This window comes from Streptomyces sp. NPDC006691 (assembly GCF_042869955.1).
GTDB lineage: Bacteria > Actinomycetota > Actinomycetes > Streptomycetales > Streptomycetaceae > Streptomyces.
In genome coordinates this window covers 1-55,503 of the sequence record NZ_JBIAGW010000007.1, presented here as the reverse complement: position 1 = coordinate 55,503, position 55,503 = coordinate 1, and the positions used below count along the sequence as shown (strand labels likewise).

The following is a 55,503-nucleotide window of genomic DNA, read 5'->3' as shown; positions in this document are numbered from 1 at the left end:
CCCAGGGCGTCACCCTGGAGGTGCTCGGGCAGGACGGGCTCTCGTACGCGCCCGTCGACGACCGCACGCTCGGCGAGGTGAGACGTGCCATCACCGGGTGGAACGGCGACGGCAGCGACATCGACTTCGACTGGCGGTCCGTCGGCGAATACCTCGACCGGCTCGACCGCGGCATCGCGGTGAACGCCGCCTACCTGATCCCGCAGGGCACCGTGCGGATGTACGCCGTCGGGTGGGACGACCGGCCCGCCACACCGCAACAGCTCGACCGGATGCGGGAGTTGGTCGCCCAGGGCCTGGAGGAGGGCGCCGTCGGGATGTCCTCCGGGCTCACCTACACGCCGGGCATGTACGCCACGGATTCCGAGCTCACCGAGCTGTGCCGGGTCGTGGCCCGCTACGACGGCTACTACTGCCCGCACCACCGCTCCTACGGCGCCGGCGCCCTCGACGCGTACGAGGAGATGGTCCGGCTCACCCGGGACGCCGGATGCGCGCTGCACCTGGCCCACGCCACCATGAACTTCGGCGTGAACAAGGGCCGCGCGCCCGAGCTCCTCGGTCTGCTCGACGACGCCCTGGCCGCCGGGGCCGACATCTCCCTCGACACGTATCCGTACACGCCCGGCTGCACAACTCTCGTCGCGATGCTGCCCAGTTGGGCGAGCGAGGGCGGGCCCGAGGCCATTCTCGCGCGGCTCCGCGACGACGACACCGCCGAGCGCATCCGGCACCACATGGAGGTCGTCGGCGCGGACGGCTGTCACGGCGTGCCCATCGAGTGGGACACCATCGAGATCTCGGGCGTGAGCGACCCGGGGCTCGCGGGCTGCGTCGGCAAGACCGTCGCCGAGGCGGCGGCCCAGCGCGGCGAGGCGCCGTGGACCACCGCGCGCCGGCTGCTCGTCAACGACCGGCTCGGGTCGACCATCCTCCAGCACGTCGGGCACGAGGAGAACGTGCGGGCCATCATGCGGCACCCGGTGCACACCGGCGGAAGCGACGGCATCCTCCAGGGATACAAGCCGCACCCGCGCGCCTACGGCACGTTCCCGCAGTATCTCGGGCGCTACGCACGGGAGTTGGGCATCATGTCGCTTGAGGAGACCGTCGCCCATCTCACCTCGCGCCCGGCCGCCCGGCTGCGCCTTCCCGACCGGGGTCTGGTCCGCGAGGGCTACCGCGCGGACCTCGTCCTGTTCGACCCGGACACCGTCGCCGCGGGCTCCACCTTCGAGTCCCCGCGCACGCTGCCCGTCGGCATCCCCTACGTCCTGATCGACGGCAGGTTCGTCATCGAGGACGGCCGGCGGACCGACGTGCTGGCGGGCCGCTCGGTGCGGCGGACACCCGGCGCGCGCTGACCTGGCCCTTCGCCAGTTCGCGGGCCGCCGTCAGATAGACCGTGCGCAGCGGGCCGTACTCGGCCGTGTAGGCGAGCTGGGTCAGCGCGAGGGCCTGCAACGCCTTCGCGCTGCGCAGTGCGGCGCTCGGCGCGGCGGCGCCGACCACCTGGTCGAGGAGCTCGATGACCTTGTCGTAGTGGGGAGTCGGGGCGTCGTACTCCCGCTGTGCGGCGGCCAGCAGCCCCCGCCAGCGCAGTCGTCCACGGGACCGGTCGGTGGTGACCATGGCCTCTGCCTCCTGATGCGTGCGGTGCGATGGACGTACGTACGCCTTCGGACGCATCCCGGAGGCTAGGAAGGCCACCGCGCCCCGCACAACTCCCCCGCGGCCCGGGTGGCTCGATTCGCTCCCGGCCCCGCTCACGCCCGTGGGCGTATCCGTACCGCGACCTCTTTCGCGCCGGCCTGTCCCGAAGTGACGTGCAGGGTGCGCGACCTGGGGTCCCAGCCCGCCGCCTCGCCGTCGCCCGTGACCACGGCCCCGTGCGGGAAGAGCCGGGCGGGCAGATACACCTCCGTGGTGCCGCGCACACTTGCCTTCGGGCGCCAGGTCACCGAGAACGTGCGGCTCGGCTCGTCCCAGCCGTAGGAGACGGGGTCGCCCGCGATGGCCTTCGGCGCCGGGCGGTCCAGGACCGGGAGGAGCGGGGTGGGCTTCAGGCTCTGGTCCCAAGGGGCCCAGGGACCGGGGTCGTTGGACCAGTACGCGGTGCCCGCGCCCATCTCGTCGGCCAGTGCGCGCACCCTGGCGACGTAGTCCAGGGCGCCGGGCAGCGTGGCGTCCAGGCCGTACTCGCCGATCAGGACCGGGGCGCCGAGGCGCCGGGCGGTCTTCTCGGTCTGTTCCCGCCAGGAGGCGAGCGTGCGGTCGACCCACTTCCCGGTGTCCCCGGTGTAGCCGCCGCCGAGGTCCATGGGGAGGGGGTAGAGGTGGGGTGCGTACGCGATGCGCGCGTTCTCGCCGTCGCCGCGCGGGTCCTTGAGGTACGGAAGTCCGCTCGGCAGGCCCCAGTTGGCGCTGACCGCCGCGGGCTCGACGAAGATCCAGGAGTCGGGGTCGACGTCGCGGATCGCGGCAATGGTCCGCCGGTAGAGCGCGGCGAGCGGGCCGGCCTCGAAGGCGGGGCCCTGGACGCTGCCGCCGAAGGGCTCGTTCATCAGGTCGTAGCCGAGCACGGCCGGATCGCCGGCGAACCGCGCGGCGATGTGCGCCCAGGCGGCCGCGTAGTGCGCCCGCAGATCACGGCCGCCCGGGCGCGTCCCCCAGAAGTGGTCGAAGGCCCGTACCGTCCCCGGCTCGATGTACTTGAGTTCCCACTGGCCCTGCTCGGCGACCGGCAGGCCGTCGGGCTCGGTCGCCCACGCGGGGGCGCCGTTGCCCTTGACCGCGGGGCCGTAGACGTCCTGGTGCAGGTCGAGCATGACGTGGTAGCCGCGCGTCCCGTACCAGCGCACGCGCTCGGCGACCTGGGCGAGATAGCCGTCGTCGTACCTGCCCGGCTCCGGCTCGACGTTGCGCCACTGGATGAGGAAGCGGACGAAGTCGGAGCCGAGCGCGTCCGATTCGCGCTGTACGTCGGCCTCCTTGATCCAAGGGAGGCCGTCGGGAGGGGCCTTGGCGCTGGAGGCGGTGTTGAGTCCGGTCAGGACGAGGGCGCGGCCCCGGTCGTCGGTGATCCAGCGATGGCCGGTGGCCGTGTGCGCGGGTCCCGCGTCGGCGGGGCCGACCACGAGCAGAAGGGCCGCGGCCAGCGCGCCCGCCGCACCCCATGCCGCCCGTCCGCCCGTCCGTCCGCCCGTCCGTCCGCCCGTCCCCAGCCGCATGGGCGGACTCTAGAGGCTTCTTCTGCCGTTCAACACCCCTGTTCACAGGCGGAGTTGAGAATTGTTCAGCATCTTCTCATCGCTCGTGCGGTGCCCTAGGGTCCGGCCATGCGTCTGTCCGTGCGCCTGCCCGCGCGTGCGTCCACCCGCCCGTTCGGGCCGCCGTCCACGCGTCCCCGTCCGCGGCCGTCCACGCGCCCCCGGCCGCGGCTGCCCCGGATCGAGCCGGCCGTGGCCGCCGTCGCCGGGGTCTGCCTGCTGCTCGCGCTGCTCCTGGGCCTGACCCCGGCCCTGACCGCGTTCACCGCGCGCACCGGCCCGGCCCTGGTGCCGAGTGCGCTCGGAGTGCCGTTCGCACTGCCGTCGCTGCGTGCGGTGCCCCTGGGCGGCACCGGCGTGACCCAGCTCCTGTGCGAGGACTTCGCGGTGGCGGTCCTGGTCGCGGTGTCCGTGCTGCGGATGCGGCGGCAGCTGCGGCGGCACCCGGACGCGGGCCGCCCGCGCCGCTTCCTCGCGGGCTGGACCGCGCTGATCGCGGGCGCGGCGGCCTCGGGAGCGTGGCGGGGCCTGGTCACGGCCCGCCTGGTGGAGGCGGGACCCGTCGGCTGGCTGCTCTACGCGGCGGCCGGAGCGGTGTTCGGCGCGGCGTGGGGGGCGGCGGCCGGCTGGTCGGCGGGGGCGGCCGCACTGGCCGGGGTGGGCAAGATCTCACCCCGGACGCCCCGCACTCCCATTCCAAGCCTGGTCGCGCCCGGCGACCAGCAATCCCCGGGCAGCCCCGGGCCGGCGCATTGCGATGGAAGCCGGCGCCCGCGCCCCCACGACCCGACCGCACCAAATGGCGAGGCACCCGGCGAAACACGGTCGTAAGGTGGCCGTCATGCAGGTGATCCAGTCGACCAAGCTCGCCAATGTCTGTTACGAGATCCGGGGCCCGGTTCTCGAAGAGGCCATGCGCCTGGAGGCGGCGGGCCACCGCATCCTCAAGCTGAACACGGGCAACCCGGCGGCGTTCGGCTTCGAGTGCCCGCCGGAGATCCTGGAGGACATCCTCCGGAACCTGTCGGGTGCGCACGGCTACGGCGACGCGAAGGGCCTGCTGTCCGCGCGCCGCGCGGTGATGCAGCACTACCAGACCAAGGGGATCGAACTCGACGTCGAGGACGTCTACCTCGGCAACGGCGTCTCGGAGCTCATCCAGATGTCGATGCAGGCACTGCTCGACGACGGCGACGAGGTGCTCGTCCCGGCGCCCGACTACCCGCTGTGGACGGCCTCCGTCTCGCTCGCGGGCGGCACCGCGGTGCACTACCGCTGCGACGAGCAGGCCGACTGGATGCCGGACCTCGCCGACATCGAGCGCAAGGTCACCGACCGCACCAAGGCGATCGTCATCATCAACCCGAACAATCCGACGGGTGCGGTGTACGACGACGAGATGCTGCGCGGGCTCACCGAGATCGCCCGCCGCCACAACCTGGTCGTCTGCTCGGACGAGATCTACGACCGCATCCTGTTCGACGGCGCCACCCACACGCCGACCGCGGTCATCGCGCCCGACCTGATGGTGCTCACCTTCAACGGGCTCTCCAAGAACTACCGGGTGGCCGGCTTCCGCTCGGGCTGGCTGGCGGTGTGCGGGCCCAAGGCCCACGCCTCCTCGTACATCGAGGGCCTGACCATCCTCGCGAACATGCGCCTGTGCGCGAACATGCCCTCGCAGCACGCGGTGGCCACCGCGCTCGGCGGCCGGCAGTCGATCGAGCAGCTGGTACTGCCGGGCGGCCGGCTCCTGGAACAGCGCGACACGGCGTACGAGCTGCTCACGCGGATCCCCGGGGTCAGCTGTGTGAAGCCGAAGGGCGCGCTCTACCTGTTCCCGCGGCTCGACCCGGCCGTCTACAAGGTCAAGGACGACCGTCAGATGGTCCTCGACCTGCTGCGCGCCGAGAAGATCATGGTGGTGCACGGCACCGGCTTCAACTGGCCCGAGCCCGACCACTTCCGGATCGTGACGCTGCCCTCGGCCAAGGACCTGGCGGACGCGGTGACCCGGATCGGGGACTTCCTGGAGGGCTACAGCCAGATGTAGCCCGGGCCGTCCGCACCGCACCGGGAGGACCGGCTGGGACCCGGCTCAACTTTAGACTGAATCTAAGCTAGGATGGCTTCCTGAAACACTCAGGAGGCCATTCCCATGTACGAGCCGATCCGCACCAAGTCGGTCCACACGACGATGGCCGCCGACGACGCCCGCATCCCGCACCGCTCCCGCGAGGACGAGCTGGACATCCAGCTCGCCGGACACCTCTCCGCGCTGCTCGCCGTCACCGACGAGCTCGGGCTCACCGAGGCCGGGGACGCCATCGCCCGCCAGGTCGCGCGGCTGCGCGGCGGACTGCCGCCGGTGCGCCACGCGGGGCTCAGCGGCGCGGACGCGAGCGCCCTGCACGCCCGCGCCCACGCGCTCGCGGGCCGCGCCCTCCTCGTCGCCGCCTCGCGCGCCGACACCGCCGCCGCGATCCTGGCAGCGGAGCGCATGGACGCCCACGCGGCGGCCGGCTCGCTCACCGCCGCTTCCTGAAGCGGCCCCTGTTCGGCCCCGGTCCGCGAGCCGCGGAGGTCCGCGGACCGGGTGCCACTTCCCCAAGTGCCGTGACGTAGGCCCGAGTTGACGCACGCGCGATGCGGCGCGCGGCCCGGCGGCGTACTTCTGGTGCGGCACGCGCGGCGTACTTCTGGTGCGGCCCGGCGGCGTACTTCTGGTGCGGCACGCGCGAAAAGGCCGGCCCCCGGAGCCGTGAGGGGACTCCGGGGGCCGGTCCATGCGCGGCGGGTCACGAGTGACCCCACAGGTCAGGGCGGATGTCGAACCGACCCGCCGCGCACCTCCGGCCGAGCCAGGACAGGCGGCCGCGACCGGAGGGGGCTTCGGACGGGTCAGCCGAGGCGGGACACCAGGGCGCGGTACTCGTCCCACAGCTCCTTGGGCGCGTGGTCCCCGAAGGTGTTGAGGTGCTCGGGGACCAGCGCCGCCTCCTCGCGCCAGACCTCCTTGTCGACCTTGAGCAGGAAGTCGAGGTCGGCCTCGGGAAGGTCCAGGCCCGCGGTGTCCAGGGACTCCTTGGTCGGCAGGATGCCGATGGGGGTCTCCACGCCGTCCGCCTTGCCTTCGAGGCGCTCCACGATCCACTTCAGGACGCGGCTGTTCTCGCCGAACCCGGGCCACACGAACTTGCCCGCGTCGTTCTTGCGGAACCAGTTCACGTAGTAGATCTTCGGCAGCTTGGCCGCGTCCGCGGTCGCTCCGACCTTGACCCAGTGGGCCATGTAGTCGCCCATGTTGTAGCCGCAGAACGGCAGCATCGCGAACGGGTCGCGGCGCAGTTCGCCGACCTTGCCCTCGGCGGCGGCGGTCTTCTCGGAGGCGACGTTGGCGCCGAGGAAGACGCCGTGGTTCCAGTCGAACGACTCGGTGACCAGCGGCACCGCGGAGGCGCGGCGGCCACCGAAGAGGATCGCCGAGATCGGCACGCCCTTGGGGTCCTCCCACTCCGGCGCGATGGTCGGGCACTGCCCGGCCGGCACGGTGAAGCGGGCGTTGGGGTGGGCGGCCGGGGTGTCGGACGCGGGCGTCCAGTCGTTGCCCTTCCAGTCCGTGAGGTGCGCGGGCGCCGTCTCGGTCATGCCCTCCCACCACACGTCGCCGTCGTCGGTCAGCGCGACGTTGGTGAAGACGGAGTTGCCCCACAGCGTCTTCATGGCGTTGGCGTTGGTGTGCTCGCCGGTGCCGGGCGCGACGCCGAAGAAGCCGGCCTCGGGGTTGATCGCGTACAGCTGGCCGTCCTCGCCGAAGCGCATCCAGGCGATGTCGTCGCCGATCGTCTCGACCTTCCAGCCGGGGATCGTCGGCTCCAGCATGGCGAGGTTGGTCTTGCCGCAGGCGCTCGGGAAGGCCGCCGTGACGTACTTGGGCTCACCGTTCGGCGGGGTGAGCTTGAGGACGAGCATGTGCTCGGCGAGCCAGCCCTCGTCGCGGGCCATGACGGAGGCGATGCGCAGCGCGTAGCACTTCTTGCCGAGCAGGGCGTTGCCGCCGTAGCCCGAACCGTAGGACCAGATCTCGCGGGACTCCGGGAAGTGCGAGATGTACTTCGTGGAGTTGCACGGCCACGGCACGTCCGCCTCGCCCTCGGCGAGCGGCGCCCCCAGGGTGTGGACGGCCTTCACGAAGAAGCCGTCGGTGCCCAGCTCGTCCAGGACGCGCTGTCCCATGCGGGTCATGGTGCGCATCGAGACGGCGACGTACGCGGAGTCGGTGATCTCGACGCCGATCGCGGACAGCGGCGAGCCGACCGGGCCCATGCAGAACGGGACTACGTACATCGTGCGCCCGCGCATCGAACCGCGGAAGATGCCCTCGTCCCCCGCGAAGACGGCCTTCATCTCGGCCGGGGCCTTCCAGTGGTTGGTCGGGCCCGCGTCCTCCTCCTTCTCGGAGCAGATGAAGGTGCGGTCCTCGACCCGGGCGACGTCACGCGGGTCGGAGGCGGCGTAGTACGAGTTGGGGCGCTTGCTCTCGTCCAGCTTCTTGAAGGTGCCCTTGGCGACGAGCTCCCCGCACAGGCGCTCGTACTCGGTCTCGGATCCGTCGCACCAGACCACACTGTCCGGCTGGGTCAGTTCCGCGATCTCGTTGACCCACGAGATCAGTTCCTGGTGCTTGGTGGGGACAGAGAGGGGAGCCGCGATATCGCGCGCCACGATCGCTCCTAGATGAGGGTCTTTTGAGGGGTTTGACGTACTACTGCATTGCCGCCCCGTGGGGGCTGCGACCCGGATGCTTGACCCCGTGGATCCTCTTGGCGCTCATCCGGTGCCGACCGCACTCATCTGATCTTCCGCGTCGTTCGCCCATATGTCCAGGGGGCCTCTCACGTGAGCATCACCACTTACCGCCTTCTTAACTGCCATTTGCCGTTCACTTACCCGACGGCCGCGGGACGCACGGTGACGGGCCGTACCTATCCGTAACCTACGGGTCCGTAGGTAGCATGCGGACCATGACTGATCAGGTGATGGCTCACGCGATCGACCCGGTGACACAGATGGTGAAACCGAAGATGCGCGGCTGGCTGCACGCCGGGATGTTCCCGGCCGCACTGATCTCGGGCCTGGTGCTCACCGCGTTCGCGGGCTCCACCAAGGCGCGGATCGCCTGCGGGATCTTCGCTCTGACCGCCTGTCTGCTCTTCGGCGTCAGCGGCCTCTACCACCGGGGCAACTGGGGCCCGCGCGGCGAGGCGATCCTGCGCCGCCTCGACCACGCCAACATCTTCCTCATCATCGCGGGCACCTACACCCCGCTCACCCTCCTCCTGCTGCCCGGCTCCACCGGCCGGGTCCTGCTGTGGGCGATCTGGGCGGCGGCGCTGGCCGGCATCGCCTTCCGGGTGTTCTGGATCGGCGCCCCGCGCTGGCTCTACACGCCCTGCTACCTGGCGATGGGCTGGGCCGCCGTGTTCTTCCTGCCCGACTTCATGCGGACCGGCGGCATCGCGGTGCTCGTCCTGGTCGTGGTGGGCGGGCTGCTCTACAGCGCGGGTGGCGTGATCTACGGCATCAAGCGCCCGAACCCGTCCCCCCGCTTCTTCGGCTTCCACGAGGTCTTCCACTCGCTGACGCTCGCCGCGTTCGTCGTCCACTACGTGGGCATCTCGCTCGTCGCCTACCAGCACGGATAGCCCGACCCGCCCGATCCAGGGCCCTGGCGCACCAGCGCCGGGGCCCTTTTCGTATGGGCTCTTGTACCGGCGCAGATGTTGACAGTCAGACGCTTTTGAGAGTTACTTCCAAAAGGAAGAAGCTTCCATGCTGCGCGGCCGCGGCCCGACGCCGCGTACGCGACCAGCCGATACGGAACTCGCCGATACGGAACTCTTCGAGGAGGCCCCGGATGACGACACCGCCCGTACCACCGTCAGCAGCACCCTCCGCATCACCGCCCGCAGCACCACCCGCACCCCTCGCCGGCACCGCCAAGACACCCCCTGCGGCGGACCCCGCCCCGGCCCCGGACCCGCGCCGCTGGTGGGCGCTCGGGGCGATGGTCGCGAGCATGCTCGTGCTCGGCTTCGACATGACGATCCTCAACGTGGCGCTGCCGACCATGGCCGGGTCGCTCGGCGCCACCACCGGTCAGCAGCAGTGGATGGCGGACGCGTACGTCATCGTGTTCGCGGCGCTGATGCTGCCCGCGGGCCTGCTCGGCGACCGCTTCGGGCGCCGCCGGATGCTGATCACCGGGCTCGGCATCTTCCTCGTCGGCTCGCTCGTCGGGTCGCTCGCGGGCAGTGTCGCGCCGGTCGTCGCGGCCCGTGCGGTGATGGGCGTCGGCGGCGCGCTCGTCATGCCGCTCGCCCTCGCCGTGCTGCCCTCACTGTTCGCTCCGGACGAGCGCGGCAAGGCCGTCGGCATCGTCACCGCCGCCTCCGCGCTCGGGATGCCGCTCGGCCCGATCGTCGGCGGGTTCCTGCTCGACCACTTCTGGTGGGGCTCCGTCTTCCTGATCAACGTCCCGATGGTCGCCATCGGGATAGCCGCCTGCGCCTTCCTGCTCCCCGAGACCCGCGACCCCTCGTCGCCCCGGCTGGACGTCCTGTCCACGGCGCTCACCGCGGCCGGGCTCGGCGCGCTGATCTACGCCGTCATCGAGGCGCCGGGCCGGGGCTGGAGCAGCCCGCTGGTGCTGGCCATGCTGGGCGCGGGCGCGCTGCTGATCGCGGCCCTGGCCGTACGGGAACGGCGGGCCGCCCGCCCGATGCTGGACCTCACCCTGCTGGGCCGCCGGCCGTTCCTGCTGAACACGCTCGCGGCGACGCTGGTCATGTTCATCCTGTCCGGCCTGATGTTCGTCCTGCCGCCCTACCTCCAGGCGGTGCTGGGCAGCGATGCGTTCGGCACCGGGCTCCGGATGCTGCCGCTGATGGGCGGCCTGATGGTCGCGGCCAGGGGCACGGGGGCGCTGACCTCGCGGTTCGGGGCGCGGGGCGTGATCAGCGCGGGGCTCGTGGTGCTGGCGTTCGCGGCGCTGCTCGGCACCCGGACGGGCACCGGGGACGGCTACGGGTTCACCGCGCTGTGGCTCTCGGTCGCCGGGCTCGGGTTCGGGCTCGCGATGGTGCCCGCGATGACGGCCGCCCTCTCGACGCTGCCGCCGGACCGCGCGGGCAGCGGTTCGGGACTGCTCATGACGGTACGTCAGGTGGGCGGCGCGATCGGCATCGCGCTGCTCGGGTCGCTGCTCGCCGGGGTCTACGCGGACGGGCTGCCGGCCGGGGCTCCGCATGCGGCCGGCGACTCGGTGGTGGCGGCGCATCTGGTCGCGGCGAGGACGGGCGACGCGCATCTCGCCCGGGCCGCCGACTCCGCGTACGTCCATGGCATGGGCGTCGTGCTGCTGGTCTGCGCGGTCGCCGCACTGGCGACGGCGCTGCTCGCCGCGGCTCTGCTGCCGAAGGACGAGCTGCCAGGCTCGGAGCCGGGTGCGGGGGCGGGTGCGGGGGCGGATGCGGGTGCCGGGTCGAGTGCGGGTGCGGGTGCCGGTACCTCGGCCTCGGCCGGGGCTAGGACCGGGGCCGGAGCCGGGGCCGATGGCGGGACCGGAGCCGGGACCGGGGCCGATGGCGGGACCGGAGCCGGGACCGGGGCCGATGGCGGGACCGGAGCCGGGGCCGGGGCCGATGGCGGGACCGGAGCCGGGGCCGGGGCCGATGGCGGGACCGGAGCCGGGGCCGGGGCCGATGGCGGAGAATGACGACCATGGCCGCCACCTCCCGTCCCAGCCCCGCCGCCGAACCGGGCGGCTCCGTCGACTCGGTCGCGGAGAGCCTCCAGCCGCAACTGAGCCTGCGCGAGCGGAAGAAGATCAAGACGCGTTCGACGATCCGCCGGGCCATGTACCGGCTGATCGCCGAGCAGGGCTACGAGGCCACGACGGTCGAGCAGATCGCGGAGGCGGCGGAGGTCTCCCCCTCAACGGTGTTCCGCTACTTCCCGACGAAGGAGGACATCGTCCTCACGGACGAGTTCGACCCGGTCATGCTGCGGGAGATGCGGTCCCGGCCGGCCGGGGAAGCGCCGTTGGAGTCCCTCCGGTACGTCGTCACGGAGGCGGCCCGGCGTTTGTTGCTGCACGCGCGGGAGGAGACGTTGCAGCGGACGAGCCTGATCGCGGAGGTGCCGGCGCTTCGGGCCCGGATGATGGAGTCGGTGGCGGCGACGAGCCGGCTGCTGTGCGACGTGCTCGCGGAGCGGGCCGGTCGCCCGGTGGACCTGGAGGTCCGGGTCTTCGCCATGTCGGTGCTGGGCGCGCTGCACGAGGCGTCGGTGTACTGGGCGGAGCGGGATCACCAGGACGACCTCCTGGACCTCATCGCCCGGACGATGACGACGCTCGACTCGGGCCTCCCCCCAACCCCTCCCGGGTAACCCCGGGCCTCCGTGGGCACCCCTGGCCCACCGAGGCCCCCGCGGTTCCCCGCGCCCCTTGGAACCCGCCTCCGTCCGGGGACCGTGCCAGGCCGGTCGCGAAGTTCCCCGCGCCCCTGTAGGTGACCCGGCGTCCCCGCCGGTCGCGCCCGCGCGCCCACCGCGGCGAAGCCGCACGAACGACACCGCCCCGGGGCCGGAACCAACCGACCCCGAGCAACGGGCGGGCGAGCGGGCAGGCAGGCAGGCAGGCAGGCAGGCGGGCAGAAAACCCCGGGCCCGGGGCGGAGCCCCGGGGGCTAGCCCAGGGCCTCCGCCAGGGATTCCGGCGTGGTCACCGGCGCCTCGCAGGTGAACCGCCGGCACACGTACGCCGCCGGCCCGCCCCTCACCAACGGCCGCCCCGCGAGAAGGGGAAACTCCGCGGAGCCCGGCGCCCCCACCGCCACCACCGCCCCCGGTGCGGAAGCCAGCAGCGCCGTACGGTGCAGCGCCCCCGTGAGGGGATCCGTGGGGGAACCCACCACCGCGACCTCCCGGGGCCCGTCCAGCACCGCCTCCGCCGTAGCGAGCCCCCACCCGATGAACCGCGGCGCCCGCGGCCCGAGCGCCCGGACCACCCCCAACGCCCCCTCCGCGGCCTCCCGGTGCGCCGAGGAACCCGTGTGGGCGGCGTAGGACAGCAGGGCCGAGGCCGCGGCCGTCCACCCCGAGGGCGTCGCGTTGTCCGTCGGGTCCTGGGGCCGCCGGATGAGCTCCTCCGCGTCGTGCGCGGTGTCGTAGAGGACGCCCCCTTCGCCGACGAACTGGTCCAGGACGATGTCGAGCAGGAACCCGGCGAACTCCAGCCAGACCCCCTCCCCCGTCACCCCGGCCAGTGCCAGGAATCCCTCGGCGACATCCGCGTAGTCCTCCAACACGCCCGCGTTCACGCCCACTTGACCGTCCTTGGAGGTCCGGGCGAGCCGCGCGTGGCCGTCCATGTGGAGCCGTACGAGCACGTCCGCGGCCTCGGTGGCGCGCTCGACGAGGTCCGGGCGGCCGAAGAGCGCGCCGACCTCGGCGAGCGCCGCGATCGCCAGGCCGTTCCACGCCGCGACCAGCTTGTCGTCCCGCATCGGCCGCTCCCGCAGCTCCCGCGCCGCGAGCAGCCGGGCATACGCGGAAGGTTCCAACTCACCTTCGCCCAGCGGGAGTTGCAGCACCGAGGCCCCCTCCTCGAAGGTGCCGTCCGCCGTCACACCGAAGTGCCGCGCCGCCGCCTCCCCGGCCCCTTCGCCAAGGACCTCGGCCAGCTGTGCGGGCGTCCAGACATAGAACGCGCCCTCGACGTGGCGTCCGGCCCCGTCGTCGCTGTCGGCGTCCAGCGCGGAGGCGTACCCGCCCTCGTTGGTGCGCAGCTCGCGCACCATGAAGTCGGCGGTCTCCAGGGCGACCCGGCGCGCGAGGGCGGAACCGGTGACCCGCCACAGGTGGGCGTACACCCGGCACAGCAGGGCGTTGTCGTACAGCATCTTCTCGAAGTGCGGCACCAGCGCGGCGCCCGGGCGCGGGCGCAGGACATAGCGGTGGAAGCCGCCGCCCAGCTGGTCGTAGAGGCTGGAGCGGGCCATCGCCCCGCACATGCCCTCGGCCATCTCCAGGGCCGCCTCCGAGCCGGTCCTGGTGTGGTGGCGCAGCAGGAACTCGATCACCATGCTCGGCGGGAACTTGGTGTCACCGCCGCCGAGCCAGCCGCTCGCCGGGTCGTACTCCCGGGTGATCCCGAGCAGCGCCTGGGCGAGCTCCTCCTCACCGGGCAGTCCCCCCGTACCGTGGTCCAGCTCGCGGGCCGCGAGGTCGCGGGTGATCTTCTCGGCAACCTCGGACACCTCGCCGCGGCGGTCGGCCCACGCGCTCCGGACGCCTTCGAGCACCTGCCGGAAGGACGGCATGCCGTGCCGCGGCTCGGGCGGGAAGTACGTACCGAAGTAGAAGGGTTCGCCCTCGGAGGTCATGAAGACCGACATGGGCCAGCCGCCCTGGCCGGTCGCGGCCTGTACGGCCTCCATGTAGACGGCGTCGACGTCGGGCCGCTCCTCGCGGTCCACCTTCACGTTGACGAAGTGCTCGTTCATGTAGGCCGCGACGGCCTCGTCCTCGAAGGATTCGTGCGCGAGGACATGACACCAGTGGATCAGCAGAAGCATAAGTGGCAGGACGCATAGCCCACACTCAAAAAGATGGGCACGTCCCGCCGCTTAGCTTCCGTCATCGCCTCCTCTCCCCATGGCCACCAATCCACCGGATTGGAGGCGTGCTGGAGTAGGTAGGGCGACTGCTCGTCAGCCAGTCGATTCATACCGGCATCGTCGCACGGCCGGGCCCCGATGTGGGTCACTTCCTCGCCCACGTCGGGCGGGCCCGACGAAGCCTGGCGCGCCCCACCCCTCGTCGGGGGGCGAGGATCAGCGCCGCGGCGAGCGGGGCCCGCCGTGGGATCGTCACGCGGCGTCCAGCGAGGCGTCCACCGTGATCTGCCCGTTCGTCCGGTGGCCGAGGGTGAGTCCGCTCGACAGCTCCCCGTAGGGGGCGGCTCCCGACGGGCCGGAAGGGTGGGGCCGACAGCTACACGACGGTCCGGAGGGTGGGGGTGCGGGGACGGTTCGAAGAGCGGATCGGGACCGTCAGGAAGGCTGACAAAGACGTCATTAGCGCTTCTAAGCTCGAAGAAGTCAAGGGCCCAGAGCATCTGACTTTCCCTCACCCTGCCCCGGAACCGGGGCAGCCGGTCCGGGCACGGGCCGAGACCCCCTGCTCGCCCCCCCTGAACCCCGTACGGGAGAAACCATGATTCACACCCGAGGGCTCACCCGCAGCTTCCGCGCCAAAGGGGAGACCGTCGCGGCCGTGCGCGGCCTCGACCTCGACATCGAGGCCGGCTCCGTGGTCGCCTTCCTCGGCCCGAACGGCGCCGGGAAGACCACCAGCCTGCGGATGCTGACCACCCTGCTCCCACCGACCTCGGGCACCGCCGTCGTCGCCGGTCACGACGTGCTGACCACCCCGTCGCGCGTCCGCGACCGCATCGGCTGTCTCGGCCAGGGCAACAGCGCCGGCAGCAACTTCCGGGTCGGCGACGAGCTGATCACCCAGGGCCGCGCGTACGGCCTGAGCCGCGCGAAGTCCCGTGCCCGGGCGGAGCAACTGCTGCCCGCGCTCGAACTGGAGGGCCTGGCCAAGCGGACGGTGGGCACCCTCTCGGGCGGTCAGCGCCGCCGCCTGGACATCGCCATGGCCCTGGTCCACGAGCCGGAACTGCTCTTCCTCGACGAGCCCACCACCGGGCTCGACCCGCACAGCCGCGCCAACATCTGGGAGCACGTGCTGCGGCTGCACAAGGAGTCGGGCACCACGATCGTGTTCACCACCCACTACCTGGAGGAGGCCGATCTCTGGGCCCGGCGCGTGATGGTGGTCGACCACGGCCGGGTGATCGCCGACGACTCCCCGGAGAACCTCAAGGCCGACCTGGCCGGCGACCGCATCACCCTGGGGACCACCGACGGCGCCGATGCCCAGCGGGCCGGCGAGCTCGCCCGCGCCCTGCCCACCGTCCACGACGTCAGCGTCGACGACCGGGAGGTGCGAGTGCGCACCCCCCATGGAGACACCCAACTCCCGTTCCTGCTGCGCAACTTGGAGGCCGTCGGGGTGCGGGCCGTCACCGCCCGGCTCACCCGCCCCACTCTCGACGACGTCTTCCTCAGCCTGACCGGCCGCACCCTGCGGGAGAGCGCCGACGCCACCGCACCGACCGCCACGCACGACGGAGGCTGACCATGAAGGTACTCAACGACACCCGCACCGCGTTCGCCCGCGAGCTGGGTCCCGAGCTGCGCCAGCCGGCCGGCCTCCTCTTCACCATGCTGCTGCCCTTCCTCTTCCTCGCCCTCTTCGCGCCCCTGCTCTCCGGCATGAGACCCGCGGGCGCGGACACGGGCACGGGCTCCCCCTGGCAGTGGTTCGTGCCGGGCATGCTCGTCCTGCTGGCGCTCTCCGCCACCGCCGGGGCCGGGGCCTCCCTGCTCAACGAGATGTCCTCGGGGGCCCTTGAACGCATGCTCGTGACCCCGCTCAACCGGGCGGCGATGCTCGTGGGGCGGGCGCTCAAGGAGGTCGTGATCCTGCTGACACAGGCCCTGCTGATCCTCGTCCTGCTGCTGCCGACCGACTTCCGGCTCCGACCTCTCGGCGCCCTGGCGGGCCTCGCGCTGCTGACCGTCTTCGGCATCGGGATCGGCGCGCTCTCCTTCACCCTGGCGCTCCACTCCCGCAAGCAGCAGACCCTGTTCTACGGAGTGCAGCAGATGATCTTCTTCCCCCTGCTGCTGCTCTCCGGTGTCCTGCTGCCCATCACCCAGGCCTCGGCTCCCGCCTGGCTCTACGTCCTGAGCAGGATCAACCCCGCGACGTATGTGGTCGAGGCCGAACGAGCCCTGTTCGACGGCCGGTTCGCCACGACCAGCGTGCTGTACGGAGTCCTCGCGGCGACGGCCATCGCGGTGCTCGGGGTCTTCGCGGGCATCCGGGGCATGCGCAACGCCTCCGTATGACGCGCCGCCCGCCCCCACCCGCCGCCATGACCGCAGGAGCACCGCACCGTGACCGCCGAAGCCAGCCGGGGCGCCCCGCGTCCCGAACCCCGCACCGCCGACGTCTGGTTCGACCCCGCCTGCCCGTACACCTGGCTGACCGCCCGCTGGCTGCGGGAGGCCGCCGCGGTCCGCCCGCTGGAGCCGCGCTGGCACCTGATGAGCCTGGCCCTCCTCAACGAGGACCGGGACGACGATCCCGAGGGCGACCCCGAGGGGTACCTGATGGTGCCCGTGCGGATCGGCACCGCCGTCCGCCACCACCACGGGCAGGAGGCGCTGGGCCGCTTCCACGCCTCGCTGTGGGCCGCTCTCGACTCCCCCGGCGGGAGCGGCGGCACCGCCAGGAAGTGGATCAACGATCCGGTCCTGGCGCTGGCCCACGCCGGCCTGCCGACGGAACTGGCGGCGGCCGGTGAGTCCACCGCCTACGACGAGGAGCTGCGGGCCTCGCACGCGGAGGCCCTACGGCTCCTGGGCCCGCGGCCCGGGACGCCGGTGGTGGCGGTCGGGGATCCGGCGGACCCGCACCGTCCCCCGCTCGCCTTCTTCGGGCCGGTCCTCTCCCGCGTACCGGAGGGGGAGGAGGCGGGGCGGCTGTGGGACGGAAAGCTGGTGGTGGCCGGGACCCCCGGGTTCCACGAACTCAAGGGAAGGCCCGCCGACCCGGACCCGGACGTGACCGGACCGGACGTCGGTCCGGCGTGAACGGGCCCGCGCCGACGGGCGTTGGGGACGGGAGGCGCGGGTGCCACCACCCATGTGGCCGCGCAGGTCCCGCTCGCCTGGGCGCTGCGCGCGGCCGGCCACGAGGTGCGGGTCGCGACCCAGCCGGACGTCGCCGAGGACATCACCCGCGCCGGCCTGACGGCGGTGCCGGTCGGTGAACCCCTGCACGTGGCGGCCAAGATGAACCCGGACGACTCGGGCCTGGCGGACGAGTTGCGCGACGACGCCTGGCTGCGGGTGCTCGATCCGGGGGAGGTCCGCCCCGAGCGGCTGACACCCGAGTACCTGCACGGGGTCTTCGCCGCCTGGACGCCTCTGGTCCACCGGAACACGGTGCCGGACCGGATGATCGACGACCTGGTGGCCTTCGCCCGGGACTGGCGGCCGCACCTGGTGGTCTGGGACACCATGACGTACGCGGGGCCGGTCGCCGCCCGTGCGAGCGGTGCCGCGCACGCCCGGCTGATGTTCGGTCTCGACCTCGTCGGGCTGCTGCGCGAGCGGTACCGGGCCGGCCGGGCCGCGCCGGATCTGTCTCACCCTCGGCGTCTCCTTCCGGGAGGTCGTCGGCGAGGACCAGGCGTCGGTCGGCGAGCTGCTGGAGGCCGTGGCCGACCTCGACGTGGAGGTGGTGGCTACCCTCAACGCCGAGCAGCTCGACGCCCTCGGGCCGACGCCGCCGAACGTCCGGGCGGTCGACTTCGTCCCGCTGAACGAACTGCTGCCGAGCTGCGCGGCGATCATCCACCACGGCGGCGCGGGCACCTTCCTGACCGCACTGGCCCACGGGGTGCCGCAGGTCGTCGTGCCGTCCCGGATGCGTGCAACACCCCGCGCGCGGAGCGGGCCCAGGCGGCCGGATTGGCCCTGACGTGTCCGCCCGAGCGGCTCACGGCCGGCCGGCTGCGCGCGATGGTGAGGCGAGTCCTGGACGACCCGTCGTTCGCACACGCCGCGAGCCGAGTGAGCACCGAGATGCTCGGGACACCGACGCCCGCCGGGATCGTCCCGGTCCTCGAACGGCTGGTGAACGCCCATCGCCCACGGCCGCGGAGCGGCACATGACGTACGGTCGGAGCGAGAGGCCCACGGGCTCCGACGGTTGAGGTGGCAGCGCCTTGAGGACCCACATCCCCTATCTCTTGGCCGTGGCGAGCACGGTCGCGACGCGCCGGGTGGACGAGCGGCTGGCGGCCTACGACCTGACGGTGCGTCAGTACGGTCTGCTCGCCCAGCTCGCACTCGAACCCGAGCTGACCATGGCGGAGTTGGCCCGTCAGCTCGGCATCGCCCGGCAGTCGGTGCACCAGTTGGTCAACGAACTCGTCGAGGCGGGCCACGTGCGCCGGCGTCCGGGCGCGGACGACCGCTCGCGCCGGCTGGAGATCACCGACACCGCGCACTACCTGCTGAGCCGTATCGACGGGCCCCTGGAGCAGGTGGAGGCGGAGCTGCTGGGCGACCTCGCCCCGGACGAGGCCGAGACCCTGCTCAACCTTCTCCAGCGCATCCTGGCTCACGCCACCGACGACGAGGCCTGGCTGCCCGCCCGCTGACGTCGGGCCGGCACATCCGGGCGTACGGCACGCGCCGGCGTTCGGTGGGTGGCGGCCTTCGGTGCGCGTACGACGGCGCCGACACCAACGGGAGTCGAGGCCGTGTCGAGGCACGGTTCCCAGGCTCCCCGCCATGCGTGTGCTGTTCGTGACCCTGGCCGCCTCACGATGCGGGAGCGGCACGTGGCCTCGCTCGCCGCACGCTCCCCCGAGCTGCGGGATGATCCGCTGGGGACGCCGTGCGCCAGCGCGTTCTGCGCGGTGCCGAAGCCCCCCTGGTGCACGATCGCGGAACAGGACGGGAGCAGCGCGGCCAGCGGCACGAAGTCCACCACCCGCACCTTGTCGGGAACCCGCCCGACCTCAGCGAGCTGCCCGGCGTCGAGGGTCGCCACCACCTCGGCGTCCAGCCCGGCGAGCGCCTCCAGGAGATCCGGTACGGAAGCCTGGTCGCCGCCCATCACCTCGCGGAAGGACAGCCCGAGGGTGAGACAGACCCGGCGGCCGGCCGGCGGCTCGCGCAGCGAGGCGGGCGTGGGGTCGACGGTCCACTGGCCGGTCACCAGATCCTCCGTGAACCCCGCCAGGGGCGGATGTCCCAGAGGTCGTTCGGGACGACGACGGTACCCCGTACTCCCCCACACGGCAGATGATCCGCCGACTCCCTCGCGCCGACGCGCGTCACGCACGACACTTGGAGGCGCAGGCGAACGACGGGCTCTCGGAGGGGGACGCACATGCGGGACAGCCATCGGGCCGAGGCCGAGCGGCTGTTGGTACGCGCCGTGGAGGAAGAGGTACGGCGCTCCGGCGGACGCTCCGACGGGAACGTGCTGCTCTCCCGGGGCCGGGGCGCGCTCGACGCGCTGTCCCAGAGCGCGGCGGAGGAGTACGCGGCCTATACGCGGGCCCTGGACGAGGCGGCGGTCGGGCAGCTCTCGTTCGGTGAGCGGTTCCGCCGCGAGGGAGGTTCAACCGGGCTGATCGCGACGGGAGTCGGCGCGCTCGCCGCGATCGTCGTCGATGTGGCGCTCGGGGTCGGCGCGGGCGGCGCGGTGGGGACCGGGGCGGCCGTCGCGGTCGCCGGGGCCGCCGGAACGGTCGCCCGGGTGACGGCCGCGCACGTGCCGGCCGCCCACCGGCGGGCCGGGGCGCTGGGCCAGCCGGGCGGCCCCGAGCAGTTGCGGCTCCAGTGGCTGACGGCCCTTGAGGTGCGGGGCATCCGTCCGTTCCTGGACCAGCAGCGGGCGGTGACGCCCAAGCCGGCGCAGAAGAAGGTGCCGACGCAGTTGCGCGGCACGGACAAGAGCGCGGCGGCCCGCCGCCGGTCGGTCCTTGAGCAGTCGTTCGGCCATCTCCCCGATCCCCAGGGCCCGTTCGCGGGCCGGCGGGCGGAGCTGGCTCGGATCGGTCAGTGGGTGCAGGCCGCCCGTGCCTCCACCGAGACGCGGCCGGTGGTCGTGGTCCTGCACGGCCCGCCGGGTTCGGGCCGCAGCACCCTCGCGCTGCGCGCGGCACACGGTCTGCGCGACCAGTTCCGCGGCGCCTGCCTGGTCGACATGCGCGGCGGCCCGTCCGGCGAGAGTCCGCTGCCGACCCGGGACGCGCTGCTGCACCTCCTGAACCGGCTCGGCGCGCCGCGCGAGCAGCTCCTGTTCCGCGAGAGGTCGTCGCCCGAGCAGCAGGTGCGCCGCCTGGCCGAGCTCTACCACCAGCATCTGACGGGCCTCGCGGTCACCGTCGTGCTGGACGACACCGACGACCCCGAGCAGGTGCGCACGCTGGTGCCGCAGCGCTCCGAGGGGCTGGTGCTCGTCACCGCGTCCGGTCCGCTCGATCTGCCCGACGACTTCCCGGCCTGGGTACACCAGCTGCCCGTCGAGCCACTGGACGCGGCGGGCGCGGAGGAACTCCTGCGCGAGGCGGCCGAGGAGAAGGAGACCGGCCCCTACGACGCCGAATCCACCGATCTGGTAAGGGAGTTGTGCGGCGGCCTTCCGCTGGCGCTGCGCATCGCCGGGTCCTCCCTCGGCCCGCGTTCGGCGCGGGCGCTCGCCGCCGACCTGGGCGCGTACGGCCCGGTGGCGCCCGCCGAGCGGGCCCTGTGGCTGCGCTACACCGACCAGTCCGAGCCGGCCCGCCGGCTCCTTCGCCGCCTGGCACTCGCCGGCCGGGCGTCCCTGGGGGCGGCAGCCGCCGCGGCCCTGCTCGCGGCCGACGAGCAGGAGGCCCAGCGCCAGCTCACCGCGCTCGCCTCGGCCGGGCTCATCGACCACGTGCGCGGCAGCCGCTACCGGCTGCACGACGTCGTCCGCGCCTTCGCCGAGGCCCGCCTGGCCGACGAGGAGGATCCGGCCGAGCGGGTGGCCGCGCAGGAGCGGCTGATCCGCAACTACGCGGAGCTGGCGGACGCGGTGGGCCGCATGGTCGACGGCAAGATGTCGACGCGGGCCGGCCAGTTCGGCGGGCACGGCTTCCCGTCCCTGGACGCGGCGCTGCGCTGGCTGGACGACGAGTCGAGCTTCATCACCGCGGCCCTGCGCCAGGCCGAGGGCGTCGACCAGGAGGCGGTGCTCAGCCTGCTCGGCGCGCTGTGCGACTACTGCCTGCTGCGCGGCGACCTCTACCGCCTCGGCGAGATCAGCGAGTTGACGCAGGCCGTCGACCAGGGCCTGCTCGTGCGGTCGGTGCAGTGGCGCACCGGCATCGCCGCCCGCCAGCTCGGCGAGCTGGACACGGCGCGTACGACGCTGTCGTCCGTGGTCAACCTCTACCGCGAGGCCCAGCACGAGGCCGGCCAGGCCCTCGCGCTGTGTTCGCTCGGCATCACGCTGCACCACCAGGGCAACCTGGCCGAGGCGGCGGTCCGGCTGCGCGAGGCGATCGACCTCCAGGCGGGCGACGAGCTGTCCGGCGACCGCGCCTGGTCACTGCACGCGCTCGCGGCCGTGGAGCGCGACCGCTCCAACCTGTCGGGCGCCCTCACCCTCCTTGCCACCGCCCTCGAACTGCACCGCGAGAACGAGTCCCTGCACGGCGAGGCGTGGACGCACTTCCAGCTCGGCCAGCTCTACCTCCGTACCGGTGAAGTCCCGCGCGCCGAGGGCGAGTTGCGCACCGCGCTCGATCTGTACGGGCGCACCCGGGACGGCCGCGGCGAGGCGTGGGCGCTGACCCAGCTGGCCCGTGCCCGCCTCGTCGAGGGCGACGCGCCGGCCGCGGTCGACGGGCTGCGCCAGGCCCTGTCGCGCCACCGCGAGCAGGAGGACGCGCGCGGCGAGGCCTGGACGCTGTACTACCTGGGCCAGGCCCTGGAGGAGCGCGGCGACCGCGACCAGGCGGTGCGCGAGCTGGAGCGGGCCCGCACGATGTTCTCGCGCATGCGGGACGTGTACGGGCTCGCCTGCGCCCGCCACCACTCGGGCCGGGTCACCCGCGACCAGCGCGCCGCCCAGACCGGCAACCTGCGCAACTCCGGCTTCGCCCGCCAGCTCCTGGTCGACGCGCGCGCCGACTTCCACCGCATCGGGGTGGCGCACGGCGAGGCCTGGACGTGTCTGGAGCTCGCGCTGATCGACGCGGGCAACAACCGGCCGGGCCCGGCGCTCGCCCTGTGCGACGAGGCGACCGCGCTGTTCGCCTCGTACGACGACCGGCGGGGCGGCGACTGGTCCCGCTTCCTGCGCTGCACGCTGCTGCCGTACGCGGGCGCGGGCGGCGTGGAAGTGGGCACGGCGGTCGCCCAGGAGGAGCTGGCCCAGCTGCTCCGGGCCCGCCATCACGCCCGGGACGCCAAGCTGGAGGACTGCGCGGAGGCCTTCGCGCTGATGCTGGAGCGCGGTGTCTCGCTGGAGTCGGGCTGGCAGGCCTGGCAGCTGGGCATGGTCCCGGACCGGCACGCCCGGGAGGTCATGGGGGTGCCGGTGGGGGCCGACCGCTGACGGGCGCGGCCACCGTCGCGCGGCGCCCCCGCCGCGTCCCTGACGGGTGCGGCGGGGGTGCCCGGAGCCCGGGGGCTCAGCCGTTCTTCGCGGCGCCCTTGCCGGCGGCGGCCGCGGGGGTCGTCCGCGGGGTCGCCGCGGACGGATCCGGGCTCTCCTCGAAGTCGACCTTGCCCATGTGCCGGTTCATGGACTTCATCAGCAGCCACACGCCGAGGGCGAGTGCCGCGAACACGATGAAGCCGAGGACACCGGGCGTCACCTTGTCGTTGTCGATCTCGGCGGCCAGCGGGACCATGTGCGTCATTGCGAGGCTTGCGCTCATATCAGGCATTGTCGCGTACGCCCGCGAAGAGGTCGTCCTCGGGGAGGGAAGTGTCCACGAGCGACTTCGCGAGCTCGTACTCCTCGGTCGGCCAGACCTCCTTCTGGAGGTCGAGCGGAACGCGGAACCAGCCGCCGTCGGGGTCGATCTGGGTGGCGTGCGCGATCAGCGCCTTGTCCCGGATCTCGAAGAACTCGGCGCAGGGAACGTGCGTGGTCAGCGTGCGCTCGGCGCGCCCGAACTCCTTCCAGCGCTCCAGCCAGTCGCCGTACGGGGACTCCATGCCGCGGCCGAGGAGCGCCTCGTGCAGGGCGACCGTGCGCGGCTTGTTGAAGCCCTGGTTGTAGTAGAGCTTCCGCGGCTGGAAGGCCGGGCCGAACTCGGCCTCGGGGAACTTCTCGGTGTCGGCCGCGCCCTCGAAGGCCACCATCGTGATCTTGTGGGTCATGATGTGGTCGGGGTGCGGGTAGCCGCCGTTCTCGTCGTACGTCGTGATGACCTGCGGACGGAAGCTGCGGATGGAGCGGACCAGGCGGCCGGCCGCGACGTCCACGTCCTCCAGGGCGAAGCAGCCCTCGGGCAGCGGCGGCAGCGGGTCGCCCTCGGGCAGGCCCGAGTCCACGAAGCCGAGCCACTCCTGGCGGACGCCGAGGATCTCGCGGGCCTCGTCCATCTCCCTCTTGCGGACCTCGTGGATGTGCTCCTCGATGTACTTGTCACCCTGGAGCTTCGGGTTGAGGATCGAGCCGCGCTCGCCTCCGGTGCAGGTCACGACCAGCACGTCCACCCCCTCGGACACATACTTCGCCATGGTGGCCGCGCCCTTGCTCGACTCGTCGTCGGGGTGGGCGTGCACGGCCATCAGTCGCAGCTGCTCAGTCAAGACTCGATCCTCGGTGACTCAGTAAGTGAATTCGGCGCCCTCTGTGATCGGCGCAACGGGCGGCTTCTATAGTGACCGAATCGGGGGACGGAAAATTCCGGTGACCCCCACCAGCAGGAGGACGATCATGGCCGCTGTGCGCGAGCAGCTTCCCCAGGGGCGCTACGGGCGCTCGGCGGACCAGCGCGCGGACCGCAAGCTGAAGATCGTCGGCTCGGTGCTCGCGGTCCTTCTGCTCGGCGTGATCGGCTGGATCGGTTACGACTACGTGGGCGGGCAGTCGCTCTCCGCACAGGTGATCAAGTTCAAGGTGGTCTCGGACACCTCGGTCGAGGTGCACCTGGAAGTGACCAAGGACAAGGACGCCAAGGGGACCTGCACCCTGCGCGCCCAGCAGACCAGCGGCGACGACGTGGGCCGCGCGGACTTCCGGTTCGACGAGCCGGCCAAGCAGGTCGACAAGGTCGTCACGATCACCACGACCTCCCGGGCCACCGCCGCGGATCTGGTCGGCTGTCAGTCCGACTGAGTCCGCCGTCGGGTCGGGCCGCTGAGCCGTATGCCGGAGCGCACCGTGCCACGTACTGCTCAAGTTATTGACCAAGGTTGCCGACACACCCGAGCTGACCTGCGTTGATGAAGTTCTAGCGGTTTATGTCCTCCCCCTGCGCCGCCTGAATTGTTAGGCTCGTGGTTTCGCCCACCCATCCAGGCACATGCTTTGGGGTAGGGCGCTTTGTATACCCAGTACCGACGAGGAGCACCTGTGACCCAGACCAGCGACAACGTCACCTGGCTGACCCAGGAGGCGTACAACCAGCTCAAGGCCGAGCTGGAGTACCTGTCTGGTCCCGCGCGCACGGAGATCGCCGTAAAGATCGCGGCGGCCCGTGAGGAGGGTGACCTCCGGGAGAACGGCGGGTACCACGCGGCCAAGGAGGAGCAGGGCAAGATGGAGCTCCGGGTGCGCCAGCTCACCCAGCTCCTGGAGCACGCCAAGGTCGGCGAGGCTCCCGCAGCCGACGGTGTGGTGGCTCCCGGCATGCTCGTCACGATCGCCTTCGACGGCGACCCGGACGACACCCTGGAGTTCCTGATGGCCTCGCGCGAGTACGCCTCGACGGAGATCGAGACGTACTCCCCGCAGTCGCCGCTCGGCTCCGGCGTGAACGGCAAGAAGGTCGGCGAGGACGCCGAGTACGAGCTGCCGAACGGCAAGAAGGCCTCGGTGAAGATCCTCGCGGCCGTCCCGTTCAACGGCTGACCGCCGCCGCACCCACGCACGAAGCCCCCTCTCCGCCGAGCCCGGAGAGGGGGCTTCGTGCGTGCGTCAGCCGGCGGCGCGGCGGTACTTGCGGACCGCCAGCGTGCGGAAGACCAGGAGGATCAGCACCGACCACAGCACCGACGCGAGGATCGCGTGCCGCATGGGCCAGGCCTCGGGGGTCTGGAAGCCCGGGGGCAGGTTGCCGAAGAGCTCCCTTGCCGCCTGGACCGTGGTGCTGAACGGATTCCACTCCGCGATGTGGCGGAAGAACGTCGGCAGGTTGTTGGAGTCCACGAAGGCGTTGGAGATGAACGTCAGCGGGAACAGCCAGATCAGCCCGCCGGAGGTGGCCGCCTCGGGGGTGCGTACGGTCAGGCCGATCAGGGCGCCGATCCAGGAGAACGCGTATCCGAGCAGGAGCAGCAGGGCGAAGGCGGCGAGCGCCTTCGGGATGCCGTTGTGGGTGCGCCAGCCGATGAGCAGGGCGACTCCCGCCAGGACCACCAGCGTCACGGCGGTCTGCGCCAGGTCCGCCAGGGTGCGGCCGGTCAGGACCGCGCCCCGCGCCATGGGGAGCGAGCGGAAGCGGTCGATGAGGCCCTTGTGCATGTCGTCGGCGATGCCCGCGCCCGCTCCGGCGGTCGCGAAGGTGACGGTCTGCGCGAAGATGCCGGCCATCAGGAACTCGCGGTAGGCCTGCTGCGAGAGCGAGCCGCCGACCTGGATGGAACCGCCGAAGACGTAGGTGAACAGCACCACGAACATGATCGGCTGGATCAGGCCGAACAGCACGACCTCGGGAATCCGCTTCATGCGGATCAGGTTCCGCTTGGCGACCACCAGCGAGTCCCGTACGGACCCGCCGATGCCGCCGCCCGCCCGGGGGGCCGGCGCTGCGTCGGTGATGGCGCTCATTTCCCGGCCTCCTTGCGGCTCTTGGGCTTGGCGGAACCGTCGGCGTTCTCGGCGTCCTCTTCCTTCGCGGTCTCGGCCGCGTGGCCGGTCAGCGAGATGAAGACGTCGTCGAGGGTGGGGCGGCGCAGGCCGATGTCGTCGATCTCGACGCCCCTGGTGTCGAGTTCACGGATGACCTCGGCGAGCAGCTTGGCGCCGCCGGTGACCGGGACGGTCAGCTGGCGGGTGTGCTCGTCGGTCTTGACCTCGCCCTTGCCGAAGCCGGCGAGGACCTCGCGGGCCGGGGCCAGCTGGTCGCCCTGGTGGACGACGACCTCGACGCGTTCGCCGCCGGTGCGGGCCTTGAGCTGGTCGGAGCTGCCGCGCGCGATGACCTTGCCGTGATCGACGACCGCGATGTCGTGGGCGAGCCGGTCGGCCTCTTCGAGGTACTGGGTGGTGAGCAGCAGCGTGGTGCCGCCGGCCACCAACTCCTGGATCACTTCCCACAGTTGCTGCCGGTTGCGCGGGTCGAGGCCGGTGGTCGGCTCGTCCATGAACATGACGGGCGGCGAGACCACGAGGGCCGCCGCGAGGTCGAGGCGGCGTCTCATGCCGCCCGAGTACGTCTTGGCGGGGCGGTCGGCGGCGTCCGCGAGGTTGAAGCGGTCGAGCAGTTCGCCCGCGCGCACCTTCGCGGGCTTGGCCTTCATCTGGTAGAGCCGGCCGACCATTTCCAGGTTCTCACGGCCCGTCAGATACTCGTCGACGGCCGCGAATTGGCCGGACAGGCCGATGGATCGGCGCACCTCGTTGGGATGCTTGAGCACGTCGATGCCCGCGACGACCGCCTTGCCGCGGTCGGGCTGGAGCAGGGTGGTCAGGACGCGCACGGCGGTGGTCTTGCCGGCGCCGTTGGGGCCGAGGAGGCCGAGGACCGTGCCTTCGGGGACATCGAGGTCGACGCCGTCCAGAGCCGTTACGTTGCCGAACGTCTTCACCAGGCCTTCGGCATAGATGGCGCCTGGCATGTGAGTACCCCCAGTGGTGGGTGTGACTTCCTGGACAAATCCTAGATTTTCCGGGCAGGGATCGCCCGATGGAGCCTGGAGCCCGCAGCCCGAGGCCGCCGTTCCGAGCCACACCCTATCGCGATACATCGCGTCTTGTCAGCGGTATCGCGGAGCGACCGGCGATCCCGGCCGGCGGTGCGCCGCACCGGGATGACCGCGTGAACCCGCGCCGTCGGAGTCTTGCCGCCGCGCCATCAGAGAAGTCGGCAGAGAGCCGCCCGCCCCGCCCTGACAGTGGCCTTGGGGGGGCGACCGTCACGGGGAGTGGCCGTCAGAAGAAGCTGGAACCGCCGTCGAAGCTCCCGCCGCTGTCGAAGCCGCCGGAGTGGTGGCCCCCTCCGTCGCTGTGATGGCCCCCGGAGTGGTGGCCGCCCCCGTCACTGTGATGGCCCCCGGAGTGGTGGCCCGGGCTGCTGTGATGGCCGCCGGAGTGGTGGGCGCTGCCGTGCGAGCCGGCCCCGGAGTCCGCGGGGCTGTCCGATCCGGAGGTCCACGGAAGGTGGGGGCTGTCGTCGCTCCTCGTCGGGGAACGCCCGGACGTGTGGGCGGCAGGCGGAGGCGCCGACCCTCCACCGGGGCCGGGTGCCGCGTCCCCGGCCGGACGCCGCCCGGCCGCGTGCGAATCGGCGAGGGGCCCGGAGGATGCCCGGTCCAGCGCGTCGCGGAGGTTCTTCAACTCACGCTTCCTCGCCTTGCTGCGCCGCCTGCGTTCCTCGTCCTTCTTCTTCTGTTCGGCCTTCTTGTCCAGTTCCGCGACGCAGTACCAGATGGCCGCAGCGATGAGCATGTAGATGCCGATGGTGCGCAAAGGTCCCGGCACCATGATCAGGAAGATGGCACACCCCGTGAGACAGCCCATCCATCAACTGTAGGTAAATCAGGACGAGTTGGGGAGGCCTGGGACGCGCGGCCAGGCGCGCGCGGGACGAAGCACCGGGCGGAGCTCCACCGGGGCTTATTCGACGACGGTGTAGCCGGCCTCCCGCAGCGCCGACGCCAGCTCGGCGCAGTGCTCCGGGCCCTTCGTCTCCAGGTGCAGCTCGACCTCCACCTCCGTGAGCCCGAGCCGGGGATCGGTCCGTACGTGGCTCACGTCCAGCACATTGGCGTCGAGCACGGACAGTTCCCCGAGGAGCGAGGCCAGCGCCCCCGGGCGGTCCGTCAGGCGCAGCCGCAGCGACAGGTAGCGGCCCGCCGCCGACATGCCGTGGCGCAGGATGCGCTGCATGAGCAGCGGGTCCACATTGCCGCCCGAGAGCACCGCGACGACCGGCCCGCGGAACGCCCCGGGATCGCTGAGCAGCGCGGCCACCGGGCTCGCCCCGGCCGGCTCCACCACCAGCTTCGCCCGCTCAAGGCAGAGCAGCAGCGCGCTGGACAGCTCGTCCTCCGAGACCGTGCGCACCTCGTCCACCAACTCGCTGACCAGCGCGAACGGAATGTCGCCGGGCCGGCCCACCTTGATCCCGTCGGCCATCGTGGGGGCCGTGTCGATGGCGACCGGGTGCCCGACGGCGAGCGAGGGCGGATAGGCCGCGGCGGCCGCCGCCTGCACCCCGACGATCCGGACGTCCGGCCGCAGCGCCTTCACCGCGACCGCGATGCCGGCCGCGAGCCCGCCGCCGCCGATTCCGACGACGATGGTGCGCACCTCGGGGCACTGCTCCAGGATCTCCAGGCCCACCGTGCCCTGCCCGGCGATGATGTCCTGGTGGTCGAAGGGGTGGATGAACACCGCCCCGGTCTCGGCCGCGTACGCCTCGGCGGCGGCCAGGGTCTCGTCGACGACCGTGCCGTGCAGGATCACCTCGGCCCCGTAGTGCCGGGTCGCGGCGACCTTCGGCAGCGGGGCGCCCATCGGCATGAACACCGTCGAGTGCACGCCGAGCAGCGAGGAGGCCAGCGCCACGCCCTGGGCGTGGTTGCCGGCGCTGGCGGCCACCACACCGGCCGCCCGCTCCTCGGGACGCAGCCCGGCGATCCGTACGTAGGCGCCCCGGAGCTTGAAGGACCCGGTGCGCTGGAGGTTCTCGCACTTGAGGTGCACCGGTGCTCCCACGAGCGAAGAAAGATGGCGTGATCCTTCCATCGCGGTGGTGCGGGCCACTCCCGACAGCATCTTCTGCGCACCGCGGATGTCGTCGAGGATGAGGTCGTGCAAGGGGCCAGACGTACCGAAGCTCATGACCGCAAGTCTCGCAGCTCACACCCCTTCCGGCCGCTGGGCCGCCGATCCGCCGGGACTTGTCCACAGCTTTGCGCACCGCCGGTACGTATGCGGGCCGGGCCGCGTACTCTGTCCCCCACCACACCGATACCCGCACGAGAGAGCCCCGGCCATGCCCCCAGTTCAGGACATGACTCCCCCGCTCGACCCCGGCCTCCTCGATGCCCTCCAGCACCAGGTGGCCGTGTTCGCCCGCCGTGCCGAGCAGACCAGGCTCGGCGGCGTCGGACAGGTCCGCAACTCGATGGACCGGGCCGCCTACCTGCTGCTCAACCGGCTGGACCTGGAAGGCCCGATGGGCGTCAAGGCGCTCGCCGCGGGCATGGGGATCGACTCCTCGACCGTGACGCGCCAGGTCGCCCCGCTCGTCGACACCGGCCTGGTCAAGCGGACCTCGCACCCCGAGGACGGCCGGGCGGTCGTCCTCCAGCTGTCCCCGCGCGGCCAGTCCCGCCTCGAAGAGGTGCGCTCCTCGCGGCGCGAGCTGATGGCGCAGGTCACCGACGGCTGGACGGAGGACGAGCGGGAGTCGTTCACCTCGCTCCTGACCCGCTTCAACTCCGCGCTCTCGGCCCGCCAGTCGGCCGCGCAGGAGCCGTCCGCGCCGACCTCTTGACCGAGGGCTCGCGCCTGCCCTCATATGAGGCTCATGCGCGAGCGGTACGCCACCCGACACCGCCGCCGCACCCGGGAGTTCGAGGCGTTCGTCGCGGGCGCGGGAGGCCGGTTGCTGCATGCCGCCACCCTGCTGACCGCCGAGCCCGTCGACGCCAACCCGCGGGCCCGGCGCCTGTTGACCGCCGCCCTCGCCGAGACGTACGCCCGCTGGCACCGGCTGCGCGGTGAGGACCCGTACGACCGGACCCGGCAGGAACTCGCCGCCCGCTTCGCCCGCACCGCCTGGCGCCACCACCGGCCCGCCGTCCCCGGCCTGCCCCGGCCGGCCGCCGGGACCGGGCTCCTCGCGCGGCTGACCCCGCAGGAACGTCTCATCCTGGTGCTGCGCCTGTACGAGGGCGTCGCCGAGGAACAGACGGCGGCGACGGTCGGGCTGCCGGTGGACCGGGTCCGCGCGATCTGCACCCGGGCCGTCACCGCGATGCGCAGCACCCCGCCCACGCCCCCCGCACCCGCCGCGCCGACGCCCGAGGCGGCCACGTGAACCGGCCCGGGGCACGGGGCCCGGGGTACGGGAGGCCGCCTCGGCGTCGCGGCACGGGAGGCCGCGCGAACACCCCGGCACGGGAGGCAGCATGAGCACGCCCGACCGCAAGACCGCCGAGGTCCGCCGCCTTCTGGAGAGCGGGGCCCACCCGGTCGTTCCCGTCGAACTCGCCGGCCGGGCGGCCGAGTTGGGTACGCGCATGCTGCACCGGCGGCGTATCGCGCGGCGCCTGTTGTGGCTGCTGCTCGTGGCCGCGGTGATCGTCTTCGCGGTCTGGGCCGCGATGGTCCAGCCCTGGGTGGCGCCGCCGTCCACGGTGACGCCACCCGTCGACGGGCTCTAGGCCCGGTACCGCTCTAGCCGAGCGCCTGCTGGAGGTCGGCGAGCAGGTCGTCCGCGTTCTCGATGCCCACCGAGACGCGGACCAGGTCCGCCGGGACCTCCAGGGCCGAGCCGGCGACGCTGGCGTGCGTCATGCGGCCCGGGTGCTCGATCAGCGACTCGACGCCGCCGAGGGACTCGCCGAGCGTGAACAGCTTCGTACGGTCGCAGACGTCCACCGCCGCCTGCTCGCCGCCCTCGACGCGGAAGGAGACCATGCCGCCGAAGGCGCGCATCTGCTTGGCCGCGATGTCGTGACCGGGGTGCTCGGGCAGCCCCGGGTACAGGACCTGGGTGACCTTGGCGTGCCGGGTCAGCATCTCGGCGACCTTGCCCGCGTTCTCGCTGTGCCGGTCCATGCGCACCGGAAGGGTCTTGATGCCGCGCAGCACCAGCCACGAGTCGAAGGGCCCGGCGACCGCGCCCATGGCGTTCTGGTGGTACGCCAACTCCTCGCCGATCTCGGCCGAGTTGGCGATCAGCGCGCCGCCCACGACGTCCGAGTGCCCGCCCATGTACTTGGTCAGGGAGTGCACGACGACGTCCGCGCCGAGCGACAGCGGCTGCTGGAGGTAGGGGCTCGCGAAGGTGTTGTCGACGACGAGCTTGGCGCCCGCGGTCGAGGCGACCTCGGCGACGGCCGCGATGTCGGTGATCCCGAGCAGCGGGTTGGAGGGCGTCTCCACCCAGACGACCTTCGTGCGCGGGGTGATCGCGGCCCGCACCGACGCCGGGTCGGAGGTGTCGGCGACCGACCACTCGACGCCCCAGCGCGAGACGACCTTCGCGAACAGGCGGAACGTGCCGCCGTAGGCGTCGTTCGGGATCACCACGTGGTCGCCGGGCGCGAGCAGCGTACGCAGCAGGCAGTCCTCGGCGGCGAGACCGGAGGCGAAGGCGAGACCGCGGCGGCCGCCTTCGAGGGCCGCCAGGTTCTCTTCGAGCGCGGTCCGCGTCGGGTTCGCGCTGCGGCTGTACTCGTAGCCGCCGCGGAGACCGCCGACACCGTCCTGCTTGTACGTGGAGACCTGGTAGATCGGCGGTACGACCGCCCCGGTCAGCGGATCGGCGGTGTTCCCCGCGTGGATCGCGATGGTCTCGAAGCTCTTGTCGAGGTGCTCGTGGCTCATGGCCCCGAGCCTAGTTCGTCGGCTCGCCCCGTTCACCCCATCCCCGGGCGGTCCCGCACCGTCGAGTTCGCCACATCGGGGCGCGGTCTGGTTCGCTGGTGGACATGGAGATTCTGTGGACGCTGCTCGTGCTGGGCGCACTCACCGCGCTCGTCGTCCGGTTCGTGTTCCGCCGGGGCGGCGGCATCCAGTTGGCGCGGCCCGGCTCGCCCGACGCCGCCGACCCGGCGGCCTACGGCTTCGCGCTCCAGGAGGAGCTCGACGTCCGGATGCCGGGACCCGACCAGGACCTCCTCGACGTGCTCGCGGTGGTGCAGCACACCCAGGACTGGAAGCCGGCCCAGCGCCTCCTCGCCGAAACCCCGAAGGAGGGCGAGCGGCGCTGGCAGCGCGTCCAGGCCTTCGCCGGCGCGGCCTCCCTGGAACTCGCGCAGCGCCCCGGCGTCGGCGGGGCCTGGCTGCGCAAGTGGCGCTCCGAGGCGCCGAAGGACGCGGGCGCGGCCCAGGTGCACGCGGAGTTCCTGGTCCAGCAGGCCTGGCGGTCCTCGTCCGTCGGCCGGGACGACTTCCGCATCATCCTGGAGGAGGCCCGCACGGTCTGCGGCGAGTCCGCGCTGCTGGCCCCGGGCGACCCGGTCCCGTACATCACCGAACTCGCCGTGGCGCGTGGACTCGCCTATCCGCGGCCGGAGTTCGACCAGCTGTGGGCCAAGGTCATGGACCGCGCCCCGCACCACATGGGCGCGCACCTCGCGGCCCTGCACTACCACTGCGAGAAGTGGCACGGCTCGCGCGCCCAGGCCGACGAGTTCGCGACGGCGGCCGCGGCCCGCGCCCCGCGCGGCTCCCTGCTCTCCGCGCTCCCCCTGTTCGCGGTGTACGAGCACATCCCCGACGTCGTCCTCGTCTCGGACTTCTACCGCACGGCGGTCGTGAGCCGCGCGATGGAGGGCGCCCTGCACGCCGTCCACCAGGCCCGCGCCGACGACCCGGTACTCCCCCTGGTCCGCCACCTCCTCGTCTTCTTCCTGGTACGCGGCGAACGCTGGGCGGAGTCGATGGACCAGTTCGTCGCCCTGGACGGCTATGTCGGCGCGGTCCCCTGGACCGTCTCCGAGGACCCGGCGGCGACGTACGCCGTGTGCCGGGCGCTCGCGGTCGCGGGGTACGAGGCGAACGGGGGCAGCCCGGCGACGCTGCGGCGGCCGTAACGGCCCCATCGGCCGTCACGCTCCCCGGCTGCCCCGACACCCCTGCCGGCCGGGCCCGCGCGCACCCACGCCCGGGCCCGCACCCGGGCCCCGGAATCTCCGGGCGGCCCGGCGCGTTACCCCTGGGCAACCCATCTTTCCGAGGAGCCCCCGATGATCTTCGGCCGCCGCACGCCCGAGCTGCCCACCCCCGAGCAGGCCCTCAAGGGACGCCCGGAGCCCGAATTCACCCTGCCCTCGCGGCACACGGTCCTCGGCAACCCGCTGGCCGGCCCCTACCCGGCGGGCCTGGAGGTCGCGGACTTCGGCATGGGCTGCTTCTGGGGCGCCGAGCGCAAGTTCTGGCAGACCCCGGGCGTCTGGACGACCCTGGTCGGCTACCAGGGCGGCAGCACGGTGAACCCCGCGTACGAGGAGGTCTGCTCGGGCCTGACCGGGCACACCGAGGCGGTTCGCGTGGTCTACGACCCCGCCCTCGTCTCGTACGAGCAGCTCCTGAAGGTGTTCTGGGAGAACCACGACCCGACGCAGGGCTTCCGCCAGGGCAACGACGTGGGCACCCAGTACCGCTCCGCGATCTACACCCACACCCCCGCCCAGGAAGCCACCGCCCAGGCGTCCCGCGAGTCCTACCAGAAGGTCCTGACGGGCTCGGGCTACGGCACGATCACCACGGAGCTGCTCCCCGCGGAGGGCCGCACCTTCTACGCCGCCGAGCCCTACCACCAGCAGTACCTCGACAAGAACCCGGCCGGATACTGCGGGATCGGGGGGACGGGCGTCTCCTGCCCGATCGGGGTGGCCAGGGCCGAGGGCTGAGCACGCCCTCCGAAGCGGCTGTGGGGCACCGGCACGACGCCGGTGCCCCGCTTTCGCGTCGGCCCCGGTTGCCCTTCCTGGAGTAGCCCGGCCGCGTGGACGGGTGACGTTGCGCGGCGAAGGGCGCCGGGCGGTCGCGGGCGGGCCGGTCGTCGGGGTGAATGGCCCGGACAGGAGCTGTTCGGGCGGACGGGTGGTAGGCGTGAGCGATCCGAGGACGACCATGGGGGGACCCGTGCACCTGAGACTTCCGCACGCGCCGCCGAAACCCGCGCCCGGGTGCCCGGTGTGCGCGGAGATGGCGGTACGGCGGCGGGCCGCACGCGGGCGGGGGGACTTCTCGGCGGCCACGGACGCGGATGTGGAGATCCGCCACCATCCGCATCCGGGCCGGCGCCGATAGCGCCTGAGTCCGGGCGCGTCCGGGCGCTGCTCCCCCGGGGATGACCACCCCGCCGATATTCGCTGGCCGCCCCGGCCCCGCCACGTCACCCTTGCCCGCATGGAAGACCACATACCGATCCCGCCCCCGCCCCGCGAACAGATCCGGGCCCTGCACACCGAGTCGACGGTCACCGTCTACCAGGCGTACGACCCCGAGCTCGGGCTGCCCGCCGCCCGCGACGGGCGGTTTCCGGCGGCGTGGAAGCGGGAGCGGATGACCTGGGTCAAGCCGTCGTTCCTGTGGATGATGTACCGCTCGGGCTGGGGCACGAAGGAGGGCCAGCGCACCGTGCTCGCCGTCGAGATCCGGCGGGACGGGTTCGACTGGGCCGTCGAGCACGCCTGCCTGTCGCACTACGTGCGCGAGGTGCACGGTGAACCGGCCGACTGGAAAAGGGAGTTGAAGCGCGCGCCCGCTCGGGTGCAGTGGGACCCCGAGCGGGATCTCCACCTCCGCGCACTGCCGTACCGCTCGTTGCAGCTCGGGCTCGTCGGGGAGGCGGTGCGGCGGTACGCGGACGAGTGGATCGTCGGGGTCCGCGATGTGACCCCGCTCGCGCACCGCGTCCACGCGCTCGTACGCGGCGGCCAACTCGACGCCGCAAGAGCCCTGTTGCCCGCCGAGCGCGTCTACGCGGGGACCGGCGGCCCCGGGCGGGGGTGACGGCAGGCGGGGCGGGCGACTCGGGCGGCCAGGGCATGCGAACGGCCCCGAAGGCAGGGGAATGCCTCCGGGGCCGCGATCGGAGCCCGGGGTCAGGACCCGGGATCAGGACCCGGGACCGGGGCCCCGGGCCAGCGTCAGGCCGGCCCGGGGTCGGGTCAGATCGTCGCCGTGTCGATCACGAACCGGTAGCGCACATCGCTGGCCAGCACCCGCGCGTACGCCTCGTTGATCTGGTCCGCGCGGATCAGCTCGATCTCGGCGCCCAGGTTGTGCTCGGCGCAGAAGTCGAGCATCTCCTGGGTCTCGTCGATGCTGCCGATCATCGAGCCGGCCAGGATCTTGTTGCCGCCGATGAGGCCGAACATGTTGAGCGAGTTCGGCTCCTCCGGGGCGCCCACGTTCACGAACGCGCCGCCGGCCTTCAGGAGCGAGAGGTACGCGCCCAGGTCCAGCGGGGCGGACACGGTGGAGACGATCAGGTCGAGGGAGCCCGCGAGCTGCTGGAAGGTGTCCTCGTCGCTGGTCGCGTAGTAGTGGTCGGCGCCCAGCTTGAGGCCGTCGTCCTTCTTGCGCAGCGTCTGGCTGAGCACGGTCACCTCGGCACCCATCGCGTGCGCGATCTTGACGCCCATGTGGCCGAGACCGCCGAGCCCGAGGATGGCGACCTTCTTGCCGGGGCCCGCCTGCCAGCGCTTGAGCGGCGAGTACAGGGTGATGCCGGCGCACAGCAGCGGGGCCGCGACGTCCAGCGGGATGCTGTCGGGGATGCGCAGGGTGTGGTCCGCGTCCACGACGATGTGCGTGGAGTAGCCGCCGTAGGCGGGCTTGCCGTCCCGGCCGATGGCGTTGTACGTCGAGACGCCGTCCTGGCAGAACTGGTTCTGCCCCGACAGACAGGCCTCGCACTTTCCGCAGGAGTCGACGAAGCAGCCGACGCCCGCACGGTCGCCGACCTTGAACTTGGTGACGTCCGAGCCGACCTCGGTGATCACACCGGCTATCTCGTGGCCGGGCACCATCGGGAAGATGGCCTCGCCCCAGCCCTCGTTCGCCTGGTGGATGTCGGAGTGGCAGATACCGGCGTACTTGATGTCGATGAGCACGTCGTTCGGGCCCACCGGACGGCGCTCGATGGTGGTGCGCTCCAGGGGAGCCTTGGCGGCGGGGGCGGCGTAGGCGGCGACGGTGGTCATGTGCCGGTCTCCTCAGATCTTTGGGGTACGCGGTCCAGCCTGCCCGAGTTCCTGCCGGCCACCCAGGTCTCTGTTCTGCCTACGACCAGCGTGCGTACTACTGGCAGGGTCAGGCTCCTGGTCGTACGCCCACGATCCCGAGCGCGGATACTTGGGTGTCATGGACCAGCGCGCCGAACTCAGCGAATTCCTCCGTTCCCGCCGGGCCCGGCTGAAGCCCGAGGACGTGGGGCTGCCCGACCACGGGCGCCACCGCCGGGTGCCGGGGCTGCGCCGGGAAGAGCTGGCGCAGCTGGCCGGGGTGTCGGTGGCGTACTACACGCGCCTGGAGCAGGGCAACGCGCAGAACGTCTCGGTGGAGGTCCTGGAGGCGATCGGGCGGGTGCTGCGCCTGAGCGAGACCGAGCAGAACCACCTCACGCACGTGGCGAAGGGCAAGGCGAAGAAGAAGCGCGGCTCGGCCTGCAAGCCGCACCAGGTGCGCCCGGCGCTCCAGCAGCTGATCGACGCCATGGAGGGCGTGCCCGCCTACATCGTCGGCCCGCGCCTGGACATCCTGGGCTGGAACCGGATGGCGGCGGCCCTGTTCGGCGACATGTCCCCGCTGCCGCCGCAGGAAAGGAATCTGGCGCGCCAGGTGTTCCTCGACCCGGCTTCGCGCTCGCTGTACGTGGACTGGCACAGCAAGGCCGTCGACATGGTGAGCGTGCTGCGGCTCGGTGCGGGCTGCTATCCGGACGACCCCCAACTGACCTCCTTGATCGGCGAGTTGTCGGTCAAGAGCGAGGAGTTCCGCACGATGTGGGCGGCCCACACCGTGGCCGACAAGGGCCACGGCGTCAAGCGGCTGCGCCACCCGGTGGTCGGCGAGCTGACGCTGGCGTACGAGACGCTGAAGCTGCCGGACGCGCACGACCTGTCCCTGGTCACCTACCACGCGGAGCCGGGCTCGAAGTCGCAGGAGTCGCTGCGGCTGCTGGGCAGTTGGGGCGCGGACCAGCCGGTCCGTACGGCCTGAGGGGCGGTCCGTACGGCCCGGGAGACGGCTGCGGGGGCCCCGGAGGGCCCCCGAGCGGATCAGGCGGTCGAGCAGGCGGACGGCCGGGCGGTCAGACGGCGGAGCCGGCCTTCCACTGGTCCCAGCTCATGTTCCAGCCGTTGAGGCCGTTGTCCGGCTGGATCGTCTTGTCGTGCGAGTTCTTGATGACCACGACGTCACCGGTGATGGAGTGGTCGTAGAACCAGGCGGCCGTGGTGCCGTCGTCGTTGGCACCCTTGGTGTCCGACAGGCCGACGCAGCCGTGGCTGGTGTTGGCGCTGCCGAAGATGGACTTGGCGCCCCAGTAGTTGCCGTGGATGAAGGTGCCGGACGCGGACAGGCGCATGGCGTGCGGCACGTCCTTGATGTCGTACTCGCCCTTGCCGTCGTCGTCCGTGAAGCCGACCGTCGCACCGTTCATCCGGGTCTCCTTGTACTTCTCGGAGATCACCATCTGGCCGTTGTACGTGGGGTGTTCGGGGGAGCCCGCGGAGATCGGGATGGTCTTCACGGTCTTGCCGTCCTGGGTGACGGTCATGGTGTGGGTGTTCGCGTCCACGGTGGAGACCTGGTTGCGGCCGATCTTGAAGGTGACCGTCTTCTCCTGGACACCGGTGATCCCGTTGGAGGCCTCGACGCCGTCCAGGTCCATCTTCATGGTGACGGTCGAGTTCTCCTTCCAGTAGTCCTGCGGCCGGAAGTCGAGACGCTGCGAGCCGAACCAGTGCCCGACGACCTCCTGGCCGGAGCTGGAGGAGACGGTGATCTTGGCCTGCACGCCCTTCTTGTTGGTGATCGCCTTGTCGAAGTTGATCGACACCGGCATACCGACACCGACGGTCGAGCCGTCCTCGGGCGTGAAGTTGCCTATGAAGCTGTTCTTCGGGGAGACGGTGCTGAAGGAGGCGTTCTCGTGCGCCTGGCGCGACTTCGCGTCCGCCGCGGTCGCCGTGATCTTGTACGTGGTGGAACGCTTCAGGGCCTTGTCGGGCGCCCAGCTCAGGCCGTCGGCGGATATCTTGCCGTCGACCTTGGTGCCGTCGGCCGAGGTCAGCGTCACCTCGGTCAGCTTGCCGTCGGCGACGGTGACCTTGGTGTCACTGTTGATGCCGACGTTGTCGGCGCCGTTCTTGGGCAGGATGGTGATCTTGGCGTCCGAGGTGTCCTTCTCGGCGGCCTTGTCGGCCGCGGCCTGCGCCGATGACGAGCTTTCGGCCTTGGCACCCTTGTCGCCGCCACCGTTGCAGGCAGAAAGGACCAGTACGCCGCCGAGCACCGCGCACGCCGCCGCGAGACCCTGCTTGCGCCGCTTACTCTCCGTCTTCACACGCTTCTCCATCGTTGCCGTCCCCCCGCAAGTCATCACGTCTAGAACATCAGACTGCTCGTTCCCGTTCCGCAGCGGGGGTGAATGTGGGGCACACCACGCGTCCGAGGGCGGGTCGGGGCGGGACGGACAAGATCGCCAAAAGGCGTTCGCGTCCCGCCCCGGACCCCGCTCGGCCCGGCGCGCCCGTTCAGTCGTCGCCTCGTTCAGTCGTCGCCTCGGTCAGTCGTCGTCGTTCGGTCCTCGTGGTTCAGTCATCGTCGTTGCCGTCCTCCTCGTCGAGGTCCCACTCCTCGTCGTCGGGGTCGTAGCCGACCCGCTCACTGCTCCAGGAGGCCTGGACCAGATCCGCGCCCGGCAGCGCCTCCACGAGGTCGACCGGGTCCACGAGGTAGGCGAGGGCCTCCGCTCCGTCTTCCCGTACCGCGGCCTCGGCATGCGTGCGTTCCTCGGGTCGCATCGCGGAGTCCTCGGCGATGCGGGCGAGCGCGGCCGCCGCCAGCTCGTCCGCGTCCTGGATCTCCAGGACCAAATCGACCCGGAGGCGCACATACCGTGATGTCTCTTCTTCGCTCATGCGGGGAGCGTAGGGCTCAAGCCATTCTCGACTTTCCCGCGACCCGCTGCTTTCACTAGCATCAGCGCATCCCGCCAATTCGACGTACTCGCAAGGGGATCGCTCACTTGTCCGTCGCTCGCCGTCCCCTGCTCACCGCCACCGCGGCCGGCACGCTGCTCTGCGCCCTCTGGTTCGTTCCGTCCGCCAACGCGACGGACGAGCAACACCCTTCGACGCCCCCCGCGCCCTCCGCGTACCGGGCCGCCCCCGCCCCCGCCGAAGGCCCGCTGGCGCTGGCCGACACGGGCAGCGCGAACACCTCCCCCTACCTGGTCGGCGGCACGCTGTTCCTGGGGCTCGGGGCGGGGTTCGTGACGTACTCGGTCCGCAGATCACGCCTGTGCTGACCTGATCCGGACACACCTCAACCCCGTTGGTCCGTACGGCAGTTGCCGACGCAAAAGGGCCGCCTGGGACAACAGGTCCCGGGCGGCCCTCGCGCTGTGCGCGGGGTGGTCAGGCGAGGCGCCCCGTCACCGTCTCCACGGCGGCGACCAGCTTGCCTTCCCGTACGAAGGCGTCGGCGGCGGCCAGGTCGGGAGCGAGGAAGCGGTCCGGCCCCGGACCCTGGATGCCGGCCGCGCGGGCCGCGGCGATGGCCGCCTGCGAGGCGGGCGCGGGGGTCAGGCCCTTGCGCAGCTCGATGCCGCGGGTCGCCGCGTACATCTCGACGGCGATGATCCGGGCCAGGTTGTCGACGGAGGTGCGCAGCTTACGCGCGGCCGACCAGCCCATGGAGACGTGGTCCTCCTGCATCGCGGAGGACGGGATCGAGTCGGCGGAGGCCGGCACCGCGAGCCGCTTCATCTCGCTGACCAGGGCCGCCTGGGTGTACTGGGCGATCATCAGGCCCGAGTCCACACCGGCGTCGTCGGCGAGGAACGGCGGCAGACCGTGGCTGCGGTTCTTGTCGAGCAGCCGGTCGGTGCGGCGCTCGGCGATCGAGCCGAGGTCGGCGGCGGCGATGGCGAGGAAGTCCAGGACATAGGCGACGGGGGCGCCGTGGAAGTTGCCGTTGGACTCGACGCGGCCGTCGGGCAGCACCACCGGGTTGTCGACGGCGGCGGCCAGTTCGCGCTCGGCGACGGTCAGGGCGTACGCGATGGTGTCGCGTCCGGCGCCGTTGACCTGGGGGGCGCAGCGCACCGAGTACGCGTCCTGGACGCGCGGCGCCTCTTCCTCCTGGAAGTGGCCGGTCAGGCCCGAACCCGTCAGCACGGCAAGCATGTTGGCGGCGGACGCGCCCTGGCCCGGGTGCGGGCGGATGGCGTGCAGCTCGGGCGCGAGCACCTTGTCGGTGCCGAGCAGCGCTTCGAGGGAGAGGGCCGCGGTGATGTCGGCGGAGGTGTAGAGCTTCTTCAGGTCGGCGATGGCCATGCACAGCATGCCGAGCATGCCGTCGGTGCCGTTGAGGAGGGCCAGGCCCTCCTTCTCGCGCAGCTCGACGGGCTCGATGCCGGCCGCGGCGAGCAGCTCGCCCGCGGGCTTCACGACACCGTCGGGTCCCTCGGCGTCGCCCTCGCCCATCAGCGTCAGGGCGCAGTGCGACAGCGGCGCGAGGTCGCCGGAGCAGCCGAGCGAGCCGTACTCGTGGACGACGGGGGTGATGCCCGCGTTCAGCACGTCGGCCATGGTCTGCGCGACGGAGGGGCGCACACCGGTGTGCCCGGACGCGACGGTCTTCAGGCGCAGGAACATCAGCGCGCGCACGACCTCGCGCTCCACCCGCGGGCCCATGCCGGCCGCGTGCGAGCGCACGATGTTGCGCTGGAGCTGGGCGCGGAGCTCGGGGCTGATGTGCCGGGAGGCCAGGGCGCCGAAGCCGGTGGAGACGCCGTACACCGGCTCGGGCTTCGCGGCCAGGGCGTCGACGATCTCGCGTGCCCTGGCGAGGGCGGCGAGTGCCTCGGCGGAGAGCTCGACCTTCGCGTTGCCTCGGGCCACGGCGATGACGTCCTCGGGGGTGGTGCCGGAGGTCCCCACCACGACAGTGTGCATATCCATATTCAGCACCCTACGGACTGAATCGCCGGGTGTCACTAGCCCCGAGTGCCTACGGGGTCCGGACCGGGTGCGTGCGGGGTGGCACCCTGGGGCTCCGCCCCAGACCCCGGGAGCCGCCCCACCCCGCCCCTTCCCGCAACCCTCCGGGGGTGAAGGACCCTGGAGGCTCCGCCCCCAGACCCCCGGTCGCGCCTCAAGGGCGCTCGTCCTCAAACGCCGGACGGGCTGGAGGTACCCCGGCACCGAGGCTCTTGGGGGCGCGAGGAACCGCGCGAGCCGCGCCCCCGGGTGGAGGCACAAGGACCCTGGAGGCTCCGCCCCCAGACCCCCGTTCGCACCTCAAGGGCGCTCGTCCTCAAACGCCGGACGGGCTGGAGGTGCCCCGGCACCGAGGCTCTTGGGGGCGCGGGGAACCGCGCGAGCCGCGCCCGCGGATGGAGGCGGGGCTGGGAGCCGGGCGGGGTGTCAGGTCCGGCCCCTGAAGCGGCGGCGGTCGTGCGGCGGGGACGGCGGCGCGTCGGCGAGGCGGAGGACCGCCCCGTCCCGCCCCGCCACCACCGGCTTGACCGAGCGCGCGGCCTTCGCGCGGTACTGGGCCGCGTCCGCGAGGCGGAACAGGCGGCGGGCCGAGCGCACCTCGCCGATCGGGTCACCCGTGGAGGCCACCCCGCACGCGACTCCCTCGCCGAGCTCCAACTCCCCCGCACGCAGGCAGAGTTGCTCGCTCACGGCGACGACTTCGTCGGGCGTTGCGCCGAGGGCCAGGAGGCAGAACTCGTCGCCGCCGAGCCGCGCGGCCAGCGCCCCCGGCAGCATCGCCCCGCAGAGGGAGAGCACCGAGCCGAAGCGTTCGAGGAGACGGTCCCCGACCGCGTGCCCCAGCGTGTCGTTGACCCGCTTGAGCCCGTTGAGGTCGCACACCACGAGGCTGACGACCGAGCCGTCCACCCGGTGCCGTTCGATCGCCTCGTCGAGGCGCATGTCCACCGCACGGCGGTTCGCGAGCCCGGTCAGCGGATCGGTGAAGGCCAGGCGGCGCACCTCTTCGAGGCGTTCGGTCTGGGAGATCCCGGCGGCGGCCACCGACGCGAGGACGGTGGCGAAGTCCGCGTCGGCCGCGTCGAAGACGGGCGCGCCGACGGGCCGGGCCACGTACAGCTCGCCCCAGGCCCGCCCGTGCAGCACGATCGGGGCCACCACACAGCAGCCACGGCCGCGCCTGCGCAGCGCGGTCACGCGCTCGTGGCAGTAGCCCGCATCCCCCTCGGGCGGCGCGACGGCGGTCTCGACCCAGGCGTTGGGCTCACCGCCGCCCGCCCACCGCTCGTGCAGGAACTCGGTGATCTCGGGGAACTGGTGCACCGGATACGTCTCGTCGTCGGGGAACTCCTCCTCCCCGGCGGCCCGTTCGCCCTCGTTCACCAGCACGCGAAGTCGGCCCAGCTCGCGCTCCCAGACGGAGAGCGCGGCGAAGTTCCCGCCGAGCGCGTCGCGCGCGCCCAGCGCCGCGGCACGCCAGGACTCGCGCGGCGTGTGGGCCGCGGCCATGGCCTGTGCCAGCGAAACCACGGCCCGCAGCCGGGCATCCTCTCCACCCATTTCTACAGCTTAGGTAGGTTTTGGGTGTTTTGACCCCTGAGACGCCGGACACATATCCCGCACCGGCCGCTTCGGACCGCTCGGCCGAGTCACCCGGGTCACTCCCCGGGCCACACCGGCTTCCGCTTCTCGTTGAACGCGGCCACGCCCTCGGCGCGGTCCCCGGAGAAGGCCACCGAGCGCCACGCCGCGTCCTCCACCTCAAGGCCGGCCCGCAGGTCCAGGCCCTGACCCAGCCGCATCGCCCGCTTCGCGGCGCGCAGCCCGACCGGTGAGTTGGCCGCCATCCGCCCGGCGAGCGCCAGCGCCTCGGTGCGGGCGTCCTCGGCCAGCACGTCGACGAGCCCCAACTCCCTTGCCTCCACGGCCTCCACGCGGCGCGCGGTGAAGACCAGCTCGGCGGCGCGGGCCGCGCCGACCCGGCGGGGCAGCAGCTGCGTACCGCCGCCACCGGGGATGACGCCGACCGACACCTCGGGCAGGCCGACCACGGCGGTCGCGTCCGCCACGATCACATCGCAGGCGAGCGCGAGCTCGAAGCCGCCGCCGAGCGCGAAGCCGTGCACGGCGGCGACCGTCGGCATGGGCAGTTCGAGCACGCCGGTGTAGGCGGCGCGGGCGGTGGGGCGCTGGCGTACCAGCTCGGCGTCGGTGAAGGAGTTGCGCTCCTTCAGGTCCGCGCCGACGCAGAAGGCCCGCTCGTTCGTCGACGTCACCACGGTGACCCGGGCCTCGGGGTCGCCGCCGAGCGCCGCGCAGGCGGCGGCGATGGAGCGGGCCATCTCGGTCGAGACGGCGTTCATGGCCTTGGGCCGGTCGAGCACCAGCTCGGCGACGTACCCCTCGCGCCGCACGACGACGAACTCCCCGAACCGCTGCTCAGCCATGGCAACCCCTCCGTTAACGAACGTTACGTCGGGGGTGATCCTAGGCCCGCGACCGGCAGGGCCTCCAGGGCGTCCCGGCGGGCCTGGCGACAGGTCCTAGGACAGGCCCTGCGTCTCGCGGCGGTGCAGGAGCCAGGGCTCGACCACACCGAGGCCGCGCACCGGGCGCTGCCACATCGGCTGGAGCGCGAAGCGGTACTTCGCGGCCGGGGCGAGCTCCTCGCCCTCCTTCTCCGCTGCGAGCGCGTCCTGGGCGGCCTGCGCCTCGGAGACCGGGGCGTCGCCGGTGCGGGCCAGCTCCTCGGCGAACGCGCCGTCGACCAGGACCGCGTCCTTGGGGGCTATCGAGGTGAGCCGGCTCGCAAGGTTCACGGTGGTGCCGAACACGTCGCCCATGCGGGTCGTGACGGTGCCGAACGCGATGCCCACGCGCAACGCCGGCATCGTCTCGTCGCCGGCCATCGTCTCGATGAGCCGCAGCGAGATCTCGGCGGCCGTGCCCGCGTCGTCGGCGGCGAACAGGACCTCGTCGCCCAGCGTCTTGATGAGCCGCCCGCCGTGGGCCGCGACCAGGTCGGCGGCGGTCGTCTCGAAGGCCTCGACGAGCTCGCCGAGCTCCTCCTCCTCCAGGCGCCGGGTGAGCCGGGTGAACCCGACGAGGTCGGCGAAGCCCACCGCGAGGCGGCGGTCGACCATCTCTTCGTCGTCGGCGGCCTGCACCACGCGCCCGGTCGCGGCGGCCAGCTGGCGCCGCCACACGTAGACGAGGAATTCCTGAAGCTCGGGCAGCAGCAGCTCGACCAGGGGGTACGTGACCTCGGTGCGGGTCATGCCGGGCTCGGGGGGCTCGGTGAGGCCCTCCAGGAAAGAATCGATCTGCCATTCGGCCAGCCGGGCGGTGGTCTGCCCGGTGGAGCGCGCGACCTGCACCGCCATCGGCTCGCTGAGCAGCCCCGCCTCGACCAGACCGGCGAGCCGCCGCAGGGCAAGCACGTCGGCCTCGGTGAGCGCCTTGGCCTGCCCGATGTCGGCGAACCCCATGGCCCGCCAGAACCGGGACGCCAGCTCCATCGAGACGCCCGCGGTACGGGCCGCCTGGAACGGCGTGTAGCGCCGGTCGGCCCCCAGGATGAGCTGCTCCAGGCGGATGGCCAGCGGGTCGTCGGTCGGCTCGGCGGTGTGGTCGACGGCGTGGTGCGGCGTCGGGTACGCGGAGGACGCGGGTGGTGCGGGGGTGCCGGAGCCGCCGGGGCCGCTGCCGGTGCCGTCATCCGCACCGGACCGTGTCTCGTCGACGGTCACCGGCCGCCTCCTGCCCGTTGCCTGCGCACTGCCCTGCCGATCTGTCGCTGGATCGGGCTCAACGATACGGCAGGTGTGCCGTAGCTCACGTCCCGGGAGCGTGTCCTCGGCCGGGCTTACGGTGCGTCCGGGCGCAGGTGGACGATGTCGCCCGCCGCCACCGGGCGCTGCACGCCCTCCTCGGTGGCGAGAACCAGACGCCCGTCCCCGTCCACGGCCACCGCCTCGCCCCGTACCGACTGCCCGCCCGGCAGCTCCGCACGCACCGTGCGGCCCAGCGTCGCGCAGGCCGCCGCGTAGGCCTCCTGGAGGCCGGAGGCAGCCGGGTCGCCGCCTGCCGCGCGCCAGGTTGCGTACCCCTCCTCCAGGGAGCGCAGGACGGCGCGCAGCAGGGTGTCGCGGTCGGTGGAGACGGCGCCCGCGAGCGCGAGCGAGCCCGCACCGGGCACCGGGAGCTCCTCGGCACGCAGCGTGACGTTGAGGCCGATGCCGACGACCACGGCGTCGGCCCCGGCGCGCTCCGCGAGGATGCCGCCCGCCTTGCGCTCCTCGCCCGCCACGGTGAGCAGCAGGTCGTTGGGCCATTTCAGCGCGGTGTCGACGCCCGCCGCCCGCTCCAGGCCCTTCGCCACCGCGACCCCGGTGAGCAGCGGCAGCCATCCCCAGCGCTCCACCGGCACCGACGCCCCCGGCTTGAGCAGGACCGAGAAGAAGAGCCCGGAGCGGGCCGGCGCCGACCAGCGCCGGTCCAGGCGCCCGCGTCCCGCGGTCTGCTCCTCGGCGACCAGGACCGCGCCCTCGTCGAGCCCGTCGGCTTTGGCCGCGAGGTCGGAGTTGGTGGAGCCGGTCGCGGTGACCACGTCGAGCGAGGTCCACAGCGCGTCGGGGCGCAGCAGGGCGCGGCGCAGCGCGGTGGCGTTCAGGGGCGGCCGGTCGAGGTCGGACCAGCGGCTGTCGGAAGCGTCCGGGGGTGTCATGCAGCCAGGTTAGGCCGCAATTGCAAGGCGCCCCGGGTGTGGCAAACGCCGCACTGCCGAACCGTATCGGCGCCACTACCCTACGAGTCAGTAGCCAGCCTACGAGTCAGCAGCCAGCCACCCCCGTGACCAGGCAGGGAGCCGCATCCCGATGTCCGAGCCGGAAAACGCCCAGAGCGACGCCACCGTCGACATCCACACCACCGCCGGAAAGCTGGCGGATCTTCAGCGCCGCATCGACGAGGCGACCCACGCCGGCTCCGCGCGTGCGATCGAGAAGCAGCACGCCAAGGGCAAGTTGACGGCCCGTGAGCGGGTCGAACTGCTCCTGGACGAGGGCTCGTTCGTCGAGCTGGACGAGTTCGCCCGGCACCGCTCGACCAACTTCGGCATCGAGAAGAACCGCCCCTACGGCGACGGCGTGGTCACCGGTTACGGGACCGTCGACGGCCGCCCGGTGTGCGTCTACTCGCAGGACTTCACCATCTTCGGCGGCTCGCTCGGCGAGGTGTACGGCGAGAAGATCGTGAAGGTCATGGACTTCGCGATGAAGACCGGCTGCCCGGTCATCGGCATCAACGACGGCGGCGGCGCCCGCATCCAGGAGGGCGTGGTCGCGCTCGGCCTGTTCGCCGAGATCTTCCGCCGCAACGTGCACGCCTCGGGCGTCGTCCCGCAGATCTCGCTGATCGTCGGCCCGTGCGCGGGCGGCGCGGTGTACTCCCCCGCGATCACCGACTTCACGGTGATGGTCGACCAGACCTCGCACATGTTCATCACCGGGCCCGACGTCATCAAGACCGTCACCGGCGAGGACGTCGGCTTCGAGGAGCTCGGCGGCGCCCGCACCCACAACACCACGTCGGGCGTGGCCCACCACATGGCGGGCGACGAGAAGGACGCCATCGAGTACGTCAAGTCCCTGCTGTCGTACCTGCCGTCGAACAACCTGAGCGAGCCGCCGGCCTTCCCCGAGGAGGCCGATCTGGAGACCTCGGACGAGGACCGCGAGCTCGACGCGCTCATCCCGGACTCCGCGAACCAGCCGTACGACATGCACACGGCCATCGAACACGTCCTGGACGACGGGGAGTTCCTGGAGACGCAGGCCCTGTTCGCGCCGAACATCATCACCGGCTTCGGCCGCGTGGAGGGCTTCCCGGTCGGCATCGTCGCCAACCAGCCGATGCAGTTCGCCGGCTGCCTCGACATCAACGCCTCCGAGAAGGCCGCGCGCTTCGTGCGCACCTGCGACGCCTTCAACGTGCCGGTGCTGACCTTCGTGGACGTGCCGGGCTTCCTGCCGGGTGTGGACCAGGAGTACGGCGGGATCATCCGCCGCGGCGCCAAGCTGATCTACGCCTACGCCGAGGCGACGGTCCCGCTGATCACCGTCATCACCCGCAAGGCGTTCGGCGGCGCGTACGACGTCATGGGCTCCAAGCACCTGGGCGCCGACCTCAACCTGGCCTGGCCGACCGCGCAGATCGCGGTCATGGGCGCGCAGGGCGCGGTCAACATCCTGCACCGCCGCACGATCGCGGCCGCCGAGGACCAGGAGGCCACCCGCACCGAGCTGATCGCGGACTACGAGGACACCCTGCTCAACCCGTACATCGCGGCCGAGCGCGGCTACGTGGACGCGGTGATCATGCCGTCGGAGACCCGGGCCCACATCGTGAAGGGTCTGCGTCAGCTGCGCACTAAGCGGGAATCCCTTCCTCCGAAGAAGCACGGCAACATCCCGCTCTAGCCGGCACCACATCCCTGGCCCGCATACCGCACCCCGCATTCCGCACCCCGCATTCCGCAAGGAGCCGCTGTGATCAAGGTCGTACGGGGCAATCCGACCCCGGAGGAGCTGGCCGCCGCACTCGCGGTGGTCCAGGCGCGCGCCGCGGCGACGGCTTCGGCCGCGCCCGGTGCGCCGCAGCCGCCCGCGGGCTGGTCCGATCCGGCGCGCATAGCCCGGCGCGCCCTGCCGAGGCCCGGGGCGCGCACCTGGGCCCGGACGTACTGGCCCGCGTAGGCGCCACCCGGAGCGACGGCCGGACCCTCCAGCGAGGGGCCCGGCCGTCTTCGTACCTACGCCGCACCCGCCCCCGCACGCCTCACCGCACCGCCGTGCGGACGCCGCCGCACAGCACTTCGGCCAGGGCCTGCGCCATGACCCGGTAGCCCGCGTCGTTGGGGTGGAGGGCGTCACCCGAGTCGTAGGCGGGGGCGAGCCGGTCGGGGTCGGACTTCGAGGCGAGCGCCTTGTCGAAGTCGACGACCGCGTCGAACGCGCCGGAGGTGCGGATCCAGTCGTTGACCTCGTCACTGACCCGCGCCGCGTGCTCGCCCCAGTGGTCGGAGCCCTTGAGCGGGAGCAGCGTGGCCCCGACGGCCGTCAGGCCCCGGCCGTGCGCCTGGCTGATCAACTCCCGGTATCCGGCGATGAGTTCGGCGCTGGAGACGACGGGCGCGGGCACATAGGTGGGTTGCGGGACCGGCCCCTTCCGGGCCTCGCTGAACCCGATGTCGTTGAGACCTGCCAGGACGACGACGGTCGAGACGCCGGGCTGGTCGAGCACGTCACGCGCGAAGCGTGCGGTGGCCCGCTCGCCGTACCAGGCCGAGTCGTTGAGGACGAGGTTGCCGCCGATGCCCGCGTTGACGACGGGCCGGCCGGTGCGCTCGGCCAGGGCGTCGGAGTAACGGCGGTCGGCGCCCGGCGTGGAGCCGAAACCGTCCGTGATCGAGTCCCCGAGCAGGGCGATGCCGTCGCTCCGGACCCGGCCGCCCACCTCGACGCCGGAGAGGTAGTACCAGGACTGGCTGGACGCGCCGAAGGCCCCGCCCGACACGTCCGCCCGGTGGTCGCCCTCGGCCCGGTAGGTGTCCGTGAAGCCCTGCGCGTGGAAGGTGGCGGGGCCGGTCGTGCCGGCGAAGTAGAGCGTGACGGTCACCCGGTCGAGCCGTTCGAACCCGAGTCGCGCGGCGTCGCTGCGCAGCTCTCCGTGGGCCGGGATGCTCACGGACCGACGGCCCCAGAAGGTCAACTCCCTTACGGTGCGCGGCTGTACGGCCGCCCCTTCCGCGGTACGGGCGACGGTCGCGCCGGTGACGACGAGCGGCGAGGTGCCGTACGCGTTGGAGAGCCGGATACGGATCCGGTCGCCACCCTGAGTGACGCGTACGACCTGGCGGACGCTCTGGTGCGAGAAGCCCTCCTGCGACCAGTTGGGGGTGAAGCCGGTCGCCGGCAGCTGCGGCGAGGCGGCCCAGGCGGAACCCCACGATCCGGCCCGCGCGGTGGACGGCTGCGTCGCCCCGGTGAGCAGCGCGAGGGTGGCGGCACCGACGATCAGCGGCTTGTGCATGGCGATCTCCCCTGTTCACGGCCACCTCACGAGCCCTAATGGTTCGCTGGTTCCGTTAGCTCGGAGCGTAGCAGCCGAGGTCGCGTAATGGAACCCGAGAACCTTTTACGGAGGGGCGGATGGGGTGGGACGGGGTTCCGGATGAACCGGAGATGAAGTAGGAGATGAAGTAAGGGTCCGCAAAGGGTCACTTGGCACCAGGCGGCTTGAGTACCCGTACTCAGGCGCGCCAACGGCCTTGGCCGCACTATCGGTTACATGCTGTGGTCAGACCCGAAGAACGAGCCGCCGAAGGAACTGCGCGACGCCCAGGCAATGATGCGCCGGGCCGGCCTGTTCCTCGCCCTCGCCATGGTGGTGGCGATGATCGTGGTCGGCATCCGCTGACCGCCCGGGGAGGTTTCACCGAGAGCCCGCGCGCGGCGCGCGGCACCTACGATGGCGCCCATGACTGCTCAGCGCCGCCTCGTCCTCGCCTCCCAATCCCCCGCCCGGCTCGGGCTGCTCCGCCAGGCGGGGCTCGCGCCCGAGGTCATCGTCAGCGGCGTCGACGAAGACGCCCTGAGCGCGCCGAGCCCCGCCGAGCTCGCCCTGGTGCTCGCCGAGGCGAAGGCGGACGCGGTGGCCGGCCGGCCGGAGGCCGCCGGCGCGCTGATCATCGGCTGCGACTCGGTACTCGAACTGGACGGCCACGCGCTCGGCAAGCCCGCCGACGCCGAGGACGCCACCGCCCGCTGGAAGTCGATGCGCGGCCGCTCGGGCGTACTCCGGACCGGGCACTGCGTGATCGACACCGCGACGGGCGGGCGGGCTTCGAAGACCGCGTCGACGGTCGTGCGGTTCGGCGAGCCCACCGACGCGGAGATCGCGGCGTACGTGGCCAGCGGTGAACCCCTTTACGTGGCGGGGGCGTTCACGCTCGACGGCCGCTCGGCGCCCTTCGTCGACTCGATCGAGGGCAGCCACGGAAACGTGATCGGGCTCAGCCTGCCCCTGCTGCGCGCGCTCCTCGGCGAGCTGGGCGTGTCGATCACCGACCTCTGGGTGTAGCGGGACCTCAGGCGGCGGCCGGCGCCCCGCTGGGGGCTCCGGGCGGCCCGTCCTCGGGCTCGGCCTCCGGCGCGGGGCGCTCCCTGGCGTACGTCACGAGCACGAAGACGAGCAGCGCGAGCACGACCATCAGGAAGGCGAAGGCCTGCCAGCCGACCAGGCCGACGGTGAACGCGCCGAGCACCGCGTGCACCACCGCGCAGGCGATCAGCGCGATGCGGGCGAAGCGGCCCGGGGCGCGGTCGCGGATGCCGATGATCAGCAGCAGGATTCCGCAGAGGACGAGGAAGAGCCCGAACAGGGCGCCCGCGATCCACGCGCCGACGGAGATCGCGTGCGGATCGATCCCGGCCATGGACATGTGCTGGTTGCGGGCGACGAGGCCGAGCACCCAGTTGACCAGCACGACACCGCACGCCTCGGCGAAGAGAACGAGCGCGGCCACGATGGCGATCAGTCGGCGCAGCACGCCCGACACCCCCTGTTACCCCTAGTACGGCTGTGGCGCGCACGCTACTAACCAGTAATGATTCGTACAAGGGTCCGCACAACAACGATGGCCCGTCGAGACCCGAAGCGCCTCGCCCGACGGGCGCCCGGCCGCAAAGAATCATTCGGCCGTTCGTAGGGACTCCACAAAGAAACCCGGGGGCGTGCTGGCCCACGGGACAGAGACCTTGCCCACACCGGACCGCTACTGTGCGGTACGGAAGCCCGGCGTACCGTGGTGCGACAAGGGATTTCGCGACTTGAGCGTGCCTCGAATCACACTCCGTGTGGGCAAGCTCACCATTGGGGACGGGTCGTAAGCCAGTGTGCGGCTTCCCTAAACTCAGCTTGTTTCAAGGAGGGAGCCATCGTGCGCAAGGTGCTCATCGCCAACCGAGGCGAAATCGCTGTCCGCGTTGCCCGGGCCTGCCGGGACGCCGGGATCGCGAGCGTAGCCGTCTACGCCGATCCGGACCGGGATGCGTTGCATGTCCGGGCCGCGGACGAGGCATTCGCCCTGGGCGGTGACACCCCGGCGACCAGCTATCTGGACATCGCCAAGGTGCTCGCGGCAGCGGCCGACTCCGGAGCGGACGCGGTCCACCCGGGCTACGGATTCCTCTCCGAGAACGCCGAGTTCGCCCAGGCGGTACTCGACGCGGGCCTGACCTGGATCGGCCCGCCCCCGCAGGCCATCCGCGACCTCGGCGACAAGGTGGCGGCCCGGCACATCGCGCAGCGCGCCGGTGCCCCGCTGGTCGCCGGCACTCCGGACCCGGTCTCGGGCTCGGACGAGGTCGTCGCGTTCGCCAAGGAGCACGGCCTGCCCATCGCCATCAAGGCGGCCTTCGGCGGCGGCGGCCGCGGCCTCAAGGTCGCCCGCACCCTCGAAGAGGTCCCCGAGCTCTACGACTCGGCCGTCCGCGAGGCCGTCGCCGCCTTCGGCCGCGGCGAGTGCTTCGTCGAGCGCTACCTCGACAAGCCCCGTCACGTCGAGACCCAGTGCCTGGCCGACACCCACGGCAACGTGGTCGTCGTCTCCACCCGTGACTGCTCGCTCCAGCGCCGCCACCAGAAGCTGGTCGAGGAAGCCCCCGCCCCGTTCCTGAGCGAGGCGCAGAACGCCGAGCTGTACGCCGCCTCGAAGGCGATCCTGCGCGAGGCCGGCTACGTCGGCGCGGGCACCGTCGAGTTCCTCGTCGGGGCCGACGGCACGATCTCCTTCCTTGAGGTCAACACCCGCCTCCAGGTCGAGCACCCGGTCACCGAAGAGGTCACCGGCATCGACCTGGTCCGCGAGATGTTCCGCATCGCCGACGGCGAGGCCCTCGGCTACGACGACCCGGTCATGCGCGGCCACTCCTTCGAGTTCCGCATCAACGGCGAGGACCCGGGCCGCGGCTTCCTGCCCGCCCCCGGCACCGTCACCGTGTTCGCGCCGCCGTCCGGACCGGGCGTCCGCCTGGACGCGGGCGTCGAGTCCGGCTCGGTCATCGGCCCCGCCTGGGACTCGCTGCTCGCCAAGCTCATCGTCACCGGCGCCACCCGCGAGCAGGCCCTCCAGCGTGCCGCGCGCGCCCTGGCCGAGTTCAACGTCGAGGGCATGGCGACCGCGATTCCCTTCCACCGCGCGGTAGTTGTCGACCCCGCGTTCACGGCCGACCCGTTCACCATCCACACCCGCTGGATCGAGACCGAGTTCGTCAACGAGATCCCGGCGTTCACGGCCACCGCCGAAGCGGACACCGACGAGGAGCCGGGCCGCGAGACGGTCGTCGTCGAGGTCGGCGGCAAGCGCCTTGAGGTCTCCCTGCCGTCCTCCCTCGGCATGACCCTGGCCCGCACCGCGGCGGCCGGCGGCGCCAAGCCCAAGCGCCGCGCCGCCAAGAAGGCCGGCTCCGCCGCCTCCGGCGACACCCTCGCCTCGCCCATGCAGGGCACGATCGTGAAGGTCGCGGTCGAGGAGGGCCAGGAGGTCAAGGAGGGCGACCTCGTCGTGGTCCTGGAGGCCATGAAGATGGAGCAGCCCCTGAACGCCCACCGCTCCGGCACGATCAAGAACCTCTCGGCCAAGGTGGGTGCGTCGGTGTCCTCCGGCGCGATGATCTGCGAGATCAAGGACTGACACGTTGACGGCTGATGCGCTGATGCGCTGACGCCCTTACGTGAGGAGTACGTGAGGAGCCCCGGTCGCCAACGCGGCCGGGGCTCCCGCGCGTTGACCACCCCGGCCGCCGTGACCGACCGGGCTGCCGGCCCCGGCTCGGCACGAGCGGTCCCCCCACCGGCTCGTACGCCCCGGTCGCCCCCACCACCCTGCCAGTGCACCTTGCGGGCCCTCGGGAATGAATCCCAGGGGCTCGTGGCTGTCGATCAAGCCGGGCTGATCACAGGTGCCCGGCTCCGAATGCGTGCAGTTTTGAGGGAGTGTCACCAGTATGTCCGTTACTCAGCCTGCCGCGGAGCGTGTGCGTGTCTCCGCGGAACCCGACTGGTACGAGTCGGCCGGCATATCGCTCGGCGTCCGGGTCGGGAACTTGGTCTTCACCTCGGGGCAGGCGCCGATCGATGCCCAGGGAGCCACGGTCGGCGTCGGGGACTTCGAGGCGCAAGCCCGTCAGGCGCTCGCGAATCTGTCGACGGTCCTCACGAACGCGGGCTCCAGCCTCGCCGAAGTGGTCAAGGCGACCGTGTTCGTCACGGACGTGGCGCAGCAGGACATCTTCGCGAAGCTGCGCGCGGAACACTTCCCGGACAAGCCCCACCTCGCGGAGTCGTTCGTAGAGGTCTCCTCACTCGCGAACGCCGAGTGGATGATCGAGATCGAGGCCATCGGACTCGTCCGGTGACGGGGCACTCGTAGCCCCTTCGCCGGGTTTACGAGCCGGCCAACGGGCCTATCGCGGCGACGGCCGCGGCGCGGTGGAAGACCCGGAGCGATCAGCGGCGCCGGAGGGCATCTGCGGGCCCCGGCGGCATGCGGGCGGGCCCGGCAGGAGGCCCCAGCAGGAGGTGGAATCCGCACGGCGGGCGGTGCGTGTGACGCCGGTCGCGCTTCGGTGGCCGGCCTCAAGTGACCTGGGGAGATGGGCACTTGGCACCCTCTCCCACCGCCCCGTACGACCGCGCCATCGCCCCTGCGGGTTACGCTCCACCCCCTGCGCGCGGGGCCCTTCGCGTGGGGCGCCTCGCGCGGGGCCCTTCGCGTGAGGCGCTTCGCGTGGGGCCCTTCGCGTGGGGCCCTTCGCGTGGGGGGTGCGGTTGCCTGGCTGGTGGTTCACGGGCCAGGCGGAGTTCATGAAGCTCAGTGATCAGCGCCGGCCCGTCGTCGGCTCCGGGACGAGGTGCGGGCGCTCTCGCGTGGGGGGAGGCGCAGGGGCGGCCCGGGTCCGATCGGTTCGGTACGTCCGCGTGCGGGTCGGGTGAGGTGCGTGGCTGGACTCACCGGGTCGGGTCGTGCGCAGTGCCCCGCGCCCTCAGGGGGCTCGGGGCGGGTCTGAGGCATGGGCTGCGTGGTGCGTCCATGCTCCGGCCGACTGGCGCGGGCGGCTCCGGTGTCAGGCCGCGGCGTGCTCCGACGCGGCGGGCCGGGGCTCGGCGTGCCCCTTCTTCATCGAGCGGACGGTCCACAGGACCAGCCCGCCCACGAAGGCGAACATGAGCAGCTGCGACACGTTGGAGGCCACCTTGATCGGGAGCAGGTAGACGGCGGTGATGCGCAGCGAGGCGTCGATCAGGAGCGTGGTGCCCCAGACCAGGGTGACGCGGCGCCAGCGGGCCCGCATGGTGGCCGTGTCCGCCATGGCGTTGAACTCGGCCGCCTGCCGCGTTCCGGCCTGGCGGGCGAATCGCTGCGCGGCATAGTAGGCGAGCGGTCGACGGACGGCGCAGCTGCCGACGAGCACCAGACCGGCCACGGCGGACTGCGCGGAGTCCTTGGCGAGGATGAACCTGGCTCCGCCACTGGTGAAGCTCAGTGCCAGGCTCGCGCCGAACAGGAAGAGCAGGAACAGCGCGAACGGGTCGACCCGGCGCCGGCGGACCGCCACCCAGAGCATGCGCGCGCCGGCGACGAGCGTGCCGGCCAGCAGTGCGACGTAGGTGGTTGCCCCGAGCAGTTCGGCGGCGAAGTACGCCATGACCGACAGCCCGATGTCGTAGAAGAGCGTGGTGACCATCGCACGCTTCACGGCACGGGACCGCGAGGCGCGGGTGCTGGTTTCGCCGTGTCCTGCGGGGCTCGACGGATGTGAGGACATGGGGGACCCCCGGTTGCGAAGGGAAGGGAGGAAGTCGACGTTCAGGACCATCTGGGAAAGACGTTAGGACGGCCCCGGTCTGCGGTCCTGAGACGTCGGGGGGAGATCCGGGTGGAGATGTTTCTCCACCCGGCTCCACCTGGTTCCCAGCCGGCTGATCGGTACGGGCCCGCATCGGGCACTTCAGCCCGTCATGGGGGTCCCCCTGGCCTTAAGGCCTTGGGGGAGTTTGAGGACGAGCGCCGTTCAGGCGCGATACGGGGTCCGGGGCGGAGCCCCGAACCGGGGGTGCAGGGGGCGCAGCCCCCTGCGGGGGTCCGAGGGGCG

The 55,503-nt window shown here is 72.2% G+C and carries 51 protein-coding genes and 3 pseudogenes (1 of these 54 only partly in view); 31 read left to right on the top strand and 23 right to left on the bottom strand.

Going from position 1 to position 55,503, the window contains the following annotated elements:
* A protein-coding gene (locus tag ACFYNP_RS17730; protein ID WP_388786333.1) for an amidohydrolase family protein crosses the window boundary here: on the top strand, positions 1-1,364 show its 3' portion. Its footprint begins 238 nt before the window's first position; only the last 1,364 of its 1,602 coding nucleotides appear in the window; its start codon lies off the left edge, out of view; it ends in the stop codon at positions 1,362-1,364.
* On the opposite strand, the gene ACFYNP_RS17725 is transcribed toward ACFYNP_RS17730, so the two are convergent.
* Both ACFYNP_RS17725 and ACFYNP_RS17720 read right to left on the bottom strand, forming a co-directional pair.
* Positions 1,294-1,632 (bottom strand): alkyl sulfatase dimerization domain-containing protein, encoded by a 339-nt coding sequence (locus ACFYNP_RS17725; protein ID WP_388786331.1) that lies wholly within the window; start codon positions 1,630-1,632, stop codon positions 1,294-1,296. The two genes, ACFYNP_RS17730 and ACFYNP_RS17725, sit on opposite strands and share 71 nt — an antisense overlap.
* Positions 1,633-1,766: 134 nt before the next feature.
* Complete coding sequence (locus ACFYNP_RS17720) at positions 1,767-3,230, bottom strand: cellulase family glycosylhydrolase (RefSeq protein ID WP_388786330.1); 1,464 nt, start codon at positions 3,228-3,230, stop codon at positions 1,767-1,769.
* A gap of 108 nt (positions 3,231-3,338) precedes the next feature.
* On the opposite strand from ACFYNP_RS17720, the gene ACFYNP_RS17715 reads away from it, so the two are divergent.
* The 3 genes from ACFYNP_RS17715 (at position 3,339) to ACFYNP_RS17705 (ending at position 5,814) form a co-directional block, all read left to right on the top strand.
* The gene (locus ACFYNP_RS17715) at positions 3,339-4,100 is read left to right on the top strand and encodes a hypothetical protein (RefSeq protein WP_388406145.1); all 762 of its coding nucleotides are present in this window, start codon (positions 3,339-3,341) and stop codon (positions 4,098-4,100) included.
* Between the two features lie 10 nt (positions 4,101-4,110).
* Complete coding sequence (locus ACFYNP_RS17710; RefSeq protein WP_388406143.1) at positions 4,111-5,322, top strand: pyridoxal phosphate-dependent aminotransferase; 1,212 nt, start codon at positions 4,111-4,113, stop codon at positions 5,320-5,322.
* Between the two features lie 105 nt (positions 5,323-5,427).
* Positions 5,428-5,814 (top strand): hypothetical protein, encoded by a 387-nt coding sequence (locus ACFYNP_RS17705; protein ID WP_100574830.1) that lies wholly within the window; start codon positions 5,428-5,430, stop codon positions 5,812-5,814.
* 356 nt (positions 5,815-6,170) lie between these two features.
* On the opposite strand, the gene ACFYNP_RS17700 is transcribed toward ACFYNP_RS17705, so the two are convergent.
* Complete coding sequence (locus ACFYNP_RS17700) at positions 6,171-7,994, bottom strand: phosphoenolpyruvate carboxykinase (GTP) (protein WP_388406141.1); 1,824 nt, start codon at positions 7,992-7,994, stop codon at positions 6,171-6,173.
* 299 nt (positions 7,995-8,293) lie between these two features.
* On the opposite strand from ACFYNP_RS17700, the gene ACFYNP_RS17695 reads away from it, so the two are divergent.
* The 3 genes from ACFYNP_RS17695 (at position 8,294) to ACFYNP_RS17685 (ending at position 11,720) form a co-directional block, all read left to right on the top strand.
* Entirely contained in the window at positions 8,294-8,974 is a 681-nt protein-coding gene (locus ACFYNP_RS17695) for a hemolysin III family protein (protein WP_388406138.1), read from the top strand.
* A gap of 362 nt (positions 8,975-9,336) precedes the next feature.
* Positions 9,337-11,046, top strand: a complete 1,710-nt coding sequence (locus tag ACFYNP_RS17690) for an MFS transporter (protein WP_388786608.1) — start codon at positions 9,337-9,339, stop codon at positions 11,044-11,046.
* Between the two features lie 5 nt (positions 11,047-11,051).
* A complete protein-coding gene (locus ACFYNP_RS17685; RefSeq protein WP_388406136.1) occupies positions 11,052-11,720 on the top strand; it encodes a TetR/AcrR family transcriptional regulator in 669 nt (222 codons plus the stop codon).
* A 299-nt stretch (positions 11,721-12,019) separates the two neighbouring features.
* On the opposite strand, the pseudogene ACFYNP_RS17680 reads toward ACFYNP_RS17685, so the two are convergent.
* Positions 12,020-14,061: pseudogene (locus ACFYNP_RS17680) on the bottom strand (thioredoxin domain-containing protein).
* A gap of 488 nt (positions 14,062-14,549) precedes the next feature.
* Between ACFYNP_RS17680 and ACFYNP_RS17675 the strand changes: the two are divergent.
* The 7 genes and pseudogenes from ACFYNP_RS17675 (at position 14,550) to ACFYNP_RS17645 (ending at position 18,639) form a co-directional block, all read left to right on the top strand.
* Positions 14,550-15,539: an ATP-binding cassette domain-containing protein gene (locus ACFYNP_RS17675; RefSeq protein ID WP_388786328.1), complete on the top strand. Its 990-nt coding sequence runs from the start codon at positions 14,550-14,552 to the stop codon at positions 15,537-15,539.
* Between the two features lie 2 nt (positions 15,540-15,541).
* Complete coding sequence (locus tag ACFYNP_RS17670; protein ID WP_388406128.1) at positions 15,542-16,315, top strand: ABC transporter permease; 774 nt, start codon at positions 15,542-15,544, stop codon at positions 16,313-16,315.
* Between the two features lie 48 nt (positions 16,316-16,363).
* On the top strand, positions 16,364-17,062 hold the full coding sequence (locus ACFYNP_RS17665; RefSeq protein ID WP_388786326.1) for a disulfide bond formation protein DsbA: 699 nt from the start codon (positions 16,364-16,366) through the stop codon (positions 17,060-17,062).
* Positions 17,063-17,116: 54 nt separating this feature from the next.
* Positions 17,117-17,593 (top strand): annotated as a pseudogene (locus tag ACFYNP_RS17660) (glycosyl transferase family 28); the annotation flags it as partial.
* A gap of 97 nt (positions 17,594-17,690) precedes the next feature.
* A pseudogene (locus ACFYNP_RS17655) lies at positions 17,691-17,861 on the top strand (glycosyltransferase); the annotation flags it as partial.
* Positions 17,813-18,148: a nucleotide disphospho-sugar-binding domain-containing protein gene (locus ACFYNP_RS17650; protein ID WP_388786605.1), complete on the top strand. Its 336-nt coding sequence runs from the start codon at positions 17,813-17,815 to the stop codon at positions 18,146-18,148. The pseudogene ACFYNP_RS17655 and the gene ACFYNP_RS17650, both read left to right, overlap by 49 nt.
* A gap of 53 nt (positions 18,149-18,201) precedes the next feature.
* Positions 18,202-18,639, top strand: a complete 438-nt coding sequence (locus ACFYNP_RS17645) for a MarR family winged helix-turn-helix transcriptional regulator (RefSeq protein ID WP_388786325.1) — start codon at positions 18,202-18,204, stop codon at positions 18,637-18,639.
* Here ACFYNP_RS17645 and ACFYNP_RS17640 read toward each other — a convergent pair.
* Complete coding sequence (locus ACFYNP_RS17640) at positions 18,600-19,202, bottom strand: glycosyltransferase (protein ID WP_388786323.1); 603 nt, start codon at positions 19,200-19,202, stop codon at positions 18,600-18,602. The two genes, ACFYNP_RS17645 and ACFYNP_RS17640, sit on opposite strands and share 40 nt — an antisense overlap.
* Before the next feature lie 174 nt (positions 19,203-19,376).
* Here ACFYNP_RS17640 and ACFYNP_RS17635 point away from each other — a divergent pair, with 174 nt between their 5' ends.
* Positions 19,377-22,580, top strand: a complete 3,204-nt coding sequence (locus tag ACFYNP_RS17635) for a tetratricopeptide repeat protein (protein ID WP_388786321.1) — start codon at positions 19,377-19,379, stop codon at positions 22,578-22,580.
* A 76-nt stretch (positions 22,581-22,656) separates the two neighbouring features.
* Here ACFYNP_RS17635 and ACFYNP_RS17630 read toward each other — a convergent pair whose 3' ends face one another.
* Both ACFYNP_RS17630 and mca read right to left on the bottom strand, forming a co-directional pair.
* Entirely contained in the window at positions 22,657-22,914 is a 258-nt protein-coding gene (locus ACFYNP_RS17630; RefSeq protein ID WP_388786319.1) for a hypothetical protein, read from the bottom strand.
* Positions 22,907-23,788: a mycothiol conjugate amidase Mca gene (gene mca, locus ACFYNP_RS17625; protein ID WP_388406112.1), complete on the bottom strand. Its 882-nt coding sequence runs from the start codon at positions 23,786-23,788 to the stop codon at positions 22,907-22,909. Before mca ends, ACFYNP_RS17630 begins: the two co-directional genes overlap by 8 nt.
* 127 nt (positions 23,789-23,915) lie before the next feature.
* Here mca and ACFYNP_RS17620 point away from each other — a divergent pair, with 127 nt between their 5' ends.
* Together ACFYNP_RS17620 and greA are read left to right on the top strand one after the other, a co-directional pair.
* Positions 23,916-24,317: a DUF4307 domain-containing protein gene (locus tag ACFYNP_RS17620; RefSeq protein ID WP_388786317.1), complete on the top strand. Its 402-nt coding sequence runs from the start codon at positions 23,916-23,918 to the stop codon at positions 24,315-24,317.
* A gap of 237 nt (positions 24,318-24,554) precedes the next feature.
* A complete protein-coding gene (gene greA / locus ACFYNP_RS17615) occupies positions 24,555-25,052 on the top strand; it encodes a transcription elongation factor GreA (RefSeq protein ID WP_100574820.1) in 498 nt (165 codons plus the stop codon).
* 66 nt (positions 25,053-25,118) lie between these two features.
* On the opposite strand, the gene ACFYNP_RS17610 is transcribed toward greA, so the two are convergent.
* The 4 genes from ACFYNP_RS17610 to ilvA form a co-directional block, all read right to left on the bottom strand.
* Positions 25,119-25,970, bottom strand: a complete 852-nt coding sequence (locus ACFYNP_RS17610; RefSeq protein WP_388786316.1) for an ABC transporter permease — start codon at positions 25,968-25,970, stop codon at positions 25,119-25,121.
* A complete protein-coding gene (locus tag ACFYNP_RS17605; RefSeq protein WP_388406104.1) occupies positions 25,967-26,980 on the bottom strand; it encodes an ATP-binding cassette domain-containing protein in 1,014 nt (337 codons plus the stop codon). The genes ACFYNP_RS17610 and ACFYNP_RS17605 overlap by 4 nt, the downstream gene beginning before the upstream one ends.
* Before the next feature lie 313 nt (positions 26,981-27,293).
* Complete coding sequence (locus tag ACFYNP_RS17600) at positions 27,294-27,881, bottom strand: hypothetical protein (RefSeq protein WP_388786314.1); 588 nt, start codon at positions 27,879-27,881, stop codon at positions 27,294-27,296.
* Between the two features lie 96 nt (positions 27,882-27,977).
* Positions 27,978-29,207 (bottom strand): threonine ammonia-lyase, encoded by a 1,230-nt coding sequence (gene ilvA / locus ACFYNP_RS17595; protein WP_388406100.1) that lies wholly within the window; start codon positions 29,205-29,207, stop codon positions 27,978-27,980.
* Positions 29,208-29,361: 154 nt separating this feature from the next.
* Between ilvA and ACFYNP_RS17590 the strand changes: the two genes are divergently transcribed.
* From ACFYNP_RS17590 to ACFYNP_RS17580, 3 genes are all read left to right on the top strand, one after another.
* Positions 29,362-29,865, top strand: a complete 504-nt coding sequence (locus tag ACFYNP_RS17590; RefSeq protein WP_199846402.1) for a MarR family winged helix-turn-helix transcriptional regulator — start codon at positions 29,362-29,364, stop codon at positions 29,863-29,865.
* Positions 29,866-29,898: 33 nt separating this feature from the next.
* Positions 29,899-30,411 carry a sigma factor-like helix-turn-helix DNA-binding protein gene (locus ACFYNP_RS17585; RefSeq protein WP_388406098.1) on the top strand — a complete coding sequence of 171 codons (513 nt, stop codon included), beginning with the start codon at positions 29,899-29,901 and terminating at the stop codon, positions 30,409-30,411.
* A gap of 91 nt (positions 30,412-30,502) precedes the next feature.
* On the top strand, positions 30,503-30,757 hold the full coding sequence (locus ACFYNP_RS17580; RefSeq protein WP_388406096.1) for a hypothetical protein: 255 nt from the start codon (positions 30,503-30,505) through the stop codon (positions 30,755-30,757).
* Positions 30,758-30,770: 13 nt separating this feature from the next.
* On the opposite strand, the gene ACFYNP_RS17575 is transcribed toward ACFYNP_RS17580, so the two are convergent.
* Entirely contained in the window at positions 30,771-31,925 is a 1,155-nt protein-coding gene (locus tag ACFYNP_RS17575) for a cystathionine gamma-synthase (RefSeq protein ID WP_388406094.1), read from the bottom strand.
* A 104-nt stretch (positions 31,926-32,029) separates the two neighbouring features.
* On the opposite strand from ACFYNP_RS17575, the gene ACFYNP_RS17570 reads away from it, so the two are divergent.
* The 3 genes from ACFYNP_RS17570 (at position 32,030) to ACFYNP_RS17560 (ending at position 35,063) form a co-directional block, all read left to right on the top strand.
* Complete coding sequence (locus tag ACFYNP_RS17570; protein WP_388786312.1) at positions 32,030-33,136, top strand: hypothetical protein; 1,107 nt, start codon at positions 32,030-32,032, stop codon at positions 33,134-33,136.
* Between the two features lie 153 nt (positions 33,137-33,289).
* On the top strand, positions 33,290-33,955 hold the full coding sequence (gene msrA, locus ACFYNP_RS17565; RefSeq protein ID WP_388406090.1) for a peptide-methionine (S)-S-oxide reductase MsrA: 666 nt from the start codon (positions 33,290-33,292) through the stop codon (positions 33,953-33,955).
* 502 nt (positions 33,956-34,457) lie between these two features.
* On the top strand, positions 34,458-35,063 hold the full coding sequence (locus tag ACFYNP_RS17560; RefSeq protein WP_388786310.1) for a DUF4291 domain-containing protein: 606 nt from the start codon (positions 34,458-34,460) through the stop codon (positions 35,061-35,063).
* A 158-nt stretch (positions 35,064-35,221) separates the two neighbouring features.
* Here the strand turns inward: ACFYNP_RS17560 and ACFYNP_RS17555 are convergent, their stop codons facing one another.
* On the bottom strand, positions 35,222-36,259 hold the full coding sequence (locus tag ACFYNP_RS17555) for an NAD(P)-dependent alcohol dehydrogenase (protein ID WP_388406087.1): 1,038 nt from the start codon (positions 36,257-36,259) through the stop codon (positions 35,222-35,224).
* A 160-nt stretch (positions 36,260-36,419) separates the two neighbouring features.
* Between ACFYNP_RS17555 and ACFYNP_RS17550 the strand changes: the two genes are divergently transcribed.
* A complete protein-coding gene (locus tag ACFYNP_RS17550) occupies positions 36,420-37,277 on the top strand; it encodes a helix-turn-helix transcriptional regulator (RefSeq protein WP_388406085.1) in 858 nt (285 codons plus the stop codon).
* A 91-nt stretch (positions 37,278-37,368) separates the two neighbouring features.
* Here the strand turns inward: ACFYNP_RS17550 and ACFYNP_RS17545 are convergent, their stop codons facing one another.
* Positions 37,369-38,637 (bottom strand): Ig-like domain-containing protein, encoded by a 1,269-nt coding sequence (locus ACFYNP_RS17545; protein ID WP_388786308.1) that lies wholly within the window; start codon positions 38,635-38,637, stop codon positions 37,369-37,371.
* A 238-nt stretch (positions 38,638-38,875) separates the two neighbouring features.
* On the bottom strand, positions 38,876-39,202 hold the full coding sequence (locus ACFYNP_RS17540; RefSeq protein WP_388406081.1) for a hypothetical protein: 327 nt from the start codon (positions 39,200-39,202) through the stop codon (positions 38,876-38,878).
* Positions 39,203-39,309: 107 nt separating this feature from the next.
* Here ACFYNP_RS17540 and ACFYNP_RS17535 point away from each other — a divergent pair, with 107 nt between their 5' ends.
* Complete coding sequence (locus tag ACFYNP_RS17535; protein ID WP_100574805.1) at positions 39,310-39,591, top strand: LPXTG cell wall anchor domain-containing protein; 282 nt, start codon at positions 39,310-39,312, stop codon at positions 39,589-39,591.
* A gap of 109 nt (positions 39,592-39,700) precedes the next feature.
* Here the strand turns inward: ACFYNP_RS17535 and hutH are convergent, their stop codons facing one another.
* From hutH to ACFYNP_RS17510, 5 genes are all read right to left on the bottom strand, one after another.
* Positions 39,701-41,248, bottom strand: coding sequence for a histidine ammonia-lyase (hutH, locus tag ACFYNP_RS17530; RefSeq protein WP_388406076.1), 1,548 nt, complete (start codon positions 41,246-41,248; stop codon positions 39,701-39,703).
* Positions 41,249-41,713: 465 nt separating this feature from the next.
* Complete coding sequence (locus tag ACFYNP_RS17525) at positions 41,714-42,847, bottom strand: diguanylate cyclase domain-containing protein (RefSeq protein ID WP_388786306.1); 1,134 nt, start codon at positions 42,845-42,847, stop codon at positions 41,714-41,716.
* A gap of 98 nt (positions 42,848-42,945) precedes the next feature.
* Positions 42,946-43,734: an enoyl-CoA hydratase/isomerase family protein gene (locus tag ACFYNP_RS17520; RefSeq protein ID WP_388786305.1), complete on the bottom strand. Its 789-nt coding sequence runs from the start codon at positions 43,732-43,734 to the stop codon at positions 42,946-42,948.
* Between the two features lie 96 nt (positions 43,735-43,830).
* On the bottom strand, positions 43,831-45,036 hold the full coding sequence (locus ACFYNP_RS17515) for an adenylate/guanylate cyclase domain-containing protein (RefSeq protein ID WP_388406069.1): 1,206 nt from the start codon (positions 45,034-45,036) through the stop codon (positions 43,831-43,833).
* 116 nt (positions 45,037-45,152) lie between these two features.
* Positions 45,153-46,013 carry a biotin--[acetyl-CoA-carboxylase] ligase gene (locus ACFYNP_RS17510; protein ID WP_388406067.1) on the bottom strand — a complete coding sequence of 287 codons (861 nt, stop codon included), beginning with the start codon at positions 46,011-46,013 and terminating at the stop codon, positions 45,153-45,155.
* A gap of 151 nt (positions 46,014-46,164) precedes the next feature.
* Here ACFYNP_RS17510 and ACFYNP_RS17505 point away from each other — a divergent pair, with 151 nt between their 5' ends.
* Together ACFYNP_RS17505 and ACFYNP_RS17500 are read left to right on the top strand one after the other, a co-directional pair.
* A complete protein-coding gene (locus ACFYNP_RS17505) occupies positions 46,165-47,766 on the top strand; it encodes an acyl-CoA carboxylase subunit beta (protein ID WP_100574799.1) in 1,602 nt (533 codons plus the stop codon).
* A gap of 69 nt (positions 47,767-47,835) precedes the next feature.
* On the top strand, positions 47,836-48,042 hold the full coding sequence (locus ACFYNP_RS17500) for an acyl-CoA carboxylase epsilon subunit (protein WP_388406062.1): 207 nt from the start codon (positions 47,836-47,838) through the stop codon (positions 48,040-48,042).
* A gap of 82 nt (positions 48,043-48,124) precedes the next feature.
* Here ACFYNP_RS17500 and ACFYNP_RS17495 read toward each other — a convergent pair whose 3' ends face one another.
* On the bottom strand, positions 48,125-49,378 hold the full coding sequence (locus tag ACFYNP_RS17495; protein WP_388786303.1) for an SGNH/GDSL hydrolase family protein: 1,254 nt from the start codon (positions 49,376-49,378) through the stop codon (positions 48,125-48,127).
* A 258-nt stretch (positions 49,379-49,636) separates the two neighbouring features.
* Between ACFYNP_RS17495 and mmpB the strand changes: the two genes are divergently transcribed.
* Complete coding sequence (mmpB, locus tag ACFYNP_RS17490; RefSeq protein ID WP_267895398.1) at positions 49,637-49,765, top strand: morphogenic membrane protein MmpB; 129 nt, start codon at positions 49,637-49,639, stop codon at positions 49,763-49,765.
* A 51-nt stretch (positions 49,766-49,816) separates the two neighbouring features.
* A complete protein-coding gene (locus ACFYNP_RS17485; protein WP_388786301.1) occupies positions 49,817-50,428 on the top strand; it encodes a Maf family protein in 612 nt (203 codons plus the stop codon).
* 7 nt (positions 50,429-50,435) lie between these two features.
* Here the strand turns inward: ACFYNP_RS17485 and ACFYNP_RS17480 are convergent, their stop codons facing one another.
* The gene (locus tag ACFYNP_RS17480) at positions 50,436-50,906 is read right to left on the bottom strand and encodes a hypothetical protein (RefSeq protein ID WP_388406053.1); all 471 of its coding nucleotides are present in this window, start codon (positions 50,904-50,906) and stop codon (positions 50,436-50,438) included.
* Between the two features lie 381 nt (positions 50,907-51,287).
* Between ACFYNP_RS17480 and ACFYNP_RS17475 the strand changes: the two genes are divergently transcribed.
* Positions 51,288-53,042 (top strand): acetyl/propionyl/methylcrotonyl-CoA carboxylase subunit alpha, encoded by a 1,755-nt coding sequence (locus tag ACFYNP_RS17475; protein WP_388406050.1) that lies wholly within the window; start codon positions 51,288-51,290, stop codon positions 53,040-53,042.
* Positions 53,043-53,355: 313 nt separating this feature from the next.
* Positions 53,356-53,766, top strand: coding sequence for a RidA family protein (locus tag ACFYNP_RS17470; protein WP_388786299.1), 411 nt, complete (start codon positions 53,356-53,358; stop codon positions 53,764-53,766).
* 708 nt (positions 53,767-54,474) lie between these two features.
* Here the strand turns inward: ACFYNP_RS17470 and ACFYNP_RS17465 are convergent.
* Positions 54,475-55,095: a VC0807 family protein gene (locus ACFYNP_RS17465; protein WP_388786297.1), complete on the bottom strand. Its 621-nt coding sequence runs from the start codon at positions 55,093-55,095 to the stop codon at positions 54,475-54,477.
* Positions 55,096-55,503 lie beyond the last annotated feature (408 nt).

Bases quoted from the DNA above. Each gene is read 5' to 3' on its own strand.
- ACFYNP_RS17725 (WP_388786331.1), bottom strand. From the start codon at position 1,632: ATGGTCACCACCGACCGGTCCCGTGGACGACTGCGCTGGCGGGGGCTG.
- ACFYNP_RS17720 (WP_388786330.1), bottom strand. From the start codon at position 3,230: ATGCGGCTGGGGACGGGCGGACGGACGGGCGGACGGACGGGCGGACGG.
- ACFYNP_RS17715 (WP_388406145.1), top strand. From the start codon at position 3,339: ATGCGTCTGTCCGTGCGCCTGCCCGCGCGTGCGTCCACCCGCCCGTTC.
- ACFYNP_RS17710 (WP_388406143.1), top strand. From the start codon at position 4,111: ATGCAGGTGATCCAGTCGACCAAGCTCGCCAATGTCTGTTACGAGATC.
- ACFYNP_RS17705 (WP_100574830.1), top strand. From the start codon at position 5,428: ATGTACGAGCCGATCCGCACCAAGTCGGTCCACACGACGATGGCCGCC.
- ACFYNP_RS17695 (WP_388406138.1), top strand. From the start codon at position 8,294: ATGACTGATCAGGTGATGGCTCACGCGATCGACCCGGTGACACAGATG.
- ACFYNP_RS17690 (WP_388786608.1), top strand. From the start codon at position 9,337: ATGGTCGCGAGCATGCTCGTGCTCGGCTTCGACATGACGATCCTCAAC.
- ACFYNP_RS17685 (WP_388406136.1), top strand. From the start codon at position 11,052: ATGGCCGCCACCTCCCGTCCCAGCCCCGCCGCCGAACCGGGCGGCTCC.
- ACFYNP_RS17675 (WP_388786328.1), top strand. From the start codon at position 14,550: ATGATTCACACCCGAGGGCTCACCCGCAGCTTCCGCGCCAAAGGGGAG.
- ACFYNP_RS17670 (WP_388406128.1), top strand. From the start codon at position 15,542: ATGAAGGTACTCAACGACACCCGCACCGCGTTCGCCCGCGAGCTGGGT.
- ACFYNP_RS17635 (WP_388786321.1), top strand. From the start codon at position 19,377: ATGCGGGACAGCCATCGGGCCGAGGCCGAGCGGCTGTTGGTACGCGCC.
- ACFYNP_RS17630 (WP_388786319.1), bottom strand. From the start codon at position 22,914: ATGCCTGATATGAGCGCAAGCCTCGCAATGACGCACATGGTCCCGCTG.
- ACFYNP_RS17620 (WP_388786317.1), top strand. From the start codon at position 23,916: ATGGCCGCTGTGCGCGAGCAGCTTCCCCAGGGGCGCTACGGGCGCTCG.
- ACFYNP_RS17610 (WP_388786316.1), bottom strand. From the start codon at position 25,970: ATGAGCGCCATCACCGACGCAGCGCCGGCCCCCCGGGCGGGCGGCGGC.
- ACFYNP_RS17605 (WP_388406104.1), bottom strand. From the start codon at position 26,980: ATGCCAGGCGCCATCTATGCCGAAGGCCTGGTGAAGACGTTCGGCAAC.
- ACFYNP_RS17600 (WP_388786314.1), bottom strand. From the start codon at position 27,881: ATGGGCTGTCTCACGGGGTGTGCCATCTTCCTGATCATGGTGCCGGGA.
- ilvA (WP_388406100.1), bottom strand. From the start codon at position 29,207: ATGAGCTTCGGTACGTCTGGCCCCTTGCACGACCTCATCCTCGACGAC.
- ACFYNP_RS17590 (WP_199846402.1), top strand. From the start codon at position 29,362: ATGCCCCCAGTTCAGGACATGACTCCCCCGCTCGACCCCGGCCTCCTC.
- ACFYNP_RS17585 (WP_388406098.1), top strand. From the start codon at position 29,899: ATGCGCGAGCGGTACGCCACCCGACACCGCCGCCGCACCCGGGAGTTC.
- ACFYNP_RS17580 (WP_388406096.1), top strand. From the start codon at position 30,503: ATGAGCACGCCCGACCGCAAGACCGCCGAGGTCCGCCGCCTTCTGGAG.
- ACFYNP_RS17575 (WP_388406094.1), bottom strand. From the start codon at position 31,925: ATGAGCCACGAGCACCTCGACAAGAGCTTCGAGACCATCGCGATCCAC.
- ACFYNP_RS17570 (WP_388786312.1), top strand. From the start codon at position 32,030: ATGGAGATTCTGTGGACGCTGCTCGTGCTGGGCGCACTCACCGCGCTC.
- msrA (WP_388406090.1), top strand. From the start codon at position 33,290: ATGATCTTCGGCCGCCGCACGCCCGAGCTGCCCACCCCCGAGCAGGCC.
- ACFYNP_RS17560 (WP_388786310.1), top strand. From the start codon at position 34,458: ATGGAAGACCACATACCGATCCCGCCCCCGCCCCGCGAACAGATCCGG.
- ACFYNP_RS17555 (WP_388406087.1), bottom strand. From the start codon at position 36,259: ATGACCACCGTCGCCGCCTACGCCGCCCCCGCCGCCAAGGCTCCCCTG.
- ACFYNP_RS17550 (WP_388406085.1), top strand. From the start codon at position 36,420: ATGGACCAGCGCGCCGAACTCAGCGAATTCCTCCGTTCCCGCCGGGCC.
- ACFYNP_RS17545 (WP_388786308.1), bottom strand. From the start codon at position 38,637: ATGGAGAAGCGTGTGAAGACGGAGAGTAAGCGGCGCAAGCAGGGTCTC.
- ACFYNP_RS17540 (WP_388406081.1), bottom strand. From the start codon at position 39,202: ATGAGCGAAGAAGAGACATCACGGTATGTGCGCCTCCGGGTCGATTTG.
- hutH (WP_388406076.1), bottom strand. From the start codon at position 41,248: ATGGATATGCACACTGTCGTGGTGGGGACCTCCGGCACCACCCCCGAG.
- ACFYNP_RS17525 (WP_388786306.1), bottom strand. From the start codon at position 42,847: ATGGGTGGAGAGGATGCCCGGCTGCGGGCCGTGGTTTCGCTGGCACAG.
- ACFYNP_RS17520 (WP_388786305.1), bottom strand. From the start codon at position 43,734: ATGGCTGAGCAGCGGTTCGGGGAGTTCGTCGTCGTGCGGCGCGAGGGG.
- ACFYNP_RS17510 (WP_388406067.1), bottom strand. From the start codon at position 46,013: ATGACACCCCCGGACGCTTCCGACAGCCGCTGGTCCGACCTCGACCGG.
- ACFYNP_RS17505 (WP_100574799.1), top strand. From the start codon at position 46,165: ATGTCCGAGCCGGAAAACGCCCAGAGCGACGCCACCGTCGACATCCAC.
- ACFYNP_RS17495 (WP_388786303.1), bottom strand. From the start codon at position 49,378: ATGCACAAGCCGCTGATCGTCGGTGCCGCCACCCTCGCGCTGCTCACC.
- mmpB (WP_267895398.1), top strand. From the start codon at position 49,637: ATGCTGTGGTCAGACCCGAAGAACGAGCCGCCGAAGGAACTGCGCGAC.
- ACFYNP_RS17485 (WP_388786301.1), top strand. From the start codon at position 49,817: ATGGCGCCCATGACTGCTCAGCGCCGCCTCGTCCTCGCCTCCCAATCC.
- ACFYNP_RS17470 (WP_388786299.1), top strand. From the start codon at position 53,356: ATGTCCGTTACTCAGCCTGCCGCGGAGCGTGTGCGTGTCTCCGCGGAA.
- ACFYNP_RS17465 (WP_388786297.1), bottom strand. From the start codon at position 55,095: ATGGTCACCACGCTCTTCTACGACATCGGGCTGTCGGTCATGGCGTAC.